Annotated in this window: 53 protein-coding genes (1 of these 53 cut by a window edge); 22 read left to right on the top strand and 31 right to left on the bottom strand. The window is 67.7% G+C overall.

Annotation, left to right across the window (positions count from 1 at the left end):
• On the top strand, positions 1-476 hold the 3' portion of the coding sequence (locus tag O9255_RS09395; protein ID WP_345781371.1) for a DUF3011 domain-containing protein. It extends 247 nt beyond the left edge of the window; the window shows 476 of its 723 coding nt (coding positions 248-723); the start codon falls outside the window, past its left edge; the stop codon is at positions 474-476.
• 25 nt (positions 477-501) lie between these two features.
• Here the strand turns inward: O9255_RS09395 and O9255_RS09390 are convergent, their stop codons facing one another.
• Entirely contained in the window at positions 502-1,263 is a 762-nt protein-coding gene (locus tag O9255_RS09390) for a hypothetical protein (protein ID WP_297866597.1), read from the bottom strand.
• An 18-nt stretch (positions 1,264-1,281) separates the two neighbouring features.
• On the opposite strand from O9255_RS09390, the gene mtnA reads away from it, so the two are divergent.
• The 4 genes from mtnA (at position 1,282) to O9255_RS09370 (ending at position 7,994) form a co-directional block, all read left to right on the top strand.
• On the top strand, positions 1,282-2,337 hold the full coding sequence (mtnA, locus tag O9255_RS09385; RefSeq protein ID WP_297866596.1) for an S-methyl-5-thioribose-1-phosphate isomerase: 1,056 nt from the start codon (positions 1,282-1,284) through the stop codon (positions 2,335-2,337).
• A gap of 164 nt (positions 2,338-2,501) precedes the next feature.
• On the top strand, positions 2,502-5,099 hold the full coding sequence (gene gyrA / locus O9255_RS09380) for a DNA gyrase subunit A (protein WP_297866595.1): 2,598 nt from the start codon (positions 2,502-2,504) through the stop codon (positions 5,097-5,099).
• Positions 5,100-5,127: 28 nt separating this feature from the next.
• Complete coding sequence (locus tag O9255_RS09375) at positions 5,128-7,179, top strand: trypsin-like peptidase domain-containing protein (RefSeq protein WP_297866594.1); 2,052 nt, start codon at positions 5,128-5,130, stop codon at positions 7,177-7,179.
• On the top strand, positions 7,179-7,994 hold the full coding sequence (locus O9255_RS09370) for a hypothetical protein (protein ID WP_297866593.1): 816 nt from the start codon (positions 7,179-7,181) through the stop codon (positions 7,992-7,994). The genes O9255_RS09375 and O9255_RS09370 overlap by 1 nt, the downstream gene beginning before the upstream one ends.
• Positions 7,995-8,037: 43 nt before the next feature.
• On the opposite strand, the gene O9255_RS09365 is transcribed toward O9255_RS09370, so the two are convergent.
• Complete coding sequence (locus tag O9255_RS09365) at positions 8,038-8,520, bottom strand: peroxiredoxin (RefSeq protein WP_297866592.1); 483 nt, start codon at positions 8,518-8,520, stop codon at positions 8,038-8,040.
• Positions 8,521-8,627: 107 nt separating this feature from the next.
• Between O9255_RS09365 and O9255_RS09360 the strand changes: the two genes are divergently transcribed.
• Positions 8,628-9,536: a DnaJ C-terminal domain-containing protein gene (locus O9255_RS09360; protein ID WP_297866591.1), complete on the top strand. Its 909-nt coding sequence runs from the start codon at positions 8,628-8,630 to the stop codon at positions 9,534-9,536.
• A gap of 29 nt (positions 9,537-9,565) precedes the next feature.
• A complete protein-coding gene (locus O9255_RS09355) occupies positions 9,566-10,123 on the top strand; it encodes a hypothetical protein (RefSeq protein WP_297866590.1) in 558 nt (185 codons plus the stop codon).
• A 98-nt stretch (positions 10,124-10,221) separates the two neighbouring features.
• Here O9255_RS09355 and pilH read toward each other — a convergent pair whose 3' ends face one another.
• The 6 genes from pilH to O9255_RS09325 all read right to left on the bottom strand — a co-directional run bounded on the left by pilH (position 10,222) and on the right by O9255_RS09325 (position 18,505).
• Complete coding sequence (gene pilH, locus O9255_RS09350; protein ID WP_297866589.1) at positions 10,222-10,587, bottom strand: twitching motility response regulator PilH; 366 nt, start codon at positions 10,585-10,587, stop codon at positions 10,222-10,224.
• Positions 10,588-10,702: 115 nt separating this feature from the next.
• Positions 10,703-11,695: a YhdH/YhfP family quinone oxidoreductase gene (locus tag O9255_RS09345; RefSeq protein WP_297866588.1), complete on the bottom strand. Its 993-nt coding sequence runs from the start codon at positions 11,693-11,695 to the stop codon at positions 10,703-10,705.
• Between the two features lie 35 nt (positions 11,696-11,730).
• Complete coding sequence (locus O9255_RS09340) at positions 11,731-12,885, bottom strand: beta-eliminating lyase-related protein (protein ID WP_297866587.1); 1,155 nt, start codon at positions 12,883-12,885, stop codon at positions 11,731-11,733.
• A gap of 84 nt (positions 12,886-12,969) precedes the next feature.
• Positions 12,970-14,400 carry a dihydrolipoyl dehydrogenase gene (gene lpdA, locus O9255_RS09335; protein ID WP_297866586.1) on the bottom strand — a complete coding sequence of 477 codons (1,431 nt, stop codon included), beginning with the start codon at positions 14,398-14,400 and terminating at the stop codon, positions 12,970-12,972.
• 10 nt (positions 14,401-14,410) lie between these two features.
• Positions 14,411-15,592, bottom strand: coding sequence for a dihydrolipoyllysine-residue succinyltransferase (gene sucB, locus O9255_RS09330; RefSeq protein WP_297866585.1), 1,182 nt, complete (start codon positions 15,590-15,592; stop codon positions 14,411-14,413).
• Positions 15,593-15,679: 87 nt separating this feature from the next.
• Positions 15,680-18,505, bottom strand: coding sequence for a 2-oxoglutarate dehydrogenase E1 component (locus O9255_RS09325; RefSeq protein WP_297866584.1), 2,826 nt, complete (start codon positions 18,503-18,505; stop codon positions 15,680-15,682).
• A gap of 147 nt (positions 18,506-18,652) precedes the next feature.
• Between O9255_RS09325 and O9255_RS09320 the strand changes: the two genes are divergently transcribed.
• From O9255_RS09320 to O9255_RS09305, 4 genes are all read left to right on the top strand, one after another.
• Positions 18,653-19,108, top strand: coding sequence for a GntR family transcriptional regulator (locus O9255_RS09320; protein WP_345781370.1), 456 nt, complete (start codon positions 18,653-18,655; stop codon positions 19,106-19,108).
• Positions 19,105-19,995, top strand: coding sequence for an ABC transporter ATP-binding protein (locus O9255_RS09315; protein ID WP_297866583.1), 891 nt, complete (start codon positions 19,105-19,107; stop codon positions 19,993-19,995). Before O9255_RS09320 ends, O9255_RS09315 begins: the two co-directional genes overlap by 4 nt.
• Complete coding sequence (locus O9255_RS09310) at positions 19,992-21,533, top strand: hypothetical protein (protein WP_297866582.1); 1,542 nt, start codon at positions 19,992-19,994, stop codon at positions 21,531-21,533. The genes O9255_RS09315 and O9255_RS09310 overlap by 4 nt, the downstream gene beginning before the upstream one ends.
• Before the next feature lie 189 nt (positions 21,534-21,722).
• Positions 21,723-23,297, top strand: a complete 1,575-nt coding sequence (locus O9255_RS09305) for a hypothetical protein (RefSeq protein ID WP_297866581.1) — start codon at positions 21,723-21,725, stop codon at positions 23,295-23,297.
• A 15-nt stretch (positions 23,298-23,312) separates the two neighbouring features.
• Here O9255_RS09305 and O9255_RS09300 read toward each other — a convergent pair whose 3' ends face one another.
• Genes O9255_RS09300 through purB form a run of 4 tightly spaced genes read right to left on the bottom strand, consistent with a single transcriptional unit; the run spans position 23,313 to position 27,782 of the window.
• Complete coding sequence (locus O9255_RS09300; protein ID WP_297866580.1) at positions 23,313-24,269, bottom strand: GNAT family N-acetyltransferase; 957 nt, start codon at positions 24,267-24,269, stop codon at positions 23,313-23,315.
• Positions 24,266-25,513, bottom strand: a complete 1,248-nt coding sequence (locus O9255_RS09295; protein ID WP_297866579.1) for a cupin domain-containing protein — start codon at positions 25,511-25,513, stop codon at positions 24,266-24,268. Before O9255_RS09295 ends, O9255_RS09300 begins: the two co-directional genes overlap by 4 nt.
• Positions 25,510-26,400: a subclass B3 metallo-beta-lactamase gene (gene bla / locus O9255_RS09290; RefSeq protein ID WP_297866578.1), complete on the bottom strand. Its 891-nt coding sequence runs from the start codon at positions 26,398-26,400 to the stop codon at positions 25,510-25,512. Before bla ends, O9255_RS09295 begins: the two co-directional genes overlap by 4 nt.
• 17 nt (positions 26,401-26,417) lie before the next feature.
• Positions 26,418-27,782, bottom strand: a complete 1,365-nt coding sequence (gene purB, locus O9255_RS09285; protein WP_297866577.1) for an adenylosuccinate lyase — start codon at positions 27,780-27,782, stop codon at positions 26,418-26,420.
• A 90-nt stretch (positions 27,783-27,872) separates the two neighbouring features.
• Between purB and O9255_RS09280 the strand changes: the two genes are divergently transcribed.
• Complete coding sequence (locus O9255_RS09280; RefSeq protein WP_297866576.1) at positions 27,873-29,276, top strand: class II fumarate hydratase; 1,404 nt, start codon at positions 27,873-27,875, stop codon at positions 29,274-29,276.
• Positions 29,277-29,295: 19 nt separating this feature from the next.
• Here O9255_RS09280 and O9255_RS09275 read toward each other — a convergent pair whose 3' ends face one another.
• From O9255_RS09275 to O9255_RS09255, 5 genes are all read right to left on the bottom strand, one after another.
• Positions 29,296-31,215: an N-6 DNA methylase gene (locus tag O9255_RS09275; protein WP_297866575.1), complete on the bottom strand. Its 1,920-nt coding sequence runs from the start codon at positions 31,213-31,215 to the stop codon at positions 29,296-29,298.
• Positions 31,212-32,645 (bottom strand): ATP-binding protein, encoded by a 1,434-nt coding sequence (locus tag O9255_RS09270; RefSeq protein WP_297866574.1) that lies wholly within the window; start codon positions 32,643-32,645, stop codon positions 31,212-31,214. Before O9255_RS09270 ends, O9255_RS09275 begins: the two co-directional genes overlap by 4 nt.
• 79 nt (positions 32,646-32,724) lie before the next feature.
• On the bottom strand, positions 32,725-33,267 hold the full coding sequence (locus tag O9255_RS09265) for a hypothetical protein (RefSeq protein ID WP_297866573.1): 543 nt from the start codon (positions 33,265-33,267) through the stop codon (positions 32,725-32,727).
• A gap of 46 nt (positions 33,268-33,313) precedes the next feature.
• Positions 33,314-35,662 carry a DEAD/DEAH box helicase family protein gene (locus tag O9255_RS09260; protein ID WP_297866572.1) on the bottom strand — a complete coding sequence of 783 codons (2,349 nt, stop codon included), beginning with the start codon at positions 35,660-35,662 and terminating at the stop codon, positions 33,314-33,316.
• A gap of 433 nt (positions 35,663-36,095) precedes the next feature.
• Positions 36,096-36,581, bottom strand: a complete 486-nt coding sequence (locus O9255_RS09255; RefSeq protein ID WP_297866571.1) for a pyridoxal-phosphate dependent enzyme — start codon at positions 36,579-36,581, stop codon at positions 36,096-36,098.
• A gap of 136 nt (positions 36,582-36,717) precedes the next feature.
• Between O9255_RS09255 and O9255_RS09250 the strand changes: the two genes are divergently transcribed.
• Positions 36,718-38,097 carry a M24 family metallopeptidase gene (locus tag O9255_RS09250; RefSeq protein ID WP_297866570.1) on the top strand — a complete coding sequence of 460 codons (1,380 nt, stop codon included), beginning with the start codon at positions 36,718-36,720 and terminating at the stop codon, positions 38,095-38,097.
• A gap of 77 nt (positions 38,098-38,174) precedes the next feature.
• Here O9255_RS09250 and O9255_RS09245 read toward each other — a convergent pair whose 3' ends face one another.
• Positions 38,175-39,239 carry an OmpA family protein gene (locus O9255_RS09245; protein WP_297866569.1) on the bottom strand — a complete coding sequence of 355 codons (1,065 nt, stop codon included), beginning with the start codon at positions 39,237-39,239 and terminating at the stop codon, positions 38,175-38,177.
• A 124-nt stretch (positions 39,240-39,363) separates the two neighbouring features.
• On the opposite strand from O9255_RS09245, the gene O9255_RS09240 reads away from it, so the two are divergent.
• Positions 39,364-40,185 (top strand): alpha/beta hydrolase, encoded by an 822-nt coding sequence (locus O9255_RS09240; protein WP_297866568.1) that lies wholly within the window; start codon positions 39,364-39,366, stop codon positions 40,183-40,185.
• 88 nt (positions 40,186-40,273) lie between these two features.
• On the opposite strand, the gene O9255_RS09235 is transcribed toward O9255_RS09240, so the two are convergent.
• The 8 genes from O9255_RS09235 to O9255_RS09200 form a co-directional block, all read right to left on the bottom strand.
• Positions 40,274-40,816, bottom strand: a complete 543-nt coding sequence (locus O9255_RS09235; RefSeq protein WP_297866567.1) for a hypothetical protein — start codon at positions 40,814-40,816, stop codon at positions 40,274-40,276.
• 2 nt (positions 40,817-40,818) lie between these two features.
• Positions 40,819-40,947 (bottom strand): hypothetical protein, encoded by a 129-nt coding sequence (locus tag O9255_RS09230; RefSeq protein WP_297866566.1) that lies wholly within the window; start codon positions 40,945-40,947, stop codon positions 40,819-40,821.
• A gap of 177 nt (positions 40,948-41,124) precedes the next feature.
• The gene (locus tag O9255_RS09225) at positions 41,125-41,493 is read right to left on the bottom strand and encodes a hypothetical protein (protein WP_297866565.1); all 369 of its coding nucleotides are present in this window, start codon (positions 41,491-41,493) and stop codon (positions 41,125-41,127) included.
• 29 nt (positions 41,494-41,522) lie between these two features.
• Positions 41,523-42,410: a DUF4097 family beta strand repeat-containing protein gene (locus O9255_RS09220; RefSeq protein WP_297866564.1), complete on the bottom strand. Its 888-nt coding sequence runs from the start codon at positions 42,408-42,410 to the stop codon at positions 41,523-41,525.
• A 57-nt stretch (positions 42,411-42,467) separates the two neighbouring features.
• Positions 42,468-43,430 (bottom strand): hypothetical protein, encoded by a 963-nt coding sequence (locus O9255_RS09215; RefSeq protein ID WP_297866563.1) that lies wholly within the window; start codon positions 43,428-43,430, stop codon positions 42,468-42,470.
• The gene (locus O9255_RS09210) at positions 43,427-44,287 is read right to left on the bottom strand and encodes an ABC transporter ATP-binding protein (protein WP_297866562.1); all 861 of its coding nucleotides are present in this window, start codon (positions 44,285-44,287) and stop codon (positions 43,427-43,429) included. The genes O9255_RS09215 and O9255_RS09210 overlap by 4 nt, the downstream gene beginning before the upstream one ends.
• Positions 44,284-44,655: a GntR family transcriptional regulator gene (locus O9255_RS09205; RefSeq protein WP_297866561.1), complete on the bottom strand. Its 372-nt coding sequence runs from the start codon at positions 44,653-44,655 to the stop codon at positions 44,284-44,286. Before O9255_RS09205 ends, O9255_RS09210 begins: the two co-directional genes overlap by 4 nt.
• Positions 44,655-44,903 (bottom strand): hypothetical protein, encoded by a 249-nt coding sequence (locus O9255_RS09200; protein ID WP_297866560.1) that lies wholly within the window; start codon positions 44,901-44,903, stop codon positions 44,655-44,657. Before O9255_RS09200 ends, O9255_RS09205 begins: the two co-directional genes overlap by 1 nt.
• Before the next feature lie 179 nt (positions 44,904-45,082).
• On the opposite strand from O9255_RS09200, the gene O9255_RS09195 reads away from it, so the two are divergent.
• A complete protein-coding gene (locus O9255_RS09195) occupies positions 45,083-45,604 on the top strand; it encodes a glutathione peroxidase (RefSeq protein WP_297866807.1) in 522 nt (173 codons plus the stop codon).
• A 4-nt stretch (positions 45,605-45,608) separates the two neighbouring features.
• On the opposite strand, the gene O9255_RS09190 is transcribed toward O9255_RS09195, so the two are convergent.
• The gene (locus O9255_RS09190) at positions 45,609-46,109 is read right to left on the bottom strand and encodes a nuclear transport factor 2 family protein (protein WP_297866559.1); all 501 of its coding nucleotides are present in this window, start codon (positions 46,107-46,109) and stop codon (positions 45,609-45,611) included.
• Between O9255_RS09190 and O9255_RS09185 the strand changes: the two genes are divergently transcribed.
• Both O9255_RS09185 and O9255_RS09180 read left to right on the top strand, forming a co-directional pair.
• Positions 46,108-46,629 (top strand): DUF3429 domain-containing protein, encoded by a 522-nt coding sequence (locus tag O9255_RS09185; RefSeq protein ID WP_297866558.1) that lies wholly within the window; start codon positions 46,108-46,110, stop codon positions 46,627-46,629. The two genes, O9255_RS09190 and O9255_RS09185, sit on opposite strands and share 2 nt — an antisense overlap.
• A gap of 88 nt (positions 46,630-46,717) precedes the next feature.
• Entirely contained in the window at positions 46,718-47,500 is a 783-nt protein-coding gene (locus tag O9255_RS09180; protein WP_297866557.1) for an FKBP-type peptidyl-prolyl cis-trans isomerase, read from the top strand.
• Between the two features lie 70 nt (positions 47,501-47,570).
• Here the strand turns inward: O9255_RS09180 and O9255_RS09175 are convergent, their stop codons facing one another.
• The 3 genes from O9255_RS09175 to O9255_RS09165 are packed head-to-tail and all read right to left on the bottom strand — an operon-like array spanning position 47,571 to position 50,348.
• The gene (locus O9255_RS09175; RefSeq protein WP_297866556.1) at positions 47,571-49,253 is read right to left on the bottom strand and encodes a glycosyltransferase family 39 protein; all 1,683 of its coding nucleotides are present in this window, start codon (positions 49,251-49,253) and stop codon (positions 47,571-47,573) included.
• Positions 49,240-49,590 carry a lipid-A-disaccharide synthase N-terminal domain-containing protein gene (locus O9255_RS09170; protein ID WP_297866555.1) on the bottom strand — a complete coding sequence of 117 codons (351 nt, stop codon included), beginning with the start codon at positions 49,588-49,590 and terminating at the stop codon, positions 49,240-49,242. The genes O9255_RS09175 and O9255_RS09170 overlap by 14 nt, the downstream gene beginning before the upstream one ends.
• Entirely contained in the window at positions 49,587-50,348 is a 762-nt protein-coding gene (locus O9255_RS09165) for a glycosyltransferase family 2 protein (RefSeq protein ID WP_297866554.1), read from the bottom strand. Before O9255_RS09165 ends, O9255_RS09170 begins: the two co-directional genes overlap by 4 nt.
• Before the next feature lie 193 nt (positions 50,349-50,541).
• Between O9255_RS09165 and O9255_RS09160 the strand changes: the two genes are divergently transcribed.
• Genes O9255_RS09160 through O9255_RS09140 form a run of 5 tightly spaced genes read left to right on the top strand, consistent with a single transcriptional unit; the run spans position 50,542 to position 54,550 of the window.
• Positions 50,542-51,900 (top strand): UDP-glucose/GDP-mannose dehydrogenase family protein, encoded by a 1,359-nt coding sequence (locus O9255_RS09160; protein ID WP_297866553.1) that lies wholly within the window; start codon positions 50,542-50,544, stop codon positions 51,898-51,900.
• A complete protein-coding gene (locus O9255_RS09155; protein ID WP_297866552.1) occupies positions 51,887-52,117 on the top strand; it encodes a SlyX family protein in 231 nt (76 codons plus the stop codon). Before O9255_RS09160 ends, O9255_RS09155 begins: the two co-directional genes overlap by 14 nt.
• 6 nt (positions 52,118-52,123) lie before the next feature.
• Positions 52,124-52,777: a DUF2058 family protein gene (locus O9255_RS09150; protein WP_297866551.1), complete on the top strand. Its 654-nt coding sequence runs from the start codon at positions 52,124-52,126 to the stop codon at positions 52,775-52,777.
• Between the two features lie 5 nt (positions 52,778-52,782).
• Positions 52,783-53,430 (top strand): lysoplasmalogenase, encoded by a 648-nt coding sequence (locus O9255_RS09145; RefSeq protein ID WP_297866550.1) that lies wholly within the window; start codon positions 52,783-52,785, stop codon positions 53,428-53,430.
• On the top strand, positions 53,423-54,550 hold the full coding sequence (locus O9255_RS09140) for a sterol desaturase family protein (RefSeq protein WP_297866549.1): 1,128 nt from the start codon (positions 53,423-53,425) through the stop codon (positions 54,548-54,550). The genes O9255_RS09145 and O9255_RS09140 overlap by 8 nt, the downstream gene beginning before the upstream one ends.
• Before the next feature lie 13 nt (positions 54,551-54,563).
• Here O9255_RS09140 and O9255_RS09135 read toward each other — a convergent pair whose 3' ends face one another.
• Positions 54,564-55,187 (bottom strand): hypothetical protein, encoded by a 624-nt coding sequence (locus O9255_RS09135; protein WP_297866548.1) that lies wholly within the window; start codon positions 55,185-55,187, stop codon positions 54,564-54,566.
• Positions 55,188-55,408 lie beyond the last annotated feature (221 nt).

Genomic DNA, 55,408 nt, shown 5'->3' with positions numbered 1-55,408 from the left:
AAGGCTGTCGCGCCGAGTTCGAGGTTGCCGGCGGCTACGCGGGCCATCCCGGAGGCGGCTATGGCGATGGCTACGGTGGTGGGTATGGCGGTGGGTGGGTGATCCGCTGCGAAAGCCACAATGGCCGGCAGAACTACTTTGATTTGGATGTCCGTGGCGGCGTGGTGCTGGTGCGCCAGCTGTCGCGCGGTGCCTGCATCGAAGGCCGCACTTGGGGCTGGGACCGTCGTGGCGTTTGGGTGGCCGAAGGCTGCCGCGGCGAATTCGCCAGCGGTGGCGGTGGCCGGCCGGGCGGTGGTGGCCGGCCGGGCGGAGGTGGGTGGGGCGGCGGTCCCGGGTATGGCCACGGCGGCGGGCGGACGATCCGCTGCGAATCGCAGAGCGGCCGCACCCAGTACTGCGACATCGGCTACGCGCGGGACGTGCGCCTCGAGCGCCAGCTGTCGCGTGGCGAGTGCACCGAGGGCTACACCTAGGGCTTCGACCAGCGCGGGCTGTGGGTCAGCCGGGGTTGCCGCGCCGAGTTTTCGGTGTGGTGACAGCGGCGCGTTTCCGTGGCGCCTTCGCCGAGCGCCCCGACGTCGACGGCTCCGACGGCTTTGTCGTGGGCTCGCGGGCGGCTCGGCCCGCAGCCTTCGCGATGCGGCCTGAGGCACGCAGCACCTGACCGCCCCAAGCCGCCGCCAATTTGAGCGGCGGCAGGGCCATCGTCAGCGCTTCGGCGCTGAAGTCTCGCAGCTTGGCGGGGGCGATCTCCAGCGCCTCGCCGAGCGGCGCCGGCAGCCAGTCCATGCCGGCCTTCCGCACGCGGCAGACGGCATCGGCATAGCGCCCGGCCGCCCAAGTGGTGGCCACGGCGCGGGTCGTTTCCGCCACCAGCGGTTCGACCGGTGTGAAGCGCAGGAGGGGTTGGATCAGCGGTGTTGGCAGCCACTCGCCGAGCAGGTCGCGCAGGCCGTCCTTGCGGGTGAGCGGGCTCAGCTTCGCCTGGGTCTCGGCCACGGCGAGCACGCTCTCGATCTCCCAGCGCGCCGGTTTCAATCCGTGCCGGGCGTAGATCGTCTTGACCAGGTCGCGGCGGACCGTGGCGGGCTTCAGCCGCTCGGCCGCGTCGAGCATCCGCTTCGGGATGAAGGGCCGCAGCAGGGGCAGGGTGTGCAGGGCCACGTCGATGGCGGCTCCGGCACCCGCCTGAACCGAGGCGGCGTGGAGTCGGGCTTCGGTGCCGGCGACGCTGGCCGGACGCTTCGGGCTCGTGGGCATGGCGGTTAGCATAGACGCATGAGCCTCGATTACGACCGTTACGACCGCATCCGACCCATCCAGTGGATGGACGACCACCTGTTGCTGCTCGACCAGCGCCGCCTGCCGTTCGAGACGGTGAGCCTCCGCTGCGACAGCGCGGCCGAGGTGGCCGTCGCCATCCGCGACCTCGCCGTCCGTGGTGCGCCGGCGATCGGCATTTCCGCCGCGTGGGGCGTGGTCCTGGCCGGGCAGGGCACGCAAGCGGCTGATGGCCTCGAGGCCGAGCGCCTCATGGCCGCGCAGCTCGACGCGCTCAACGCCTCGCGCCCCACCGCGGTGAACCTGATGTGGGCCATCCGCCGCATGCGCACGGCGCTTCGCGCCGCCGGGCCGGACTGGCTTGCGGCGATCACGTCCGAGGCCGAGGCCATCGCCCGAGAAGACCTCGCGGCGAACCGTCTCATGGGCCAGCTCGGTGCCGCGCTGATCGCGCCCGGCAGCGGCGTGCTGACGCACTGCAACACCGGATCGCTGGCGACGGCGGGCTTCGGCACGGCGCTTGGCGTGATCCGCGCCGGCGTGGCCGAGCGCCGCATCGCCAAGGTCTTTGCCGGCGAGACGCGGCCGTGGGGGCAGGGTGCCCGCCTGACCGCGTGGGAGCTGCAGCAGGACGGCATCCCGCCCACCCTCATCGCCGATTCGGCCGCCGCCCACCTGATGAAGACCGGGGCCGTGCAGTGGCTCATCGTCGGCGCCGACCGCATCTGCGCCAATGGCGACACGGCCAACAAGATCGGCACCTATGCCCATGCGATCTCGGCGAAGCACCATGGCGTCAAGGTGATGGTGGTGGCGCCTTCGTCCACGGTCGACATGGCCACGAAGCACGGTGACGACATCGAGATCGAACTCCGTGACGCGCGCGAATTGCTGTTCGCGGGTGGTCAGCGGGTGGTGGCCGAGGGCGTGGCCGCCTGGAACCCGGTCTTCGACGTGACGCCGGGTTCGCTGATCGACGTCATCGTGACCGAGAAGGGCGTGATCGAGCGGCCGGACGAGGCGGCGATGCGGGCGGTGTTCGGGGCAGGCTGAGGACGGCCTTGACGGTGTCCGCGCCCGAGGCATTCCAGAGCGCGCGCCAGAGCGCGCCCCGGGGATCGCGGGAGCTTGTAAGTCATTGATTTGTCCGGGGGAACGGATGTCGTGAGCAGCGTCGCTCTGGTACACTCGGGGCTTCCGAATCGCTGTTGAGTCCGATGTCCGATCTCGCCAAGGAAATCATCCCGGTCAACCTCGAAGACGAGATGCGCAAGAGCTACCTCGATTACGCCATGAGCGTGATCGTGGGCCGCGCACTCCCCGACGTCCGGGATGGCCTCAAACCGGTCCATCGCCGCGTGCTCTTCGCCATGGACGAACTCGGCGCGCACAGCAACAAGCCGTACTACAAGTCGGCGCGCATCGTCGGCGACGTCATCGGCAAGTACCACCCGCACGGCGACACCGCGGTGTACGACACGCTGGTGCGCATGGCGCAGCCCTTCTCGCTGCGCTACATGCTGGTCGACGGCCAGGGCAACTTCGGTTCGGTGGACGGCGACGCCCCGGCGGCCATGCGTTACACCGAGGCGCGAATGTCGCGCATCGCGCACCAGATGATGGCCGACATCGACAAGGACACCGTCGATTTCCAACCGAACTACGACGAGAAGGAACTCGAGCCGACGGTGATGCCGACGCGCTTCCCGAACCTGCTGGTCAATGGTTCGGCGGGCATCGCGGTGGGCATGGCGACGAACATCCCGCCGCATAACCTCGGTGAAGTGATCGACGCCACCATCGCGCTGATCAACGACCCGGAGGCGACCATCAGCGACCTGATGCAGCACATCCCGGGCCCGGATTTCCCGACCGGCGGCATCATCAACGGCGCGGTCGGCATCCACGCGGCCTACCACACCGGCCGTGGCCGGGCGCGCGTCCGCGCTCGCGCCGAGATCGAAGTCGCGGCGAACGACCGCGAGGCGATTGTTGTCTCCGAATTGCCCTACCAGGTGAACAAGGCGCGGCTGATCGAGAAGATCGCCGAGCTGGTGAAGGAGAAAAAGCTCGAGGGCATCTCCGAACTGCGCGACGAGTCCGACAAGGACGGCATGCGCATCTACATCGAGGTCAAGCGCGGCGAGTCGGCCGAGGTGGTGTTGAACAACCTCTACGCGCAGACGCAGATGGAGACCGTGTTCGGCATCAACATGGTCGCGCTGGTCGACGGGCGTCCGCAGATCCTGAACCTGAAGCAGTTCCTCGAGGCCTTCGTCCGCCACCGCCGCGAAGTGGTGACGCGCCGGACGATCTTCGACCTGCGCAAGGCCCGCGACCGCGCCCACATCCTCGAAGGCCTGACGGTCGCTCTTGCGAACATCGACGAGATGATCGAGCTCATCAAGACCTCGGAAAGCCCAGCGGTCGCGAAGGAGCGCATGCTCGGCCGCACGTGGCAGCCGGGCCTGGTCAGCGCGCTGCTGTCCGCCGCCGGCGCCGATGCCTCGCGCCCCGAGGACCTGCTGCCGGGCTACGGCCTGGTCGACGGCGGCTACCGCCTGTCGGAGGCGCAGGCCAAGGAAATCCTCGAGATGCGCCTCTCGAAGCTCACCGGCCTCGAGCACGAGAAGCTCACCGACGAGTACAAGACGCTGCTCGAGACGATCCGCGGCCTGATCGAGATCCTCGAGAACCCGGAAGTGCTGCTGCAGGTCATCCGCGACGAGCTGCTCGCGGTGAAGGACGAGTTCAACGACGCGCGCCGCACCGAGATCCGCGCCAGCGAGGAGGACCTCGACGTCCTCGACCTGATCACGCCGGAAGACGTGGTGGTCACGCTCTCGCACACCGGCTACATCAAGCGCCAGCCGGTCTCGGCGTACCGCGCCCAGAAGCGCGGCGGCAAGGGACGCTCGGCCACGGCGGTCAAGGACGAGGACTTCATCGAACGCCTCTGGGTGGTCAACACGCACGATACCCTGCTGACCTTCACCAGCGCCGGCCGCGTGTTCTGGCTCTCCGTCTACCAGCTGCCGGAGGCGGGCCCGAATGCCCGCGGCCGTCCGATCATCAACTGGATCGCGCTCGAGGACGGCGAGAAGGTGCAAGCCGTGCTGCCGGTGCACGAGTACAGCGAAGACCGCTTCGCCTTCTTCGCCACGCGCGATGGCACGGTCAAGAAGACGCCGCTCTCCGAATTCGCCTTCCGCCTCGCGCGCGGCAAGATCGCCATCAACCTCGACGAGGGCGATGCGCTGGTCGACGTGCAGATCACCGACGGCAATCGCGATGTGATGATGTTCGCCAGTGGCGGCAAGGCCGTGCGCTTTGCCGAGGACGAAGTGCGCGCCATGGGCCGCACCGCCACCGGCGTGCGCGGCATGAAGCTGGCCGAGGGCGAGCACGTCGTCAGCCTCGTTGTCATCGATGGCGACAGCGACATCCTCACCGCCTCGGCCAACGGCTTCGGCAAGCGCACCGAGGTCGGCGAATACCCGCGCAAGGGCCGCGGCACCATGGGCGTCATCGCGCTTCAGACCAGTGATCGCAACGGCGCGCTGGTCGGTGCGCTGCAGCTCTCGGAGCACCACGACCTGATGCTGATTTCCGATCAGGGGACGATGGTGCGCACGCGTGCGTCCGAGATCGCCCAGGTGGGTCGCAACACGCAGGGCGTCACGCTGATGCGTGTGGCGGCCGGCGAACGCCTGATCGCGCTCGAAGCCATCGAGGTCATCGAGGGCGAGACCACGGGCGACGACAGTGCGCCCGATTCCACCGACGAGGCTCCCGCGCCCAGCGCACCGAACTGACGCCCAAGGCGTCGAACAGGACGTCCCGATGCCTAACCGCCCCCCCCGTTTCTTCCTCGCCGCCATCCTCGCCGTTGCTGGCGCCGCCTTCGTCCCGTCCCCCGCGGCCTTCGCCGCGGGGCCGTCGGTGGAAGACCTGGCGCAGGCGCGCGAAGCGGTAATGCCCCACGTCGTCAGCATCCTCGTGGTGCGCGAGGATTTCGAGGCCGGCGAGCCCAAGCTCAGCGTCGGCAGCGGCAGCGGCACGGTGATCAGCGCCGAAGGCCACATCGCGACCAACGCCCACGTCACCGACAAGGGCCGCAGTTTCCGGGTGGTGTTCGGCGATGGCCGTGAGCGCGAGGCCCTCCTCGTCGGGCAGGACACCGCCGCCGATCTCGCCGTTCTGAAGGTACAGGGCGTCCCGACGCCGATGCCGTTCGCGCGCTTCGCCGAATCCGACGACCTCCGGCCCGGCGAAACCGTGCTGGCCATGGGTGCCCCTTGGGGGCTGTCGAATTCGCTGAGTGCCGGCGTCGTCAACAATCCGCGTCGCTTGCTGGTCTCGCTGTTCGAAGATGAGGCCGACTACGAGGACAGCCTCGATGCCGATGCACCGACCGGCCGCTACTACGCGTGGATCCAGCACGATGCCGCGATCGCGCCCGGCAACTCCGGCGGCCCGCTGGTCGATCTCGAGGGCCGCATCGTCGGCGTCAACACGCGCGGCATGCTGTTCGGCGGCGATCTCGCGTTCGCGATTCCCGCCGATGACGTCAAGGCGGTGGTCGCCGAACTGATTGCCAAGGGGCGCGTGCAACGCAGCACGCTGGGGCTTCGCCTCCGCTCGCTGCGTGGAAGCGGCGAGACGAAGGGCGTGATGGTCACCGCGGTCGAGCGTGCGGGGGCTGCCGCCAAGGCCGGGCTCGAGCCCGGCGATCGCCTGCTGTCGCTCGACGGCGTGGCGCTGGACGCCCCGCAGGCGGTCGATGTCCCGGCCATCCAGCGCCGTCTGGCCGAGCTTGTCGCCGGCCAAGCGATCGCGCTGCGCGTCGCCCGCGGTCCGGACGAGCGCACCGTGCGCGTCACACCTGAGGACACCGGGGAAACGCGCGGTGAGTCCGCTTCGTTCGCGCCCTTCGGCATCGCCGTTCAGGCGCTCACGCCGACGATGAGCGAGCGGCGTCGTCTCGATGTCGAACGCGGCCTGCTGGTGGCCAGCCTGCGAGCCGGCGGCCCGGCCGCGACGGCGCGTCCGCCATTGCCGGCCGGTGCCGTGCTGCTGAAGGTCGACGGCCAGCCGGTGGCGGCCGTGGCCGACCTGGCGCCGTGGTCGGCTGCTCGGCGGCCCGCCACGCCGGTGGTCCTCGAGTACCTCGCCGACGGGCAACGGCTCCTGTCGGCGCTCACGCCGGCCTGGGGCGACCGTTCGCGGCAGCCGCTTCCGGAGCTGCCGAAGGCCTGGGCGGGCGTCGAGGTCCAGCCCATCCCGACCTCGCTGGCGCAGACCATGGGCCTGCCGTCATCGGGTTTCCGCATCACCCGCCTGTACCCGGGTAGTGCGCTTGCCGCGGCCGGCGCGAAGGTCGGTGACCTCGTGACGGGGCTGGAGGGCCAGCCGCTGGAGGCCGTCAACGATTCCCGCGCCGAACTGTTCGCCCAGCGCGTTCGGGAGTTCGAGATCGGCGATCGCGTGGTGTTCGAGGGCCTGCGCGGCACGGAGCGCCAACGTTGGACGACCACCCTCGTGGCGTCGCCGGTGCCGGTCTCGGGATTGCGGACCATGGACGTCTCGAGCCTGCGTGCGCAGTTCCGTGAACTGGGCTTCCACGACCGCGTGGAACGCGATTTGCCGCTCGACCAATCCGGCGTGCTTCTTCAGGTCGTCGAAGGTGGCGGTGCGGCCGGCCTTGCGCACCTGAAGGCTGGCGATGTCGTGGTTCGCATCGCGGGCCAGACCGTCGACGGTCTGGATCGCCTCCGGCCAGCGTTGCAGGCTGCTTTGGCGGGAGAGGGCGAGCGCTTCGCGATTGACGTCCTCCGCCACGGCGAGGCGCGTATCGTGCAAGTCGAACGCCGTTGGATCCCGGAGACCCGCTGATGTCCATGATGTCCCCCCCGAACATGCTGTCCCGGTTCGCGATCCTGCTGATGGCGCTCTTCCTCGCGTTGCCGATGCTGGCGTTGGCGGCTGAGGAGGACTACACCGACGCCTACCGTCGACTCGTCGACCAGCGCTCGCCGAGTGTCGTTCCGGTCAAGTACGTCATCACGGTCGCCGCTGGCGGGCAGGAGCAACGCAACGAGGACCGGACGCAGGGCGTGCTCGTCGCCGCGGATGGCCTGGTGCTGGTGTCGGCGCGAGCGGTGAGCTTCGATCTCGGCAGCCTCAATCGCCAGGCGCCCAGCACCGGCGGCGCGATGGTGGCGAATTCCAGTGATTTCCGCGTTCGGCTGCCGGGCTCGGACGAATGGCGCACCGCCGATCTGGTCACGCGCGACACCGAGCTCGGCCTCGCCTGGCTGCGAGTGCGCGACGCCAGCGGCCAGCCCTTCGTCGATTTCGAACGCCTGTCGCAGCCGGCGCCCGGCCGCGTGTTCTACACGCTGTTGCGCACGTCCGACGAATGGGGTGCGGTGCCGCTGGTGCGGCCCGGCATGATCCTCGGTGAGACCCGCGTGCCGCGCAGTTCGCTGCTGGTCGACGGGATGCCGGGCCTCGCCTTTGATGCGGAAGGGCGCCCGATGGGCTACGTCGATCTCGACCTCGCCGCAATGAGCCGCTCGCAGGGCCGGGGCCTCGGCCTCGATATGGCCGACATGGTGATGCACATGCTGCCGGCCCGCCGCGTGGCCGCTGCGACGCGCCTCGCTTCGGCGCTGCCCGTGGTGCGTCGCGACGACGAGGCGGAGTGAGGCCCAGAGCACCGCGCCAATCGCGGTGCTCCCGTCACTGCGATTACTTCGGCAGGTGCTCGAGCACGTACTCGGCGGCCGAAACCTTGAACTCGCCCGGCGCCTCGACGTGCAGCTGCTTCACCACGCCGTCCTCGGCGTACAGCGCGAAGCGCTTGCTGCGCAGGCCCATGCCGAAGGCGGTGGCGTCGAGCTCGAGGCCGAGCGCCTTCGTCAGGTTGCCGTTGCCGTCGGCGAGCATCTGCAGGCCTTCCGGCACGCTCTGGTGCTTGGCCCAGGCATCCATCACGAAGGCGTCGTTGACCGCCACGCAGGCCACGTCGATGCCGCGGGCCTTGAACGCCTCGAGGTGCTCGACGTAGCCCGGAAGGTGCTTGGCCGAGCAGGTCGGGGTGAACGCGCCCGGCACGGCAAAAAGCACGAGCTTTCGGCCGGCGAAGACGTCCTTGGTGTCGACGGCCTGCACGCCGTCCTTCAGCGCACTGAAGGTGGTTTGCGGGATGTTGTCGCCGATCGCGATGGTCATGCGGGAGCTCCGTGGGGTAAAACCGGAAGTGTAGCGGCCACCCGTGACGGCGGCGTCCGGGGTCGGACCGGCTGCGCGCCGCGCGCTGCTTGCAGTAAGGTGCCGCGATGGAATTCAAGGACTACTACGCGGTGCTGGGCGTCGAACCCGGTTCCGGAGAGAGCGAGATCAAGCAGGCCTTTCGCCGGCTGGCGCGCAAGTACCACCCCGACGTCAGCAAGGAGAAGGGCGCCGAGGATCGCTTCAAGGCGATCAACGAGGCCTACGAAGTGCTGCGCGACAAGGAGAAGCGTACGCAGTACGACGCCCTGCGGGCCGGCGGATATCGCCCCGGGCAGGACTTCCGCCCGCCGCCGGGCTACGGCGGCCCCAGCGGTTTCGGCGACGGATTCGGTGGTGCCCCCGGTGGCGCCTTCAGCGATTTCTTCGAAGCCTTTTTCGGGGCCAAGGCGCGACAGCGTTCCGCCGGCGCCGGCCCGTCCTCGGGTGCGCGTTCCGGCGCCGGTGCGGGTGCTCGCCCGCCGAGGGAGGACCAACGGCTGGGCTTCGCGATCCCGCTCGAAACGGCGTATGCGGGTGGCACCGTGCGCATCGACGTCGATGGGCGGGAGTTCGAGGTCAAGGTGCCGGCGGGTATCCGCGTCGGGCAGGTGATCCGCTTGGCGGGCAAGGGCACCGGGGGTGGCGACTTGCTGCTGGAAGTCGACTTCGCACCGCATGCGCAGTTCGAGGTGGACGGCCGCAACGTGCTGTATGTGCTGCCACTCGCGCCTTGGGATGCCGTGCTCGGCACGACGGCCACGGTGCCCACGCTGGGCGGCGCGGTCGAGTTGAAGATCCCCAAGGACTCCGACGCTGGCCTTAAGCTTCGGCTGAAGGGGCGTGGCCTGCCGGGGGCGCCACCGGGCGACCAGATCGTCGAGATCGAGATCACCGCACCGAAGCCCGAGAACGAAGCACAGCGATCGCTGTATCGGCAGATGGCGCTGGCCTTCGGCGACAACGTCGGGCCATGAGGTCCAACACCTCTTGCCGTTGTCGGGTGTTGCTCGCCCTTGTCGCGATGGGACTCGTCGGCTGCGCTTCTGATCCGGAGTCCATCCCGGACCGCGCTGCCGATGCCGTCGTCCCTTCCGGCCGGTCCGCGGTGCAACCCTTCAACCCGGCCGCTGCGCAGGACATCGCCCGCGTGGTGCTGGAGAGCCACGAGAGCTTCCTCATGCCCGTCGGCGATCTCGCGAATCAGACGCCGATCTACCCGGAGGCGCGGCTGGCCGATCGCTTGCCGCGTCGTGAGGTCTGTCTCCGCCTCGCGGTGGCGGAAGATGGGAGGGTGTTCGCCGTGGAGGACGTGACAGGTGCGCCCAGCTGCGAGGTGCAGGGGGACGTCGAGGCCGAATTCGTGGACTCGGCGATGCACGCCGCTCGTGCCTGGCGTTTCGAGCCCGCTGTCCGATGCGTGTTCGCGACCGCCGAGGAGAAAGCTGCTGCAGCCAACACCGGATGTGCGGGTGCCCGGGAGATTCCGCAGGCCGTGAGCCTGCACTATCGCTTCGTTTTCGAGCAGGACGAGGGCCGCGGCACCGTCCGCCTCGCGCGATGAGGCGTTTCGTAATCCCGCAAACGTCGAAGCCCCGCAGTGCGGGGCTTCGTTCCTTCGGAGCGCTCGTGTGACGTGCGCGGTAGCGATGCGGCGATGAATCAGCCGCCCAGCGCACCCTGGATCGCTTCCGTCAGCTGCGCGTCCGTGAACGGCTTGGTGATGTAGGCCTTCGCACCCTGGCGCATGCCCCACACCTTGTCCGTCTCCTGGTCCTTCGTGGTGACAAGAATGATCGGGATGTGGCCGGTGTGCGGGTCCTTGGAAATGGCGCGCGTGGCCTGGAAGCCGTTGAGGTTCGGCATCACCACGTCCATCAGGATCAGGTCGGGACGCTGCGCCTTCGCGACTTCGACGCCGCTGGCGCCGTCCTCGGCGGTGATCGCTTCGTGGCCGAGCTTCTCGACGATGCGCTTCATGCTGACGAGCTGCGACGGCGAGTCGTCGACGATCAGGATACGTGCCATGGAAATCTCCGGTAAGACCCCGCGATTGTAAGCGCGGTTCGCCTCGCTTGGGCAAGACCGCGGTCACGAAGCCGCGGGGAGGCCGCGCCGCTGGGGTGGGCTGCCCCGGACTGTGTCAGAGGCGGACCAGCGTCCGGCCGCGGGAGCCACCGGCCAACATGTCGGCGAACACCGCCGGAAGGCCCTCGAGCGCCACTTCGCGGGTCGCGATTTCGCCCAGACAGGCGGGCTTCCAGTCCGACGAAAGGAGGCGCCAGACCTCGTCGCGGATATCCCGTGCGGTGCCGGCAGAGGCAACGCCGATCAGGGACACGCCACGGATGATGAAGGGCATGACCGTGGTCGCCAGATCGTGCGTTGCAGCAAGACCCGCCGTGGCGACATTACCGTAGGGCGCCGTGTGCGCCAGTAGGGCGTGCAGCATTGGCCCGCCGACGTTGTCGAGGCCGCCACCGAAGCGGGCGGAATCCATCGGCTTCGTCGTGGCCAGCGCCTCGCGGCCGAGCACCTCGGACGCGCCCAGCGAGCGCAGCCAATCGGCTTGGTCGGCTTTGCCACTGATGGCATGCACCGCGTAACCCGCCTTCGAGAAGATCGCGAGGGCGAGGCTACCGACGCCGCCGGTCGCGCCGGTCACGGCGAGTGGCCCGAGGTCGGGCGTCTGCCGGTTGTCCTGCATGCGCAGAAGGGCGAGGCCGGCGGTGAAGCCGGCGGTGCCGAGGATCATCGACTCGCGCAGGTCGAGCCCGCTGGGCAGAGGAATGGCCCACTTCGATTCCAGCCTGGCGTAGGCCGAGTAGCCGCCATCGCGCGTTTCGGACAACCCGCAGCCGGTGCACAGCACCGCGTCGCCCTCCTTGAAGGCAGGGTCGCGGCTATGCAGCACGTGGCCGGCGACATCGATGCCGCCGACCAGCGGGAACTGCCGGAGGATCTTCCCTTGGCCGGTGCCGGCCAGCGCGTCCTTGTAATTGACCGACGAGTAGGCGGTTTGGATGACGATTTCGCCGGGGGAAAGCGCGTCGAGCGCGACCTCCTCGATGCCGCTGCGGTAGCCGGCAGCGTCGCTGTGGATGCGGAAGGCGGGAAAGCGGGCGGGGAGGGGCATCGTGGGTTCCGGATGGTTGCGCGCGGGCGTGAGGTTCAGCCGGCAGCGCGGAGGAATGCGTCGACCAGCGCGTCGGGTGAGCGCCGAAGAAGGGTGGTGTTGATCTGCAGGGTGAAGGTGTTCTCGCCCTCGGGCGGCAGGCCGAGGCGGATGCCTTCGACCGCGAGCCGTTCGACCAAGCGCGCGGCATCGAGATCCAAGACGTTCATCAGCACGCGACTGGTGCCGCGCGGCGGCCGGGCGATGCGGAAGCGTCCCGTCGCCTCGAGCCGACGGAACAGCGCGTCCGCGATCGTCCAAGCGCGTGCGTAGTCGGCCTCGTAGGTCGGCAGGAACCGTGGCACCGGGGCCAGGCTCGGCCACGCGGCGGGCAGGGCACCGCCGAAGCGGCGGCGCTCATGGAACAGGCCTTCGAGGTGCTCGCGCGAGCCGGCGAGGATGGCCCCGGTGGCGGCGTTGAAGTGCTTCCACAGCGAGACGTACACGGTATCGAACAGCGCGGCGTGTTCGACCACGCTCCGGCCGGTGTGCTGCGGCAGGTTGAACATGCGCGCGCCATCGAGGTGCAGGCGGATGCCGTGGTCGCGTGCAAAGCGGCTGATCCTCGCCAGCTCGGCCGGGTCGACGAATTCGTGCCCATGCCGACGCACCGGATCTTCGATGACGATCACGCCGACGCGGTTTTCCACCCGCCCCGTGGCCGAGCGCTCCACCCAGGCTTCGATCTCGTCCAGCGTCAGCGTGGCACGACCCTCCCCGAGCGGAACGAGGTTCAGGCCGCTGAGGACTTCCGCGCAGTCGCCGCTGTCGTTGAACAGATGGCTGTCGGCCTGCACCAGCACCCGGCGATCGTCCCCGGCGAGGCGACGCACGGCGAGGTGATTGGCCAACGTTCCGGTCGGTACGAAGATGGCCACCTCCTTGCCGAGGCGCTTCGCGAAATCCGTTTCAAGGGCCTCGACGAAGCCCCCAAGCGAGTAGTAGTCCGGCGTCAGAGCGTCGCCCTGCACGGCCTCCTCGAGCAGGTGCGTGTACTCGTGCGGGTCGAGACCCAGTCCGTCGTGGTTGAAATCGACGCGGGTGAACAGGCGTGTGTTGGCCGATGCCGACGCGTTCGCTCCAGGGCTCGCTGACAGGGCGCCAGCGGCTGCGGCAAGGCTGCCAGCGGCGAGGAATGCACGACGATCCATGGATTCTCCTGCACGTGACTAGGGGGCGCCGGAAACAACGAGGGCGCCCGAAGGCGCCCCCGAAGTATCGCCGATGGATAGGCGTCAGTTGACCTTGTGGATCGCCCGCTTGTGCACGGCCATGGCGGCGTCGTGCACGGCCTCGCTCATCGACGGATGCGCGTGGCAGATGCGTGCGAGGTCGTCGGCGCTGCCCTTGAACTCCATCGTCAGCACGCCTTCGTGCACCAGCTCCGAGACGTTGGCACCGACGAGGTGCAGGCCGAGGACGGTGTCGGTTTCCTCGTGCGCGATCACCTTCACGAAGCCCGCCGGCTCGGCCATCGCCACCGCGCGGCCCACGGCCGCGAAGGGGAAGGTGCCGGTCTTGTAGGGCACGCCCTCGGCCTTGAGCTGCTCCTCGGTCTTGCCGACCCAGGCGATCTCCGGCTCGGTGTAGATGACCCACGGAATGGTGTCGAAGTTGACGTGGCCCGGCAGGCCGGCGATGAGTTCCGCCACCGCGATGCCTTCCTCGAAGCCCTTGTGCGCGAGCATCGGGCCGCGCACGCAGTCGCCGATCGCCCACACGCCTTCCACACCGGTGTGGCAGTGGTCGTCCACGACGATGCGACCGCGCTCGTCGAGCTGCACGCCGGTGCCTTCGGCCAGCAGGCCCTTGCTCGCGGCCTTGCGGCCGACGGCGACCAGCAGCTTGTCGAACACCAGGGTCTGCTCGCCATTGGCGTCGGTGTAGCTCAGATGCACCTCGCCCTTCTTCACTTCCGTCTTCGTGCACTTGGCGCCGAGGCGGATGTCGAGGCCCTGCTTGGTGAATTCCTTCTGCGCAACCTTGGCCACGTCGCGGTCGACCACGGCGAGGAAGTCCGGCAGGCCTTCGAGCACGGTGACCTTGGCGCCGAGGCGGCTCCACACGCTGCCGAGTTCGAGGCCGATCACGCCGGCGCCGATCACGCCGAGGCGCTTCGGCACTTCGGTGAAATCAAGCGCGCCGACGTTGTCGACGATGTGCGTGCCGTCGAACTTCGCGAACGGCAGTTCGATCGAATCCGAACCTGCGGCGAGGATGACGTGCTTGCCTTCCAGCGTGACTTCGGAACCGTCGTGCTGTTTCACCAGCACCTTCTTCCCCGCCTGCAGCTGGCCGAAGCCGTAGAAGGCCGACACCTTGTTGGCCTTGAACAGCGCGGCGATGCCGCCGGTGAACTGCTTCACGATCTTGTCCTTGCGACCGATCATGGTCGGGATGTCGATCGCGGCGTTCGGCGCGCTGATGCCGTGCTCGCTGAAGATATGGCCCATGTTCCACCACTGGCGGCTGGAATCCAGAAGGGCCTTGGACGGAATGCAGCCCACGCGCAGGCAGGTGCCGCCGAGGGCGGGCTTGCCGTCCTTGCCGAGCGCAGCGTCGATGCAGGCGGTCTTCAGGCCAAGCTGCGCGGCGCGGATGGCCGCGTGGTAGCCGGCCGGGCCGGCACCGACGACGACGACGTCGAACTGTTGGATCTCGCTCATGTCGGGCTCCTTACAGGCCGAGCAGCATGCGGTGCGGGTTTTCCAGCTGGTTCTTGATGTCGACCAGGAACTGCACCGCGTCCTTGCCGTCGATGATGCGGTGGTCGTAGCTCAGCGCGATGTACATCATCGGCGCGATCACGACCTGGCCGTTCTCGGCGATCGGGCGCTCCTTGATGGCGTGCATGCCGAGGATGGCGCTCTGCGGCGGGTTCACGATCGGCGTGCTCATCAGCGAACCGAAGGTGCCACCGTTGGTGATGGTGAAGGTGCCGCCCTGCAGGTCCTCGAGGCCCAGCTTGCCGTCGCGCGCCTTCTTGGCGTAACCGGCGATGGCGCCTTCGACGTCGGCGAAGCTCATGCGCTCGACGTTGCGCAGCACCGGCGTCACCAGGCCCTTGTCGGTGGCCACGGCGATCGAGATGTCGGCGTAGCCGTGGTAGATCACGTCATCGCCGTCGACCGAGGCGTTGATGATCGGGAAGCGCTGCAGCGCGTTGGCCGCGGCCTTGGCGAAGAAGCTCATGAAGCCGAGCTTGATGCCGTTCGCCTTCTCGAAGGCTTCGCCCTGCGCCTTGCGCATGGCCATCACTTCGCGAAGGTTCACTTCATTGAACGAGGTGAGCATGGCGATCGAGTTCTTCGATTCCATCATGCGCTCGGCGATGCGCTTGCGCATGCGGGTCATCGGAACGCGCTCTTCCGGACGCGCGCCGCCGCCCTTGGCGAAATTGACCAGGTCTTCCTTGGTCACCGCGCCGCGGCGGCCGGTGCCGGCGACCTCGGCCGGATTGATGCCGTTCTGCGCGGCGTAGAACGCAGCGCCCGGCGGAAGGCCGGTGTCGCTCTTCGCGGCGGGCGCCGGAGCGGCGGACTTCGCGGGCGCAGCAGCCGGGGCAGCCGCGGGCGCGGCAGCCGGTGCAGCGGCGGCAGGCGCCTGTGCGGCGGCCACGGCACCTTCCTCGACGATGATCAGCAGCTGGTCGGAATTCACCGTGTCGCCGACCTTGACCTTCAGTTCCTTGATCACGCCATCGACGGTCGAGGGCACTTCGAGAACGACCTTGTCGGTCTCGAGGTCGACCAGGTTCTCGTCGCGGCGGACGCTGTCGCCCACCTTCTTGTGCAGGGCGGCGATGACGGCGTCGGAGACGGACTCGGGGAGCGGCGGAACCTTGATTTCAGTGGCCATGTCGGGCGTTCTCGGTCGGGGTTCGATATCGGGAGGAGCGTGGGGCAGGGGCGCGCCCCTGCGGCATTCGTGGAGGGGGCGAGTCGCTTACTCGGCGACCGCCAGCACCTGCGGGCCGACCAGCGCGGCTTCGAGCAGTGCGGCCTGCTCGACGTTGTGCTGGCTGAGGTGGCCGCAGGCCGGCGCCGCGGAGCGGCCGCGACCGGCGTAGCTGAGGGTCTGGCCCTTGGCGAGGCAGGCTTCGATGTGGTGGCGGATCTGGTACCACGCGCCCTGGTTCTGCGGCTCTTCCTGGCACCAGATGACTTCGGCGGCCTTGCCGAAGCGCTTGAGCTCGGCGGTGAGCTCGGCGCGCGGGAAGGGATAGAGCTGCTCGATGCGCACGACGGCGACATCGGTGAGGCCGCGCTTCTCGGCGTCCTCGACGAGGTCGTAGTAGACCTTGCCGCCGCACACCACGACGCGGGTCGCCTTCTTGGCGTCCTTGGCCGTGCTGTCCGGGATCAGGGTCTGGAAGCTGCCCTTGGCGAGGTCCTCGAGCGTCGACACGGAAAGCTTGTGGCGCAGCATCGACTTCGGGGTCATGACGACCAGCGGCTTGCGCGTGCCGCGCAGCATCTGGCGGCGCAGCATATGGAAGCTCTGCGCCGGCGTCGTCGGCGTGACCACCGAGATGTTGTGGTGCGCGCAAAGCTGCAGGAAGCGCTCTAGGCGCGCCGAGCTGTGCTCGGGGCCCTGGCCCTCGTAGCCGTGAGGCAGGAACAGCACGAGGCCGCAGAGGCGGCCCCACTTGGCTTCACCCGAGGTGATGAACTGGTCGATGACGACCTGGGCACCGTTGGCGAAGTCGCCGAACTGGCCTTCCCAGATGTTCAGCGTGGTCGGCTCGGCCGTGCTGTAGCCGAACTCGAAGGCCATCACGGCTTCTTCAGAGAGCAGCGAGTCGATCACCACGACGTGTTCGGGGTTCGACACCAGTTCGCGCAGCGGCATGATCGCCTCGCCCGAGGCCTGGTCATGCTGCACGGCATGGCGGTGGAAGAAGGTGCCGCGGCCGGCGTCCTGGCCGACGAGGCGCAGCTTGAAGCCTTCCTTCAGCAGCGTCGCGTAGGCCAGGTTCTCGGCGAAGCCCCAGTCCATCGACAGCTCGCCGGCCGCCATCTTGCGGCGGTCCTCGTAGATCTTGGCGACGCGCGGGTGCAGCTTGCGGTCTTCGGGAACGGCATTGATCTGCTGTGCGAGCGCGTCGAGGGTCTTGCGGGCGACCGCGGTCTTGACCTCGTCGCTGAGCGAACCCTTGAAATAGGGCGACCAGTCGACGCTGACGCTGTCCTTCGCGGCCGTGGTGACGTCGGCCGTCACTTCGCCCTTGTCGAGGTTGGCGCGGTATCCGTCGACGAAGGCCTTCGCCTCGTCCGCGCTGATCACGTTGGCTTCGATCAGGCGGTTGGCATAGAGCTCCCGGGTGGTCTTGCGGGCGCGGATGTTCTGGTACATCAGCGGCTGCGTGGCTGCAGGCTCGTCGGCCTCGTTGTGGCCGTGACGGCGGTAGCAGACGAGGTCGATGACCACGTCGCTCTTGAACGTCTGGCGGAAGTCGAACGCGAGCTGCGCACAGAACGCCACCGCTTCCGGGTCATCGCCGTTCACGTGCAGCACCGGCGCGCCGACGATCTTGGCGGGGTCGGTGCAGTAGAGCGTGGAGCGGGTGTCGTCCGGGCGGCTGGTGGTGAAGCCGACCTGGTTGTTGATGACGATGTGCAGCGTGCCGCCGACCGCGAAGCCGCGGGCCTGCGACATCTGGAACAGCTCCATGATGACGCCCTGGCCGGCGAAGGCCGAGTCGCCGTGAATCAGCATGGGCAGCACCTGGCCGCGATCCTTGTCTTCACGACGCATCTGCCGCGCGCGCACCGAACCCGCGACCACCGGGTTCACGATTTCAAGGTGCGAGGGGTTGAAGGCCAGCGCGATGTGCACCGGGCCGCCGGGCGTGGCGATGTCGGCCGAGAAGCCCATGTGGTACTTCACGTCGCCCGAATGCGCCGGGTCGTCGTGGTGTTCGAAGCGGCCTTCGAACTCGGCGAACAGCTTGGACGGCGGCTTGCCGAGCGTGTTCACGAGGACGTTGAGGCGGCCGCGGTGGGCCATGCCGATGACCATGTCCTTGACGCCGTTGGCGCCGGCGCGGCGCACCAGCACGTCCATCGCCGGGATCAGCGCATCGCCGCCCTCGAGCGAGAAGCGCTTCTGGCCAACGTACTTCGTGTGCAGGTAGCGCTCGAGGCCTTCGGCCGCGGTGGTGCGCTCGAGGATGCGGGTCTGCTCATCTTTGCTGAAGCCGAAGCGGCCGGCGGCCTTCTCCAGGCGCTCCTGCATCCAGTGGCGCTGCTTCGCATCGCTGATGTGCATGAACTCCGCGCCGATGACGCTGGAGTAGGTGGTGCGCAGCTTGGCCAGCAAGTCCTTGAGCTTCAGGCGGTCAGCGCCGAAGTAGGTGTTGACCGGGAATTCGGTGTCGAGATCACCCTTGCCGAGGCCGTGGAACTCGAGCTCGAGGTCCGGGGCTTCCGGCTTGCCGGCCATGCCGAGCGGATCGAGCGAGGCGCCGAGGTGGCCGCGCGAGCGGTAGGCCGTCACCAGCTTGCTGACCGCCGCCTGCTTCTTCGCGGTGTCCTCGTCGACGCCACCGCCGAGGCCCTTGGCGGCCAACATGCCGGCGACCTGCACGCGGGCCATCGCATCGGAGTGCGGCACGTCGGCGCTGCCGCCGAAGCCGTCGAAGTAGGCCTTCCATTTCGCGTCGACCGAAGCCGGATCGCGGAGGTACTGCTCGTAAAGCTCTTCAATGAACGCGGCGTTGCCGCCGGAGAGCTGCGAGGACTGGGCGAAGGTCTTGAGAAGGCTGGCCACGGCGATCCTGTGCACGACCCCAGCGGGGTCAAGTGATTGTTTTTGAAGGACTTGACGCCGGCGCGGGACCCGGCGCGCCGCAATTATAGGCGCAACGAGCGCCAAGGGGGCTTGACGGCGGCTTGGTGTATTGGTTTATTGATACACATGGACGCAAGCCACTTCCTCATCAGCCCCGCCTCGGCCGACCCGATCTACCGCCAGATCGTGGAGCAGGTACGCCGCTTCGTCGCGGCGGGCCAGCTTCGCGTGGGCGAGGGATTGCCTTCGGTGCGCGAGATGGCCGAGCACCATGCCATCAATCCGATGACCGTGAGCCGCGCCTACAGCCAGCTCGAGGCGGACGGTGTGCTCGAGCGACGGCGCGGCGTTGGCATGGCGGTGGCCGAAGCCCGCGGCGTCGGCCTGACGGCGGATGCCCGGATGCGTCTTCTCGAGCCGCGGCTGCGCGATGTGATCCGTGAAGCCAGTGATCTCGGCCTGGCCGCCGGACCGGTCTGCGAGCGTCTGCACGCGTTGTTTCTCACCCCCGAAGTCGACGCCCCCCCGGCGGCGACGCCCCCTGTTGCGACTTCCCCGAAATCCCCAAGGACCTCCCGATGACCCCCGATGCCTTCATCCCGGAAGCCCCGCTGCGCTGCAGCGGCCTACGCAAGAGTTTCGACGGAAAGCCCGTCCTGCGCGATCTCACGCTGCAGGTCCCGGCGGGCGCGGTGCTTGGCCTGGTCGGTCGCAATGGCGCGGGTAAGTCGACCCTCATGAGGGCATTGCTTGGCCTCGTGCCGGTCGACGGTGGCGAAGCACGCCTCTTCGGTGAACCGGCGCGAGCCTTGTCCGATGCCGTGAAGCAGCGAATTGGCTACGTCGCTCAGCAGCCCGAATCGATGTCGTGGATGCGCGTCGATGACATGCTCGCCTTGATCGGTGGCTTCTACACGCGCTGGGACAAGGCTTGGGCCAAGGCCATGCTGGAGCGCTGGGCCCTCGACCCGAAGGCACTGGTCGGCAAGCTATCGCCGGGTGAGCGCCAGCGTCTTGCGCTGATCCGTGGCATGGCGCATTCGCCTGAGTTGCTGGTTCTGGATGAACCGGCGTCGGCGTTGGATCCGGTGGGGCGCAGGGAATTGATGCGCGAAATCGTCTTGCGGGCCGGTGAACTCGGCACCACTGTGGTGTTCTCGACGCACATCATCTCCGACCTCGAGCGTGTAGCCAGCGACATCGCCTTCCTTCACCGCGGCGAACTGCTGCTGTGCGCGCCGCAGGACGTGTTGAAGGAAAACATCGCCCGCCTGCACGTTCCAGCGAGCGCGGTCGACACGCTGAAGGGGCCCGTGCCCGGCGAGTTGGCGCGCCGACAGACGGTCGACGGTGGCCTGCGTCTGCTCGTGCAGCGTGGCCGCGAACGCTGGCCGGCACTCGCCGAGGCCCCCGGCGTTCGCGTCGACCATCTCTCACTCGAAGACCTGTTCATCGAGGTGGTGGAATGAGCGCCCTCAAGGTCCTCCGTGCCACCACGACTTGGGGCGATGCGGCTTGGGCTCTGTCGCTTGCCGGAATGGGAGCCCTGATCGGCTTCATCGGGGCATTGGCCAGCGATGACGCCACGCTCGGCGCGGTGAGTGCGAGGACGCTCCCCTTGGTCGGGCTGCCCTTGATGTTCCGATACCAGTTCAGCAGCGCGCGCTCCGTTTTGTTCTGGTTCGACGCGTCGCGCCAGGCCGTGCCGGGCGTCACGTCCTCGAGTCTCGTCGCCGAAGCGCTCCGCTTCTCGACCTTTCTTGCCGTTCTCTTCGGCGCGATGGGGATCGCGTCGTGGCTGGCCCCCGGCGTCGTGTCTTCCGTGGTGGTGGCCAAAACGCTGGCGGTCGCGATGGTCGCGTCATCGATCGGTGCGCTGGCGGCTGTCATGCCATACCGCTGGATGCCGGTGATGATGCTGCTACCCATCGGACTGGTGGTGGTCGTTTCCGCCGATTCGTTTTCGAGAATGGATGCGGACGCCTTGCAGGTGGCGGTTCCGATCGTCGGTCTGGCACTCGTGCTGATGTTCCGTCGTTTGCGCTCGCTGCGTCGGGCAGGTGTGGATCCGGCCGTGGGTGGCGACTACGCGTTCGTCTTCAGTTTCGGTCGCCACACGGGCAGCCCGTTCGACGCGCCGAACAGCGCGCCCTTGGCGGTGCTGCTGCAGGCGCGCCGACAGCGCGCCCGACCGGCGAACCCCACGCTGGATCGCCTGGATGCTGACGCCCGCGTGCGTGCGCTGCTCGGAGAACAGGCCTGGCGGCAAGTCGCCGATCCGGCTCGCCATTGGCTGAAATGGGCCGGAGTCATGCTGGGTTGGCCGATGCTGATGCTCGGGTTCTTCACCGTGATGTACACGCTGAGTCCGGGCAAGCGCACGCTTTCCGAAATGCTCGTGCTGCTTCTTGTAATGCTGCTGGTGCTGTGGGGCTTCGTGATGAACGGTGCGCTTCAGGCGGGTTATGCGCGGCGGCTTGCCTCGGAGCTTCGCGAAACGGGTGCATTGCATGCAGAAGTCCGACTGCTCCCGGGTGTAGCCGCCGGGTACGCCGCCTGGCGTCGGCGCTTGCGCCCGCTGTGGCTCCCGCAGAGTCTGGGGATGATGTTGTTGGTCCTGGGTACTGCGGCGTTTGCTGGCGTCGCCCCGCTCGGCTTGGGGATTCTTGCGGCCGTGGGCCTGCTGGAGGCGCTGCGCATGCGAACGTCCACGCATGGGCTGATGCTGGGTTCGAAGGCGGCGCAGCGCTTCTCGGATGCCGCAGGCGTGGCGACGGGTCTCGCCCTCGTCTACGGTCCGATGGTCTGGATGCAGGGCATCTCCTCCCATTTCGACAAGCTGTTCGGGCAGTTTTTGCACTTCATCCGCGTGGATCCGATCTTGCCCGTCATGGCGTTGCTGGCGTTGCTGGCGATCGCGGCGGTCCTGTTGGGGATCGCCGCCGTTCGACTGCACGGCGAACATGACAACGCGCTGATTCGTGGCCTGATGCCTCGTTCCGCGTGATTCGGAGGCAACGCGCTTGCGCTAGCGCTCCCGGTCGCCCGCGAACAAAGGATGGGAAATCGCGACCATGAATCCACGGAATCCGACACGGATTCCGTAACTCGTGTCGCGGAGTTCCGCCCACTTGGCGCGAGCCAGTCATCCGTGGTGCCATCCGTCGACCCGACCGCCATGCTTCCGAGAACCTCGATGCCATTGCCAACACCCGCTGAGCGCGCATCGGCCAAGCGCTTCCTCGTTCCACTGCTGGGGGCGTTGCTGGCCGGATGCACCGCCTTCGAACGCGGTGCCGATCAGGGCGATCCGCCCACCGATCCCGTCACCGGCTGCCCGGATCTCAGCGGCGGCTATGCCCTGCAGCCGCTGACCGCGGATGGCGATCCCGATCCGGGAGTCGATCCGGAGAAGCCCTCCCGACTCGACGACGTGTTCTCGCCGAGGGGCGGCCAGGGCTACGGCGCCGGCGACCTTGCGCAGTACGAGGGCGTGGTCGTGCACTCCGACGGTACCCATGCCATCGAGCTGCACTTCGTCCGTTCCTTCGGCAACGTGATGGCTGAACTCGAAACGATCCGAGAGCATCAGCGTCCGCGATACGCCGAGTGGTACGCGTTGATGCAGCCGACGAGCCGTGCGGCCTTCGTCGCCCGCAACGGCGAGCCGGTGCTGCAGGCACGGCTCCGTGACCTGGGCCCAGCGACGGGCACGGTGGTGCGTCTGGATCGGGGCCGGGATTTCACCTGCGAGGACGGCTGGGTGGTTTTGCCGCGCGAGCACCTCGCGCCGGTGCGGATGACGCTCGATGACGGTGGGCACCTGGTGTTCGAATCCAAGGAAAGGACCTATACCGCCATGGGCGGCTGGGGCGACCAGTCCTGGCGCGTGCCCACCGGCGCCTACTTGGGCACGGCGCGGTGGGCGCGCGACGCGTCGATACAGCTTTGGGACGCGGATCGTGTGTCTCTGGGGTACGTGTTCGCTCGCCCCGCAGATGTGATCGAGCAGGAGCAGGCCGTCGCTGCGGCCAGCGCTCGCCGCAGCGCCGAGCGGCGGTATGCCGATCCCGATGCGGTGCGCGATGCCTTGCGTCCGCTGCTTCCGGCGGGCGTCACCATCGAATCCGTCGAGATCGCGCAACTGCCGTTCATCGGGCACCGCGTCCGCGTGCATGCGGTGCCCAGTGACCCGCTGATGGAGGGGGAGGAACAGTGGCGCCGGCTGGAGTGGTTCCTTGCCGCCCTGAAGGAGGGCGATCCGGGGCACATCGAAGACCGCGAAGTGATCAAGCGGGTGATCTCGAGCGGTGGGAAGGTACGCCACGAGTTCGAAATCTTCCTCGACACCCATCCGGCGGTCCAACCGCCGAGCGAGCGCGTCCTGGTGAGCTTCACTCCGGCGCCGGGGAGTGATGCCTCCGCCACGGACGCGCCACAGACCGCATCGCCCAATCCGCCGTCGGATCCCTTGCCCCAGTCCGGCCCGATGCCGCCGGGGTTCGCCCCTTTGGCCGAAGTGGAAACGCGGATCCAGCCGTTGCTGTCGGCGGGTTGCCGCAGCACGTCGCTGCGCTACGCAGGAGACGCGGTGATCATCGCTGGCGAGGCGGACGAGATGCGTTGCGTGTCGAACACGCTGCGGGCGATCGATGGCGTCGTATCGCCCAGTGGCCCCCGCGTCGAACTGTTGCAGATCGCCGCCGATGCTGCGGGCCACTACCGCTTCGAGATCCGTCTACCGGCGTCCTCGCTGACCCAGGCCGGTTGATCCGCTACGCCGGCCTCAGAAGCCGAGCGCGCGCAGTTCGGTGAGTTCCCTCGCGCGTTCCCAGCGGCGATCGAACTCCTGGGCCAGTTGCCGCGCGCGGGCCGGACCGTCGAGGCAGCCGCTACCTTCGAAACGCGTCGCCAACGGGCGGAAGGCGTATGCGGTTTCGTCGACGACGAGGTAGCCCTCGGCGGCCTGGCGGTCCTCCGGATCGACCGGAGTGCGCAGGGCGAACACCGAGCTGAGTCGCTGGGCGAGCGGCAGCAGCGGATGGCTCTCGCCACGAAGTCGCTCGGGCTCGACGACGATGACGCGCACGCTCGGCCCACGCCCCGAGGTGGCGAAGGTCCGCAGGGCGTCGAGCAAGCCTGCGTGGCCGTACAGCGCCGGCTCGAGATCGCGGGTGAACACGCGGACCTCGCGGCGGGCGCGGCCGAGCAGCTCGATGCTGAGATCGCGCACTTCCGATTCACTGGTGAATTCGCGCAGCGCGGCGTCGCCTTGCGGTGCGGTGCGCGGGCGGCGGCCCGGATCGGGCGCGCCCAACGCCTTGCGCATCTTCCGGTGCGGGATGCCGGCTTCCATGAACTCGTCGCCGAAGGCCTCGAAGCCGTGGCGCGCGTAGAAGGGCATGGCATGCGTCTGCGAATTCAGGCTGACCTCCGGCCAGCCCAAGGCGCGGGCCTCGTCCATCAAGGCTTCCATCAGCGCGTCGCCGACGCCCTTCCCACGCCATTCGGCGAGCACGGCCATTCGGCCGATCTTGCGCTCCGGCGTGAGGCGTCCCGTGCCGATGGGGCGGTTCGACTCGTCGCGGGCGATCACGTGCCGGCACTGCGGATCGAGCTCGTCCCATTCCTCTTCGATCGGCACCTGCTGCTCGACCACGAACACCGGCTCGCGCACGGCGCGGAGATCGGCGAAATCGACGGTGTAGTCGGCGGGTTCGACGCGGAATCCGGCACTGATCATCGGGGCTTCCTGGGCGAGCGGGGCTTCTTCGGGGCGATGGCGCGATAGTGCCCGAGGGCGGCGAGCGCGACGACGGCTTCGCGGGCGTGCTCGTCGAGCAGGTCCCACGCCGCGGCGTTGAGCGTGTCCTCGCGGCAGAGCAGGGCGGCATCCTTCGCCCGCAGGCCTTCGATGTCGCTGCCGGTGACGAACCACATCGCCTTGCTCTTGCCTTCGCGCAGCCAGGCGACGCGCGAGAACGGATGGCGCTGCACCACGCCGCCGGCGGCGATCGCCGCGTCGAACTCGGCACGCGTCGAAGCCTTCTTGGGCGGCTGCAGGTTGCCGGAGGCGCGGTAGCGGGTGATGAAGCGGCCGAACCAGCGGCGCAGCACGGCCTCGTCCTCGGCGCCGTCGCCGGCCATGCCACCGAGGGTCTGCTTGACCCGGTCGAGGGCTGCAGCGTCGATCTCAAAGGCATCCGTCGGCACCGCGAGGTCCGGGTCGGCGTAGCGCTCGCGCTCGCCGGCGCGCGACGCCAATTCCAGCGCGAAGTCTTCGATCAGCTCGGCCTTGGCCGGTGCACGCATGCCCAGCGAGAAGGTCAGGCAGGGGTCGAGCGCGACGCCGTGGTGGCCGAGGCCGGGAGGCAGGTAGAGCATGTCACCGGGGCCGAGCGTCCATTCGTGGCTGGGCGTGAACGACTTCAGCAGCCTGATCGGCGCATCGTTACGGAAATCGACGGGCTGGTTCGGGTTCGCATCGATCTGCCAGTGGCGATGGCCCATGCCCTGAAGCAGGAAGACGTCGTACTGGTCGATGTGCGCCCCGACCGAGCCGCCTTCGACGGCGAAGCTGATCATCACGTCGTCGATCCGCCAGCGCGGCAAGAAGGGGAAGGCCTCGACCAGCTCGCGTACGTCGGCGTCCCACTTGTCGACGTCCTGCACCAGCAAGGTCCAGTCGCGCTCGGGCACGCGGTCGAAGCGGTCCTCGGGCAGCGGGCCGGTCTCGACGGTCCACTTGTCTTTTTTTCGATCCCAGACGATCAGGCGCGAGAGCGCGGTGGCCTCGAGCGACAGCGCGCCAAGATCGTCAGGACTGATCGGGGTCTCGAAGCCGGGAAAGGCGTTGCGGATCAGCAGGGGCCGCTTCTGCCAGTAGTCGCGCAGGAACACGTCGGCCGGCATGCCGAGCGGGCCTTTGCCGGTGGCGTCGATTTCGATCGGCAGGGTTTTCGAAGGAGCGCTGGTCTTGCGGTTCATGGGGTGGCCGGACGTTCGGTGGCGAGGCGGGCGTCGAGGCGGCGGGCGCCGGCCTCTGCGTAGCGGCGACAGGCAGTCGGATCGACCAGAGGCTCGCTCGGCGCCTCACCGAGGCGGTACCAGAGCCGGCTGGCCACGGGATGCGGGGAAACGAGGATGTCGCAGGGCAGGGCAGCGACGGTGGCGAAGGCTTGGCGCAGCAGGGGCACGAACGCAGGCGAATTCGCCGGATCGCTGAAGCGGTAGGTATCCGGGGCCACCGCGCTCAGCGAATCGGCGAACGCCATGGCGCGGCAGGTTTCGCCCTCGCAGCTCGTCCAGGTGAAGCTGGTGCCGCCGAGCGAGTGGCCCGGCGTGGCATGCGTCTGGATCGCGAGATCCCCGACGCGGACCTCGGCGTTGTCGGCCAGCGTCTCGATCACCGGGACAGGCGGAAAGCCCGGCATGCGGAACGGCAGCTGCGGGTCGCGCATGTCCATGTCGCCCTTGCGCAGCGCGATCAGGCCGGGCCGCCGCGCGCGCAGCGGTGCGCCGGTGGCCTGCTGGATCGCGGCGAGGCCGCCGGCATGGTCGATGTGCTCATGCGTGTTCAACAGCACGCGCACGTCCCGCGGGTCGAAGCCTAGCGTGCGGATGCTCTCGACGATCATCGGCCCGGCTTCGGGCGTGGCGCCGTCGATCAGCACGTGGCCGTCGTTGCCGGTGATGAGCAGCGCGCTGATGCCGCAGGTGCCCACGTACCACGTGTTGCCGAAGACCTTGCGCGGCGGCGTCGGGTCGCTCCAGCCGGCGTCGTCAGGGCAGGTGGGCGTGGGCTCGAGGCCGTCGGCCCTCGCCGTTCCCACGGCCAGAAGCAGCAGGGGCAGGCTGGCGAGGGCAAGGCGCATGGCGAGCCTGTCGCGGATCAGACGGACTTCGCCAGCGATTCGGCGCGGCCGGTGTAGGTGCCGGGCGTGAGTTCGAGCAAGGCACGCTTCGGCTCCTCGGGCAGGTCGAGGCCGGCGATGAACTCGCGGATCGAGGCCTGGGTGATGGCCTGGCCACGCGTGAGCGCCTTGAGCTGCTCGTAGGGGTTGGGAAGGCCGTAGCGGCGCATCACCGTCTGCACGGCTTCGGCCAGCACTTCCCAGCTGTTGTCGAGGTCCTCGGCGAGGCGCCCGGGGTTCACCTTCAGCTTGCCGATGCCGCGGTTCAGCGCGTCGTACGAGACCAGCGTGTGACCCCATGCGGTGCCCAGCGCGCGCAGCACGGTCGAGTCGGTGAGATCGCGCTGCCAGCGGCTGATCGGCAGCTTGGCGCCGAAGTGCTCGAACAGCGCATTAGCGATGCCGAAGTTGCCTTCCGCGTTCTCGAAGTCGATCGGGTTGACCTTGTGCGGCATGGTCGAGCTGCCGACCTCGCCGTCCTTCAGCGCCTGCTTGAAGTAGCCCAGCGAGATGTAGCCCCAGACGTCGCGGGCGAAGTCGATCAGGATGGTGTTGATGCGGCGCTGCACGTCGCCCAGCTCGGCGATGAAGTCGTGCGGCTCGATCTGCGTGGTGTAGGCGTTGAAGTTCAAGCCCAGCGACTCGACGAAACCCTGCGCGAGGCGCGGCCAGTCGACGTTCGGGTAGGCCGACAGGTGGGCGTTGTAGTTGCCAACGGCGCCATTGATCTTGCCGAGGATCTCGACCTGCGCCAGCTGCTGGCGCTGGCGCTTCAGGCGGGCGACGACATTGGCCAGCTCCTTGCCCAAGGTGGTCGGGCTGGCGGTCTGGCCGTGGGTGCGCGAGAGCATGGGCTCGTCGGCGTACTCGTAGGCCAGCTTCTTCAGCGTCTCGATCAGCGCGTCGAGCTGCGGCAGCAGCACCTCGTCGCGGGCCTGCTTCAGCATCAGCGCGTAGCTGAGGTTGTTGATGTCCTCGGAGGTGCAGGCGAAATGCACGAACTCCAGCGCGGCCTTGAGCTCGTCGCTCTCGGAGAGCTTCTCCTTGAGGAAATACTCGACCGCCTTGACGTCGTGGTTGGTGGTGCGCTCGATGGCCTTCACCCGCGCCGCGTCCTCCACCGAGAAGCCGTCGGCGAGGCGCTGCAGCATCGAGGCGGCCTGCTCCGAAAAGGGCGGCAGCTCGGGGATGCCTTCTTCCGCCGAAAGCGCCAGCAGCCACGCGATCTCCACGCACACGCGGGCGCGGATCAGGCCGTACTCGGAGAAGATCGGGCGCAGGGCGTCGACCTTTCCGGCGTAGCGGCCGTCGAGGGGGGAGAGGGCGGTCAGGGCGTGGGACATGGCGGGGCCGGGAAACGGGGCGGACGGGCCGCGGAAGCCCGCCATTCTACCGGGCTAAGCTGGGCCTGCCCCCACACCGAGGAGAGTTCCATGGCCGGCCCCACCCGCACCGAACGCGACAGCATGGGCGAGCTCGCCGTGCCGGCCGAGGCGCTCTGGGGCGCGCAGACGCAACGCGCGGTCGAGAACTTTCCGGTCTCCGGCTGGCGGATGCCCCGGGGCTTCCTGCGCGCCATCGGGCTGATCAAGGCCGCCGCGGCCGAGGCGAACGCGGGTCTCGGCCTGCTCGAGGCGAAGCGCGGCGACGCCATCCGCGACGCAGCGCTCAAGGTCGCCGCCGGCGAATTCGACGCCGAGTTCCCGGTGGACGTGTTCCAGACCGGCTCGGGCACCTCAAGCAACATGAACGCCAACGAGGTGATCGCGCACGTGGCGCACTCGCTCGGCGGCATGGCGGTGCACCCCAACGACCACGTCAACCTCGGCCAGAGCTCGAACGATGTGGTACCGACCGCGATCCAGGTCGGCGCGGTGCTGGCTTTGCGCGAGCGGCTGCTGCCGGCGCTCGACCATCTGCGCGAGGCGATTGGACGCCGCGCGCATGAGCATCTCGGCACGGTGAAGACCGGCCGCACGCACCTGATGGACGCGATGCCGCTCACCCTCGGGCAAGAGCTGTTCGCTTGGGCGAGCCAGGTCGGCCACGTCGAGGAGCGAATGAAGGAGGCCGAGCGTCGACTGCAGGCCCTGCCGCTTGGCGGTACGGCCATCGGCACCGGCATCAATGCACATCCGCGATTCGCCGAGCGCGCCTGCGCCGATCTCGCCCGCTTCAGCGGGGCGCCCTTCAAGCCGGCGGCCAATCCCTTCGAGGGCATCGCCGCGCAGGACGGCGCCGTGGAGCTCTCCGGCCAGCTCAATGGCCTCGCCGTGGTGCTGATGAAGGTCAGCAACGACCTGCGCTGGATGAACTCGGGCCCGTTGGCAGGCCTGGGCGAGATCGAATTGCCGGCGCTGCAGCCGGGCAGTTCGATCATGCCGGGCAAGGTGAACCCGGTGATCCCGGAAGCCGTCGCCATGGTCGCGGCGCAGGTGATGGGCATGCACGCCACGATCTCGGTGGCGGGGCAGAGCGGCAACTTCCAGCTCAATGTGATGTTGCCGGTGATCGCGCACAACCTACTCTGGGCCATCGAGCTCAGCGCCAACGCCGCGCGGCTGCTCGCCGACCGCGCGATCGCCGGATTCACGGTGCGCGAGGATCGGCTGCAGGAGGCCTTGGCCCGCAACCCGATCCTGGTGACGGCACTGAACCCGCTGATCGGCTACGAGAAGGCGGCAGCCATCGCCAAGAAGGCCTACGCGAGCGGTCGGCCGATCCTCGATGTCGCCGTGGAGGAGACCGGGCTGAATCGCGAGGTGCTGGCGAGGGTCTTGGACCCGTTGGCACTCACCAAGGGCGGAATCGTGGAGGGCTTGTCAGGCGGTGGGTGATTCCCGAGAGCGATCGGCCTCAGGGCTCCTGCTTCTCGTTTTCGTGAAGTAGCGTTCTCAGCCTCGCCAAAGCATCCGTCACGGTCTTTCCCAGCTCGGCGATGCTCGAGATGATCTGGTCGGGGGTGCGCTCATCAACTGTGGCAATCACGTTCGGGTTGATTGCCTTGAGGTCGTACACTGCGGCATCGATCGTTGCGGCTTCGGCTTCGAGCTCACGCACGGTTTTTTCCGCGTTACCAATCTGGGCTTCTACCGCTTGAATCGACGCGTGAGGCGCTTTCGCCTTCTTCAGTCGCTTTAGCTCGTCCTTCAAGTCGACGATTCGCGCCCTCTCTCGATCCGCGTTCTCCCGCAAGGGCTCAAGCGCTTCTCGGGCGTTGGCGCGGCGCTCTGCGAAATCTACGCTCCACGAGTAGCGGCTGGCGCCACGCGACGAGAGCATACGGGCATAGCTAGGAAAGGGCATTCCGGCGTTGCTATCGTCCGCACGCCAATCGGCGATCAGTGCGGCAGGCAGGTCGTCGTCGTTGAGCAGCTCACCGTTGCTGCCAAAACCGAAGTGGGCCAAGGTCATCGGCATTTTCTTGCCGACTTTCACCCACGACAGGTCGTAGTACCAGACGCGTTCGGTGCGCTTGCCTTTGGTGAAGAACAGCAGGTTTGTCTTGACTCCGGCACCAGCAGTCGAGAATACGCCGCCCGGCAAGCTGACGATGGCCCACAGTTCGCATTCGTCGAGCAGCTTGCGCTTGGTCTCGACGAAGGCGCTCTCGTTGGTGCGGAACAGCAGGCCTTCATCGAGCACCACGCCGCAGGTGCCGCCCGTTGCGAGTTCGGCAAGCATGCGCTGCATGAACAGTACCTGCGTGGCGCTCGTCTCGAACGCGAACTGTTTTTGCGCGTCCTTGCCTTCCTTCCCGCCAAAAGGCGGATTGGTCAGGATCACGTCGAACTGCGCCGGCGCGTGCTTGAACAGCGCGTCGTAGGTCGCGCGGCGGGTCAGCGCGTTGCCGTGCCACAGATTCGGCTGATCGATGCCGTGCAGCACAAGGTTCGCCAGCGCAATCGGCAGCACGAGGTTTTCCTTCTCTCGGCCAAAGAAGGTCTTGTGCTTGAGTCGCTCGATGTCGGTGCTGGCGGGTGAAGCGCCAAGGCCTCGTGCCATGTGCTCGTAGGCCACGGCGAGAAATCCGCCGGTGCCGCAGCAAGGGTCGTACACGGTCTGCCCGAGCGACGGGTTGACCGTGTGCACCATCGCGCGGATCACCTCGCGCGGGGTGAAGAACTGGCCGCCGTCCGAGTTCTTTTCGCCCATCTTCAGCAACAGATCTTCGTAGACTTGCGACAGTGTGAAGAAGTGCGTGTCGTCAATGTCATCGATGCTGATCTCGTGGACCTTGTCGAGGATGTCGCGCAGGTTGGCTTCATCGTCCACCCGAACGCGCTCAACGGCCGTCATGATCCGGCCGATGATGCGCTGCTTCGCGCTGGCGGCCGGGTTGGGCTGGCCGGTGCGAACGTCGATATCCAGCCCGTGAAGGTGCGGCAGCAGTTCGCGGTTGATGAACTCGAAGAGCTTGCCGTCCCCGGCGGCGAAAAGCGCCTGCCGCTTCCAGCCCTCGGCGTCGCCTTCCGGCGTCTTCGGATGATCGGTGTCGTCCGACCACGGCGCGGCCCAGTCCTTCCAGCGATAGGGCCTGCGCAGGGCCGGGGTGAACGTCGTGCCCAGCGCCTCGGCCTGCTCGGCTTCACGGGTTTCCTGCGCATCCAGAATCCGCAGGAAAAGAATCCACGTCAGCTCCGGCACGTATTGCAGTGCGCTCGCGCAGTTCGAGCGGCGCATCACATCACAGATGCTTTTCACGAAGGCCGACAGGGACTGCGCGCTGGCGATGCCTTTCGATGGCTTTTTCGTATTCTTTGCCACTTTGCTCACGTCACGATTTCCTTGATCTGTGCTTCGAAACCGGCCAAGCGACCCTGAACGGCGCGAACGCCGTAGTGGAAGGCCAGCGCCGCGGCGGGCCATTGGCGGATTTCGGCGCCGTCGATGGACTGCTGGCGCACCAAGGTGCGCGTCGTCGCCCACGCGGTGGGCAGGCGATTGGCGCGCACGAACTTCATCAGCCCTTTGGGGGCCTCCGGCCGTTCGGCGTACTTGTCGCTCCACTTGATCTCGAGTGCGGCCACCGGCTTGAGCGCCTGAGAACACTCGACCAGATCGACCTCGCTGTCGTCGCTGCCCCAGCGCGCGTAGTTCAGGCGCGCGTCCTCGTGGAAGCGCTGCGCAAACAGCGCGGTTTCGACCAGATGGCCGAACTCCGGGTCGTCCGCGGATTTGGCTCCGAACAGGCCGGTGTGCATCGCTGAATTGGTGAGATAGACCTTGAAGTTTCGCTCGCGCTGGTAGCGCTTGCCGTCCTGGTCGACGCGGAACACGCGCTTGATCAGGAAGGCCGCCTCGAGGTACTCGATGTACTTCTGGATGGTCTGCTTGCCCACGCCGCTGCGCTGCGAAAGCTGCTCGAACGACACTTCCTCGGCGGTGTTGAAGGCCAGCAGGGTGAACAGCGCGTTGAGCTCCTGGATGTCCTTGATGCCGTAGAGCTGGGGCAGGTCGCGCAGCAGCACCTTGTCGACGATGTCCGACTTGACGAAGCGCTCCGGATTGCCGCGCACCGCCGGCGACAGCGCCAGCTCCGGGTAGCCGCCGTAGTTGACGTACTCGACGAACTGCGCGTTCAGCCGAGCGATGTCTTCGAGCAGATACAGGCCCGGCGTCTCCTCGCGGATGGCCGGCGGCTCGGGCCGCAGATGCAGGTACTCGGAAAAGGTGAGCGGTGGCAGCAGAAAATCGGTGAAGCGCCCCGCGCCGGACTCTGTGCTCTGCCGCTTCAGCGCGGCCGCGGCCGAGCCCGAGACGAGGATACGCAGCTCAGGCCGGTGGTCGACGAGCGGCTTCAGGTGCTTCTCCCAGTCTTTGTGCGACTGGATCTCGTCGAAGAACAGATGCCGCGTGCCGTCGCCGCCGGTCGCGGCCTCCTCGATCTGCCGGATCAGCGCGTCCAGAGACTGCCCGTGCAGCAGCGGATGATCCATCTCAACGTAGGCGATGCGCGTTGCGGGTACTCCCCGCTGCAGTAGGTCAGCGATGAGGTGGCGGATCAGGATGGTCTTGCCCACTCGGCGCGGGCCGAGCAGCACCACGGCGCGACGCAGCCGCGGTTCGAGCAGCAGCTGGCGCACCGGGTCGAGGTAGGCCCGGGGGCGAAGCTCGAGCGTGGTCTGGTCCATCGCGCCGCTCTGCCACCACGGGTTCAGGCGCTTAAGATGCTCGGCAACCTGTTGATTGGAAACATCTTTCATGACGAAATAGAGTTAAGCACAGTTTTCTGTGCTTAACCTTAGCACGCGGGTCGGGCGGGGCAGAGCGGGGTAAATCGGATCAGCTAGCCTCGCCGAAGGCCCGGGCGAACAGGCGCTGCGGCAGGCGCTCGATCTCGGCGAGCTGCTCGGCAGCGGCCTTGGCGATGGCGTCGGCTTCGGCGAGCTGCTTCCTCAACCTGAGAGCAATGCGGCGCTGCTCATCGATCCCAACGTCGGGTACGCCTAGCTTCTCGAGTCTGACTTGAGGCAAGTGAGCGATGGTTGTCTTTGCATTCTGATCAACGAATGCGCCAGAAAAAGCTTGGTGTCTAATCCACGCGCACAGAAAATCGCTATCCGCCTTACCCTCAAAAGGTCGGACACGGTGCAACGCCTTCTGAAAATAGCAGTCGTCGATTTCACCTCTCCAGACTGCGCAACGCCCCGGCTCACCTCCCTCGCAAACAAGCAAGTCTCCGGAGCGAAGCGCGAACTTCGCTCGCTCGGCCGGAGAGAAATCCATCTGAGCAAGATCGGTAAGCTCGAACCGGTTCCATTGCACGTTCGTATTTCTGAGGTAGCGGTAGTAACTGCGTCCCGTCTTCGCCTTTGGGGAAAGCATTTTTTTCCCAACTGCACCGTAGCAACGCTTGAAAGTGGTACCAGCTTCATGCCCAAAACAACCTCATCTTCGCTTCTTGCATCACGTTCGCCGGATTCCCGATTGCCCGCAGTGCGCGAAGGCCACCGGCCTGCGCGATCTCCGGCACGTCGAAAAGGCTGTCGGTTTCCAGCGCGTCGGTTCCGCCCTTGGCGAACTGCGCGCCGAGGCCGCGCAGCACGATCGCGGCCTTCGGGTTCATGGCTGAGAACCAGCCCGCGTTGCCGCTGAGGTAGGCCTCGCCGCGCTGCGTTCGCTTTAGCGCGCGCGCATGGTAGCCGTGCTTGCCGAAGAAATCGTAGAGGTCGAATTCCTGCATGGCGTCGACCTCACGGATCACCTCCGGGCTCAGATGTTCGCCCAGCAGGTGGTTGATGAGCTGGCGGCGCTTCTGCGCGGTCACCCACAGGCGGCGAAACTCGTCGAGGCTGTGCGCCTCGGCCAGCACGCGATGGATCACCTCGCGGCGGTACTCGTCCACCGGGATCGGCGTGGCCTGCCCGTTGCGATTGGCCAGGATGAAGCGGCCCTGCGCGTTGACGACCACGCGCTCGCCTTCGCTCAAGCGCAGCGCCGGGATCGGCGTGACGGGATCGCCGTCGATGCCGCCGCCTTCGCCGTCGGTGCCGGCCCCACCCGAGCCATCGCCGCTGCCGGACGGCCGCGGCCGGGTGATGAACTCGGTGCCGAACAGATCGGTGACGCCGGTGTAGTCGTACAGCCAGAACTTGTATTTCTGCGTCTCTTCATGGATGCGCGTGCCGCGCCCGACCATCTGGTAGAACTTGATGGCCGACTGCAGGTAGCGGAAGAACACCACGGCGTTCAGGCGCTCGATGTCGACGCCAGCTTCCAGCAGATCGACGGTGCAGGCGATGAAGGCGCGCTCGCCGCTGCCGCGCATGATGTCGATCTTCTCGGCGCCGCCCTCGGCGGTGCACTTGAAGGCGTAGTCGTCCTTGCGCGTGCGCCCGTGTTCCTTACACCACTGGGCGTAGAGATTGTTCATCTGCTGCACCACGCGGTCGGCGTGCAGGTCTCGCGTGCAGAAAATGATGACCTTCTGCTCCGGGCCGCCGTGCTCGCACAGCAGCTTGAACAGGTCGGCGCACATCGCCGGTGTGCGCAGGTCGATGAACAGCTCGTCGTCGAAGTCATTGCCGGTGTAGCGGGCCTTGGAGAGGTCGTTGGCGGTCAACAGCCGCCCGGTTTTCAGGTCGCGCACCTTGGCCGCGAGGATCTCCTCGGCGGTGAAAACGCGCGCGTCGATGTCGGCTTTGCGCTTGACGATCTCGCAAGCGGCCAGGTAGCCGTCCTCCTGCGCCTGCGCAAGCGTGTACTCGTACACTGGCTCGCCGAAGTAGTGCACGTTGTGCGCGGTAAGGGCCTCATCGGCGGCGATCGCGTTATCGACTTCCGCGCTCGTCTTCGACCGCTTCGGCGGGGTGAGCTTGCGCGGCGTGGCGGTCAGGCCGATGTGGATGGCGTTCGGGTTGCGGGTGAGCACCTGCGACCACTTGCCCCACGCCGAGCGGTGGCACTCGTCGATGATGATGACGCTGAAGGCGTCTTCGCCGTAGTTGTCGGTGAGAAAGCTGCCGTCGCCGTCCTCGTCGATGCCCAAGGTCTGGTAGGTGGCGATGTGGATGCGGGCATTCGCGGCGGCGTTCTTGCCGCGCTCGGTGTGGACGATGCGCGCATTGCCTCCGAATGCCGCCTTGAGCTTCGAATAGGCCTGCTCGCGCAGTTCGTCGCGGTCGCATAGGAACAGCGCCGGCTTCGGCAGCAGGCCGGCCTGCGACATCCGCCAGAGTAGATTGGTCGCGATGATGGTTTTGCCGGCGCCCGTCGCCAGCGTGAGCAGGACGCGCGGCGCCGTGCCAGCCTGCGTCGCGAGGATGATCTTCTCGAACGCGGCGCGGATGGCGGCGTCCTGGTAGTAGCGGCTGATGGCCCACGCGGGGCTGTCGGCCTGGAAGAGCAGGGCAGCCTCGGGCGACGCAAGGTCGATGCCCTTGGCGTCGGCGTACCGCTGGCAGAGGTCTACGTGGGTGATGAAGTCGGCCAGTGGGTTCGGTCCGTGCTGAAGGCCGCTGGGTTTGTCGAACTCGCCGTAAAGGTGCCCGTTGGTCGCGAAGACGAACTGCACGTCAAAGCGCTTGCAGTCGGCGTAGTTCTTGGCCTGCTGCATGCCGGCGAGGGGGGCGGCGTTTTCGCGTTTTGCTTCCAGCACGGCCACGGGCAGGGGCTTGGGCATCGCACCGACCTGCACGCAGAGCAGGTAGTCCGTCCGGCCACCGCCGCTTCGGCGTCGGCCCTTGGGCCCCGTGGGCTCGACGGGCGCTGGGGTTTCCATGCGGATGCGTTGCGGGTCGTCGTAGCCCTACGCGCGCAGGATGGGGTCGATCAGGTGGTAGCGCGTCTCTTCTTCGTTGAGTGCCATGCTCCGGCCCTATCGTCCTGTCCTAGCGTCCGTTCGTTCTTCACGCGCTGCAAGTGTACGGTGGGCCGGGCCAGGCACTGAAGCATGCTGTTGGACCACCCCAGCGACGCCCTCGGGATGTCGATGGACTGAGCCCCGCGCTCGTCACACGTTCGTCAGGCGATTGCAGCGAGTTCCACCGTCAGAGTGAAACCTTGCCCGCGAACGGCGCTGCCCACGGCGTGCGTGTGGGTCTCCAGCGAATGCCTATACGCTGCCACCTAGGCATCGTCGTAGTAGGTGTTGAGATAGCGCTCTCCATCGTCGCAGATCAGCGTCACCACGGCGCCAGACTCGCCCTTGGCCTTCATCTCGGCCGGCGCCGACGAAGTTGGTGCCGGTGGAGCCACCGACCCGGCGCCCCCAATGGGCCGGCAAGCACGCACATCGTCGCTAGGCTCAGGGCGTCGGGCACCTTGATCATCCGGTCGATGGTGTCGGGCAGGACGCTGGCCTCGACGATCGGCCGGCCGGTGCCCTGGATGCGCGAACTGTGCGGCAGGCGGTGGCAGCGCTTGCGGTCCTTGTAGGCGTCGAAGAACACCGAGTGCTCGGGGTCGACCACGGCCAGCCGCGTGCAGGCGGTGCGCGTGGGCTGGTAGCGGATGTAGCGGCCCATCGTCGCGGCGGTGCCGCCGGTGCCGGCCGAGACCACGATCCAGCTCAGGCACGGGTATCGCTCGAGCTTGAGCTGCTCGAGGATCGACTCGGCGATGTCGTTGTTGACGCGCCAGTCGGTGGCCCGCTCGGCGTAGGTGAACTGGTCCATGAGGTGGTCGCCGATCGGCAGCAACGGCGCGTTCTGGTACGCCCGCGCGAGCTGGAGGTTCTGATCAGGACGCCGGCCCGGCGGCGGTACCCGCACCAGAAGCCCCGGCCGTCACGCGGCCGGGCGGTAGGATCGAGGGCCGACCCTTGGAGACCTGCCGATGCCTTTGCCGATCCGCTCCACCTTGTTCGCCGCCACCCTGCTGGCCCTCGTGCCAACGCTGTCCGCCGCCGCGGCCTCGACGACGACGCCTGCGCAGGGCCGGGTGATCGATTCCGCCGACGACTTCGCAGTGCTGGCGCCGCGGGCCCGAATTGAGCCCGAGAATCGCATGCTCACCGAGCGCATCGAGACCCTGCTGCCGAAGCTGATGGCCGAGGCCGAGCTCGATATGTGGCTGGTTTTGAACCGCGAGTACGCCGAAGATCCCGTGTACTTCACCTTGGTACCGCAGCCGAGCTTCGCGGCGCGACGCACGACGATGCTGGTGTTCCACCGCAAGCCCGACGGCACGGTCGAGCGGCTCGCGGTGAATCGCTACCCGCTCGGTGCGCCCTACGAGTCGGCGTGGTCGGGTGGCAACCTCGACGAACAGTGGGCGGCACTCGGTAAACTCATCGGAGAGAAGGGCCCGAAACGCATCGGCATCAACGTCTCGCGCCACTGGCCGGTTGCGGATGGCTTGACGGCTGGACTCGACAAGCGCCTGCGCGACGTGCTGCCGGACGGTTTCGAAGAACGCCTCGTACCCGCCGAAAATCTGGTCATCCGCTGGCTGGAAACGCGCTCGCCGGGTGAGCTCGAGGCCTATCCGCACATCATGGGCATCGCCCGTGGCGTGATCGCGGAAGCCTTCAGCGCGCGGGTGATCACGCCCGGCGTCACCACCACCGACGATGTGCGTTGGTACATCCGCGAACGCTTCGAGTCGATGGGTCTGCCGATCTGGTTCATGCCCGACGTCAACCTGCAGCGAAAAGGCCTGGCCTGCGACGCGGAGAACCCGTTCTGCGGCGAGAGCGGCGTGATCCGCCCGGGCGACGTGCTGCATACCGACGTCGGCATCTGCTACCTGAAGCTCTGCACCGACACGCAGGAAATGGCCTACGTGCCGAAGCCGGGCGAAACCGACGTGCCAGCGGGCCTCGTGCGCGCGCTCGCCACCGGCAACCGCTGGCAGGATCTGCTCACGACGCAGTTCGTCGCTGGCCGCACGGGCAACGACATCCTCCAGCGCACCCGCGACGCTGCGGCGAAGGCCGACATCATCAGCAACACCTACACGCATCCGCTGGGCTTCTTCGGCCATGCGCCGGGGCCGACCATCGGCATGTGGGATAACCCGGGCCTCAACGCGGACACCGGCGAGTGGCCGCTTCACGCGAACACCGTGTACGCCATCGAAGGCAACATCGCGCAGGCCGTGCCGGAGTGGGGCGGCCAGTGGGTGCGCATCAAGCTGGAGCAGGGCGCGCTGTTCGACGGCGAGCGGGTGATCTACCTCGCCGGCCGGCAGACGCAGTGGCACGTGGTGCGCTGAACCGCGCAGCGGGTGTGTGCAGCAAAAAAAAACGCCGCGAAAGCGGCGTTTTTTTGTCGGTGCCCGAGCGGTCCCGCTCAGAGCTTCACCAGTTCGACCCGGCGGTTCTTCGCGCGACCTGCCTCATCGACATTGTCGGCCAGCGGCTTGTCCGAACCGAAGCCATTTGCGCTCAGCCGCGAAGGCGCGATACCCAGACCCACCAGCGCATCCAACACGCTGCGCGCCCGTTCGCTGGAGAGCTGGCGATTGCGATCCGCGCTTCCGGTGTTGTCGGTATGGCCCTCGATCGACACGTTCAGATCCGCGTTCGAATCGAGCAGCGTCTTGATTTCGGCGATCACGGCCTGGCTGTCGGGCCGCAGCGTCGACTTGTCGGTATCGAAATTGATGTACAGCGCGACGCGGCCATCGGCGTCCAGTGCGGACTTCATCGCGGCGGCATCGAGAAAACCGAGCGATTGGGTCATCGCGGTCTTCTCGAGAACGACGATGTGCCCGGTCTTGCCTGCGGCCGACGTTCCGACGTGGATCCAGTACTCCTTGTCGGCAGTGCGGATCAGATAGCTGTGGTGCTCGTAGCCGCTCGTGGGCGGCGGGCTGTGCCAGAACTTGTTGACTTCGCGCAGGCCGCCGACTTCGTCGACGATGGGCCGGGTGAACTGCGTTTCGTTGATCTTCGCGCCGCCGAGAGCCTGAATCGCGTTCTCATAATTGCGATGGAATTCCAGAGGCGTGTACTCGCGGCTCTTGTCCTGCGAGATCAGACTCATGCTGTTGTGGTACAGCCGACCTTCGACCGGAATCAATTTCTTCCCGGCGAGAAAGAAATGGCGTCCGAAGTCAACGGTGCTGCTGTCGTCCTTGATCTTCGCGACCAGGCCATCGGGAATGTCGAAGAACGGAAACGGTGGCAGCGGTGCTGTCGAGATCGCCACCTTGTCCACGCTGAAACCGGTATCTGCGACTACAGCGGGTACGTCGACCACCTGTGCGACAGGGGCTGCTGCAGGCGCGGTGGGTGCCGCGACGGGTGCCGGCTCGTTGGCGGGCGCGTCGGGCGCTGCCGCCGGTTCCTTCTGACACGCAGCCAACATTAGTGCCAACGAGGCGCTGACGATCAGTAGATGGCTCTGACGCATAGTGATTTTCTCGCTGCAGCAGGGGGTCCCCGAGCATACCGGAGCATGTCCTCACTCCACCGGCATGTCCGAAGGGTGAGTCTCGAATTCCCCCCAGGCCAAATGGCCACGCAGGTGTCATCCCATGAGCCCCCCAAACGTAAATCGTGCCGCGCTGCATGTCGAAGACAGCGGCGGCAACGGCCGCCCGGTTGTACTGATCCATGGCTGGCCTCTTTCGGGCGAGGCTTGGGCGGACCAAGTCGGCCCGCTTCGCGACGCCGGCTATCGCGTCATCGCCTATGACCGCCGAGGTTTCGGCCGTTCGGAAAAGCCGGACTCCGGTTTCGACTACGACACGCTGGCGGCCGACTTGGCCGGCATTCTTGAAGACCTCGACTTGCACAACGTCAGCTTGATCGGCTTCTCAATGGGCGGCGGCGAAGTGGCTCGCTACATCGCCAACCATGGCGAAACGCGATTGCATAGCGTGGTGTTCGCGTCGGCGGTGCCGCCCTGCCTGATGAAAAGCACTGACAATCCCGACGGGCCGCTGACGCCCGAAGCTGCACAGGAAAAGGAAGCGGGCCTGAAGGCCGGCCGCGCCGCGTTCTTCGACAAATTCACCACCACGTTTTTCTCGGTCAAAGGCGAGTTGAAGGTGACCGAAGCACAGCGCCAGCAAGCAATCGCGATCTGCGAACAGTCGGACCAGACGGCGGCGCTGGGCTGCATGAAGGCCTTCGCCACCACCGACTTCCGATCAGATCTGGCCAAGGTGACGGTACCCACCCTAGTGCTGCATGGGGAAGGCGATGCCACGGTGCCGTTCCAGGGCTCGGGCGAACGCACGCACAAGGCGATCACCGGCAGCGAGCTGGTGCTGTTGGAGGGCGCTCCCCACGGCTGCAATGTGAGTCACGCCAAGGAATTCAACGCGGCGTTGTTGGCGTTCTTGGCCAAGTAGGTGCGATGCGCTGCTGCAGCCGTTAGTCGGGCGCGATAACGCGTCCGGCATCTCGTGGTAGCGGTGGTGCGCCGAGCATCGCCCGCCGTCAGCGGCCTGAGGCGCGCTTCCAGAGGTGCTTCAGGCCGGGGACGAGCCCCCGGTGCACGACGACGGAGATCGTGGCGAACGCGAAAGCGAAGATCGAGGGCAGGATGGCGCCGATCGCCACCATCGACCCGGCGAGGAAACCGAGGACGATCTCACCGCGCCAGACGGGGAACGCCAGCGAGAGCGCAAGCAGGCTGCCGAGGATCCACGTCCCGTCGATGTCGGGTCGGACGATCACGAAGGTGGCAATGGCAGCGCCGGCCGCGAGGCCGCCGATGAGCCCGGCGACGATGCCGGGACGCCAGCGCGGGCGAAGCCCGGCGCCGATGGCGCGCCGGCGGATGGAGGGCGCGTACAGGAATGCCAGCAAGGGCAGCCACAGCAGGCCCCACGCGTTCGAGATCGACGGCATCGAAGCGTCGGCAAGGAAGTGATGGCTGGCGATGCCGCCCTGCGACCACTCCCAGCCCAGGTGCAAGGCAACAAGGCCCGCCGCCAACGCGGCGAGCCTCAGACGCCAGCCACCGACGGAGAGCGCCATCGTCAGGAACTGACGGTGGCTTCGGCCTCGCCTTCCGCGGGTGCGGCGGGCTCGGCAGCGGTGTCGTCCGAAGCCGACTTGCAGTCCGTATCGACGTTGATGCTCTTGGCGTACGGGGCGAACTCGGGCACGAGGGCGGTCAGGCGCTCCTGCGCGACCTCGAGGCCTTCGACCTGGGTGCAGAGCGCGAGTGCGGCGGCCTCGATCTTCTTCGCTTCGGCCTCGATGCGGGCCTCGGCGCCCTCGGCGTTGCCACCGAAGATGCTCTCGATCGCGAGGGCGGCCGCTTCGCCGCCGATCGCGGCGCCCTAGCGCCCGATGGCCATGCCGGCCTCGGCCACGGCCAGCACTTCCTTGCGGTAGGCCAGGGCGGCTTCGCGCTGCTCGGGGGTGAAGGGCACGGCCGTACCGTTGATGAGCAGGTCGCCCTGCGGCGTCAGTTCGGCCTTCGGTCCGCCGCCGTCCACCTGCAGCGAGAGGTTTTCCTCCTGCAGCTTGCGGCTGGCTTCGGCCAGGGCCTTGTCGACTTCGCCGCCCGCGGCGGTGGCTTCGGCGACGCTCTTTCGGGTCTCGTCAGCGATCTGCTGGGCGGTGCTGCGCGCCTGCTCGCCGCAGGCCGTTCCGGCGAGTGCGAAGGTCAGGGCGAGGGCAATGGGGGACAGTCGCGAGAGGCGCATGGGGATTCCTCGGAATGGGAGTTGAAGGGTCAGCCGCCGATGACGACGCGACCGCGGATGCCGCGGGTGTCGATGTTCTCGAGGGTGTCGCGGTCGGCGACGACCACGTCGCCATCGACGTTCTCGACCTCGACATCGCCGGAGCCGACGCTGTCGATGCGCACGGCGCCGCGCACGCCGCGCAGGGCGATGTCACCGGAGCCGACGGAGGCGATGCGGGCATCGCCGCGCACGCCCTCGACGCTGATCGAGCCGCTGCCGGCAGACAGCGAGGCGATGGGGCCGACATCGAGCATGTCGACGTCACCGGAACCGACGCTGGCGCGCACATCACCCTGCACGCGCTTGAGTACGGCGTCTCCCGAGCCAACCTCCACGGCCACCGCGGTGGCACCGTCGACCACGAGGTCGCCGGAACCGACGTCGCCCTCGACGCGCCCGACCTGGCGCAGCGCCACGTCGCCCGAGCCGACATTGACATCAATGCGGGAAAGCCCCGTAAGTGCCGCATCGCCCGAACCGACGGCCAGCGACAGCGGCATATCGGCGGGCAGCGAAAGGCTGATCTCGCGCCAGGTGTAAACGTCGGTGCCGAACAGGCCGTAGATCGTGATCGAGCTGTTGCGACTCGCGATGTGCAAGGTGTCGCCACGCCGTTCGACGGTCATCCGGCTATCGGCCGCTCGCTCGGCGGTCGAGCCGCAGTGCTTGATGGACAGCGCCGGTGCACCCGGCGTCACGGTGAGCTCGTCTGCGCCGATCTCGACCACGACGCGGCTGACGCCGGTGAAATCCAGCGCAGGCGCTTCGGAACGGGAGTGCTCGCAACGGTCGGCGGCCATGGAGGGGAAGGCAAGGACGCAGGCCGTTGCGAGCAGCAAGGGGCGGAGCAGGGGGCGGGGGCTCTTGAAGGACATCGTTCGGACTCCGACTCGGGGGCTGGGTGCCCGGCCGAAGCCGGGCACCGGAGGGCATCAGGCGTCTTCGCGCCAGCGGCGCAGGCGGATGGCGACGGCAATGAGGGCGGCGGCGGCGGCCAGGCCGATCCACAGCGAGGGCGAGGTCAGGCTGGCATAGCTCATCGACACCAGTTCGAACACGCTCTGTTCGGTGGGCTGGAAGTCGTCCACGCGCTCCGCGTTCCCGGAGAACGCGAACCACATGCCGGGCAGGAAGCTGCCGAACAGCCGACCCACGATGTTCTCCCAGAACCAGTCGGCGCCGAGGTCGCGGTCGAACATCGCCTGCTGCCAGGAGAGCAGGATGCCCGCCAGCACCGGGGTGCCCACTGCCCACAGGAAGGGCGCGCGCTTGGCCCAGGCCGAGACGGCCATGCACCAGGCGATGCTCGGCAACACCCACAGCGCGTACACCGGGATCACCGCCAACACCGCGAGCGGCGCCAGGTAGAACTCGCCGGTGGTCAGCAGTTCCTGGAATACGCTGACGCCGAAGGCAGACAACGACAGTGCGGCCAATAGAGCCACCAACGTAGCGACCACGATACCCACAAGTGCGGTGATCAGTGGCGCTACCAGCGCCATCGAGACGAGTTTTGAGAGGACGGTGGCGGTGTTCGAGACCGGCATCGACTTCCAGAACAGCACGCTGCGGTCGCGGCGGTCGTCGAAGAGCGATCCCAGCGCGTAGAACAGCAGCACGAAGGCGAGTACGGCCGCCAGCGGCGCCATCGACGGGATAATCGCGAACGCCAAGCCTTCGGCCATCTGCGTCTGGGTCGCCTGCGAGATGTTGGCGCCGTCGATAACGATGTTCTCGCCATTGACATGGATGCCGCCCGTCTTGGCTGCGAGGCCGATGAACATGCTCGCAGCTCCTGCGCCGAGCATCAGCCCGCCGACCACCACGGGCGCCCAGAGCATGCCGCCCTTGTGCTCCCAGAATTCGCGCTTCAACAGGGTTGGGAAGGTGTTCATGCGTAGGTTCCTTTCATCGTGGCGACGAACAGGTCGGCGACGCCCGGGGTGCGGAGTTCGCCCAGCTCGGCCAGGCGGTCGCGCGGCTGGCCGTCGAACAGGAAGACGGTCTTGCCGAAGACGCTGCGCTCGTCGATGGGCTTGAGCGCGCGGGCGGCCTCGGCCTTGTCGCTGCCGACCATCACTTCGTGGAAGCGCTCGCCCACGTCGTCCATCGTCGCCTGCAGCACCAGCTTGCCGTCGCGGATGAACACGAGGTCGGTGAGGATGTGTTCGATCTCCTCCACCTGGTGGGTGGTGACGATGATCGTCTTCTCCTCGTCGAAGTAGCGCTCCAGCAGGTCCTTGTAGAACTGCTTGCGGTAGAGGATGTCGAGGCCGAGCGTCGGCTCGTCCAGCACCAGCAGCTTGGCGTCGATGGCCATGACCAGTGCCAGATGGAGCTGCACGATCATGCCCTTGGACATGGCCTTGACCTTCATTTTCGGGTCGAGCTTGGTGTGGGCGAGGAAGGCCTGGCATTTCTCGCGGTTGAAGCGCGGGTGCACGCCGGCGACGAAGTCGATGGCCTGCGCGACGCTGATCCAGCGCGGCAGTACGGCGACGTCGGCGATGAAGCACACGTCCTTCATCAGGGCGTCGCGCTGTGTGCGCGGGTCGTGGCCCAGCACCGTCATGTCGCCTTCGAAGTCGATCAGGCCGAGCATGGCCTTCAGCGTGGTGGTCTTGCCGGAGCCGTTCGGGCCGATGAGGCCGACGATGCGCCCCGGGGCGATGTCGAAATCGATGCGGTCGACGGCGATGGACTTGCCGTAGCGCTTGGCCAGGCCGCGGGCGGAGACAGTCATGGCGCTCATGCGTGGACTCCGTTGATCGGCTTGGCCGCGAGCAGCTGCTCGGGCTTCAGGCCGAGGCGCTCGATGCGGGCCAGCACCTGCGGCCATTCTTCCTTCAGGAAGCGCTCGCGCTCGGAGGCGAGCAGTTTTTCCCGAGCTCCATCGATGACGTACATCCCCAGTCCCCTTCGTTTTTCCACCAAGGCCTCGTCGGCCAGTTCCTGATAGGCGCGTGACACGGTGATCGGATTGAGCTGGTAGTCGGCGGCCACCTGGCGCACCGAGGGGAGGGCATCCCCTTCCTTCAGCTCACCGTCGAGCACCATGGCCACGACGCGCTCCTTGAGTTGCCGATAGATCGGCGTGCTGTCGCTCCAGGCGATGCTCATCACGGGGCTCCCGCGCTGGCGCGCTTTCCGAAGGAGAAGAAGGGCACCGCGTGCGGCGAACGGGCGCCGGCGCGAGCCGTGGTCTGGCCGGCCCGGGCGTCGACCTGCGCGATGGCGGCGACGGCCTGCTGGCTGGCATTGGCGGCCAGGCTGCCCGGGCGGGGCGGTTCACCCAGGGCGTAGCCGAGCGAGGTCACGCCGGCGGCGAGGACCAGGGCGCTCAGGCTGTTGCGGAGGCGGGTGTTCATGGCGGGACCTCAGTGAGGTGGGTGGGTGGTGGTGTAGGTAACTATAACACCAGTTTTCGGCCCGTCAACACCCCGAACACGGAGAATGAGCAAACTGATGGCATAGACCGGCAGCGGCCGGTTCCACCGAGGAGAAGGCAATGAAGGCTTGGATCGGCGCTCTGGCGCTGGTGGTCGGGATGGGCGCGGGCGCGTTTGCGGGTGGCGCGCAAGCCGGGGTGCTGAACCACGAGTTCCGACGTCTGGCCGGGGAAGATCGCGTCAACCTCGCGCAGGCCTATGCCGGGCAGGTGTTGCTGGTGGTGAACACGGCCAGCAAATGCGGCCTCACGCCGCAATACGAAGGCCTGGAGGCCCTGCACCAGAAGTATTCCGCGCAGGGCTTCGCGGTGCTCGGTTTCCCGTCGAACGACTTCATGGGCCAGGAGCCCGGCAGCGAGTCGGAGATCCAGGAATTCTGCACGCTGACCTACGGCGTGAAGTTCCCGATGTTCGAGAAGGTCGTCGTGCGCGGCGCCGAAGCCACGCCGTTCTATCGCGAGCTGGCCGCGGCAACCGGTGACCAGCCCGGTTGGAATTTCCACAAATATCTGATCGGCCGCGACGGCTCGGTGGTGGCCAGCTTCGGCAGCCGCACCAAGCCGGATGCGCCGGAGATCGTCGAGGCCATCGAAAAGGCGATCGCCGCGCCGAAGCCCTGAGGCCTCAGACGCGCTTCAAAACGGCTTCGATCATCCAACCCAGCACGGGGATGTGGCGGAAGAGTCCTTCCGCCGCATTCCAGTAGTCCTGGTGGTAGACGACGCGGCCGTCCGCGTCGAAGCGCAGGTGGGACAGGCCGATGCTCTCCGTGTCCTGGCCCTTCTTGAAGCGCTTGAAGCGGATCACCATGCGCCAGCGCAGCAGGTATTCGCCTTCCGGATTGCGCGTGCTGTCGATGATCTCGACGCGGCAGTGTTCAACGGCCTCGGCGCTCTCGCGCAGGTAGTGCGCGAGGGCCTCGCGGCCGACGACCGTCTTCAACGTGTCGTTGAACCAGATGTCCTCGGCATAGGTCGCGGGCAGCAGGCGTTCGATGCGGTCGGGCGCGAAGCTGGAGAAGAACGCTGCGAAGGCATCGAGGGCGCGGGCTTCCGCGTCGCTGCCGGCTGCGGGAGGATGCGAGTGGCGGCGTCGTGCCGCATCGAGGGCTTGGAAGGTATCCATGAGCGGATTGGAGCGCGAGGCACGTCGGGAGTACATGACGGTACAGGACCTCTACCAGCCGCCGCTGCCGAGTGCCGCGGTGTGGTTGACGTGGTCGGGCCTGCTGCCTTTCCTCGCGGCCCTGGTGGCCTGGGGCGCGGGTGGCCTGCTCGGCGAGCCGCGCCCTCTGGCGATCGGCAGCAAGGCCTTCCTCGTTTACTCGGCGGTGATCCTCAGCTTCCTCGGTGGGGTGCGCTGGGGTCGGGTGATGAGCGCGGGGGCCGGTGCCCAAGGTTACGTGCTCGCCGTGCTGCCCAGCCTGTGGGCCTTCCCGGCCCTGTTCCTGCCCGCCCTCTACGCCTTGGCCGCGCTCGCCGTCGGCTTCGGGCTGGCCCTGTGGTTCGACACCCGCGCCGACGCCTTGCCCGCGACGCCGGGCTTCCGCCAGCTGCGCCGGCGGATCTCCGCGGCGGTAATCGCCGCCCACGGGGTGGCCATGGGGCTGTGTTGGCACTTCGGCGGTGGGCTCGCGCCGGCCTGAGCCGCGCATTGCCGAAGCCCGCCTTCGAGGCCACAATCGGCGGCCCGCCGCGTCCGTGGCGGTTCCGACTGATGGAGTCCGTTCCCCCATGCTGAACACCCGTTCCCTGGCCGCCACCGCCCTGCTGGGCCTCTGCGTCTTCGCCGCGCCGGCCTTCGCCCAGAACCCGACCGCCGCCCCGGCCCCGGCGGAAGGCCCGGCCACGCTGCAGCTCCCGGCCGTTGAAGGCCTGCGGACCGACAACGAGAAGATCAGCTACATGATCGGCCTGCAGATGGCGAACAGCCTGCAGCAGGTGAAGGACTACGTGGATCCGGCCACGCTCGCCAAGGCCATCCAGGCCGGCCTCTCCGGTGAAGGCAAGCTCATGACCGACGCTCAGGCACAGGAAGTGGGCATGGCCTTCGGCCAGTTCATGCAGCGCAAGCAGGCGGCGCTGATCGCCGAGCAGGGCGCGAAGAACCTCGCCGAAGGCGAAGCCTTCCTGGCCTCGAACAAGGCCAAGGCCGGCGTCCGCACGACCGAGAGCGGCCTGCAGTACCAGGTGGTCCGCGCTGGCGCCGGCGCGCAGCCGACCGCCGCCGACACCGTGAAGGTGCACTACCGCGGCACGCTGCTCGACGGCAAGGAGTTCGACAGCTCCTACGCCCGCAACGAGCCGGCGACGTTCCCGCTGGCCGGCGTGATCCCGGGCTGGACGGAAGGCGTGCAGCTGATGCCGGTGGGCTCGAAGTACGTGTTCTGGATCCCGGCCGCGCTGGCCTACGGCCCGAACGGCGCCGGTCAGGACATTCCGCCGAACGCCACGCTGAAGTTCGAGGTCGAGCTGCTCGAGATCGTCAAGCAGGACGCCGCGACGCCGGCCCAGTAAACCGCTCGCCACGCTGTGATGGAAAGGCCGCGGTTCGCCGCGGCCTTTCTGTTTTCCGGGGCGACGTGGCTCAGTCGAGATCGTTGGCGTTGCAGCGTGGCGCGACGGCCATACCGGGCACCAGCGCCCAGGCGCGGCGGTTCGACAGCCCCACGGCGATCACCTGCGCGGCATCCACGCACTCCGGCACCGTGTCGGCGCGGGCGAGCACCCAGCGCGTGGCCGGCGCCTCGGCCAGCCAGATGGCCCCGGAGCGCCACTGCGCCTTGCCGGAGGCCTTGAAGCCAAAATCGGTCACGGGGCGGTCGGCCTGCAAGCGCATCTGTTCCGTCCACGCGACCAGCGCCAGCTCGGCATCCGCCGGAAGACGTTCCGCCACGGCCGCCATCACCGTGCGGCCCGAGCTGCTCGGGTCCAACGCAGGCCGCAATATGAGGCCGTAGGTGGTCCAGACGATGGCGGTGACGGCCAGCAGGCCCGGAACCACCCTTCGGGTGCGGGTCATGCCCATCGCCGCAAGGCCGAGCACCCCCGCAACAAGGAAGCCGGCGAACACGGTCTGGACGTCACCGTCGGCGATGCCGCGGGATTCGGCCAGCTTCGCCGACCAGGCCTCGGGCCCCACGAGCCCGGCCAAGCCGACCACGCCCATCAGCGACGCGAGGAACAGACCGTAGCCGAACAGGGTGCGCCGCACGCCGGCGCGTTCCAGCAGGGAGGCGAGCAGGGGAGCCGCGGCCACGCACAGCACCGGCAGCGCCGGGAAGATGTAGACGCCGCGCTTGCCCGGACTGGCCGAGAAGAACAGCAGCACCATGACCACCCACGCGAGCAGGGTGATCGTCGCCGGATCGCCTTCGCGAATTCGACGCCACCACGCAGGCACCAGCCAGGGCAGCAGCAATGCGCCCGGCATCCACAAGGAAGCGACCACTTCGCTGTAGTACCACCACGGCTTGATGTGGTGCCACGCGTTGACGTAGCGCTCGCCGGTCTGCTTGAAGAGCAACTCGGCGACGTAGGCCTTCAACTCCGGATTGGGGTTGCGCAGCACCTCCAGCGCGATCGGCGCCAGCCACACGGCCGTGCCGGCGAGGAAGGCCGGCAGCACCAGCGACCAGCGCACCCGCCACGGACCGCGCGAGGCGTCCGGCAGGGGCAGGGCGCCGCGACGTTCGAGGATGAAGGCCGGCAGCAGCATCAGCAGGGGCAGGAAGCCAACCCCCTTGGTGACCGTGCCGAGGCCGGCGAGGAAGGCGCCGAACCACATCCAGCGGGGCGAGTGGCCGAGGAACAGGTGCCGCCCCATAGCCCAGACCGCGCCCATGATCATGGCCACGACCACCATGTCGATCTGCGCGCGTTTCGCCTGCAATCCGAACTGCAGGCACAGCGCCAACGCTACCGATGCGGCCATGCCGGCTTGCGGCCCCCAGAGGCGCCGCGCGAGGTCGTAGACCAGCCACAGCGTCAGCACGCCGGCCAGCAGCGAGGGCAGCAGGAAGGCGATGCGGAGATCGCCGACCGCGGCGTAGGCGCTGGCTTGCATCCACATGAAGACCGGGGGCTTTTCGGCGTAGATCTCGCTGCCACGGTGGGGCACCAGCCAGTTGCCGGTGTCGACCATGTCCTGCGCCATCATCGCGAAGCGCGGTTCGTCGGGCGGGGTGGGTTCGCGCAGGCCGATGCCGGCGCCCAGCACCAGGAAGGCCGCGAGCAGCCAGAGCAGCAGCCGGCGCTCACGACGAAGCACGGGAATCCTCGCTGCTGGACGCGCCGGCCTTGTCCCAGCCGCGATGGCGGATGTCGAGCCACAGGCTGTAGCAGGCCGTGAAAGTGGGGAACAGGTTCTGCAGCACGCCGACGGAATCGCGCTTGTCGGAGAACAGGAAGTAGGACAGCACCATCAGGCTGCCGAGGATGCTCATGTACCAGAACAGGCGCGGAATGACCGGCTTGCCGGCGCGGCGGCTGGCGACGAACTGCACGAGCCAGCGTCCGCCGAACATCAGCGCGCCGAGGTAGCCGATCAGCTTCCACGGCGTGATGTGGATGCCGGTCCAATCGAGCCAGAGGATTTCCTGGTTCATGCGCGCTTCGACTCCGCAGCCGGGAATTCCTTGATCGCCGTGCGCTTGGCGCGGCGGATCAGCCAGATCACGCCGCGCAGGTCGGCAAAGGCCACGAGCAGACGGCCGAAGTTGGTGTACTTCGACGTGCCGGCGCCGCGCTCGCGGTGGTTCACCGGCACGCTCACCGTCTTCCAGCCGGCGCGCTGGAACAGCGCAGGCAGGTAGCGGTGCATGTGGTCGAAGTAGGGCAGGTCGAGGAAGGCCTCGCGTTCGAACAGCTTCAGGCCGCAGCCGGTGTCCGGTGTGGCGTCGCGCAGCAGGCGGGCGCGGACGGCGTTCGCGACGCGCGAGCTGATGCGCTTGCCGGCGTTGTCGCGCCGCGTGGTGCGCCAGCCGGCGAAGCACTTGGTGTCGGCGTCGGAGATGGTGCGCGTGGCGAGCAGCAGGCGGATGTCGGCCGGGTCGTTCTGCCCGTCGCCGTCGAGCGTGGCGATCCACTCGCCGCGCGCGGCCTTGATGCCGTTGCGGATCGCCGTGCTCTGGCCGCTCTGCTGCGCATGGGAGAGCACGCGGAGTTCCGGATGGCGCTGCTGGGCCTGCCGGAGCTCCTCCAACGTCCCGTCCCTCGAAGCGTCGTCGACGAACACCATCTCGAAGGCGAGCCGGCCGCGAAGGGCCTTAGCCACCTCGTCGACCAGCCGACCGACATTGCCTTGTTCGTTGAAAGCGGGGACGACGACGCTCAAGGGGAGGCGGTGGGCTTGCGGTTCACTCATGGGGCCAGCGGGATCAGGAACGTGGGCGCCAAGTCTAGGCCAGCCGGGGACTGGAATGCCTTAAGGAGACGGGCGATGAGACGCAATCGCGGTTGCCCCCCGGGTTGGCGCCCGGATTGCCCTTCGCGCGCGCTGCAAATCGACACCTTCGGCCGCTAGAGTGCAGCCTGCGTTCAGCCATTCGGAGCGGTGCATGCGCGTCAGCGTGTTTGGAACGGGGTATGTGGGGCTGGTGACCGGCGCCTGCCTCGCCGAGGTCGGTCACCAGGTGGTCTGCGTCGATGTCGACGCCGCGAAGATCGCCGGTCTCCGCGAGGGCCGCATCCCGATCTTCGAGCCTGGCCTCGACGAACTGGTGCGCAACAACCACCGGGCGGGCCGCCTCGACTTCACGACCGAGGCGGAAACCGCCATCGCCCACGCGCGGATCGTCTTCATCGCGGTCGGCACGCCCCCGGACGAGGACGGCAGCGCGGATCTGCGCCACGTGCTCGCGGTGGCGCGCACTCTGGGCCGGCACATCGCCCAGCCCACTGTCATCGTCAACAAGAGCACCGTGCCGGTAGGCACCGCCGATCGCGTCCGCGAGGTCGTGGCCGCCGAGCTGGCCGCCCGGGGGGCCGACGTCGAGTTCCACGTGGTCTCGAACCCCGAGTTCCTGAAGGAGGGCGCGGCCGTCGCCGACTGCCTGCGCCCCGACCGCATCATCCTGGGCAGCCGCGATACCGGCGCCATCGAGAAGATGAAGCGGCTCTACGCCCCGTTCAACCGCAACCACGAGCGCGTCATCGTCATGGACGAGCGTTCGGCCGAGCTGACCAAGTACGCCGCCAACGCCATGCTGGCGACGAAGATCAGCTTCATGAACGAGATGGCGAACATCGCCGAGCGCGTCGGGGCCGACATCGAAGCCGTGCGCCACGGCATCGGCAGCGACCCGCGCATCGGCTGGCACTTCATCTATCCCGGTGCCGGCTACGGCGGCAGCTGCTTTCCGAAGGATGTCCAGGCGCTGGAACGTACGGCAAGGCAGCACGGCTACGACGCGCGCATCCTCGAGGCGGTGGAGGGCGTCAACGACCGCCAGAAGGGCAAGCTGTTCGAGCTGATCGCGCGGCATTTCGGTGGCGACGTGCGTGGCCGCACCTTCGCGGTCTGGGGCCTCGCCTTCAAGCCCAACACCGATGACATGCGCGAAGCTTCCAGTCGCCTGCTGCTGCAACAGCTCTGGGACGCTGGCGCCCGCGTGCGGGCGCACGACCCCGAGGCGATGGACGAAGCCCGGCGGATCTTCGGTGAGCGCGGGGACCTGACGCTGTGCCCGACGCCCGAGGAGGCGCTCGCGGGGGCCGACGCGCTGGTCGTCGTCACCGAGTGGAAGGCCTTCTGGAGCCCGGACTTCGACGCTTTGAGGCACACTTTGCAGGCCGGCGTCGTCTTCGACGGCCGGAACGTCTACGACCCGAAGGAAGTGGAAGAAGCAGGCCTCGCGTACTACGGCATCGGCCGGGGGCGCAGCCTCCTTGCCCCGAAGCCGAATGCCCAGCCCTGACCGCGACACCACTGCCGACCGCCGGCTCACCGAACTCGAAACCCGCCTGGCCTTCCAGGAGCACGCGATGCAGGAGCTCTCCGAAGCCCTCGCCGATGCGCGCATCGAAGGCCAGAAAAACCGCGAGCTGCTCACCCGCGTGCTCGACGACCTCAAGCAACTGCGCCGTGCGCTGATGGCCGATCCGGCCAGCGAGCCGCCGCCGCCGCATTACTGATCCGCCATGAGTGACAGCCTGAAAGACCAGCTGCTCGGCCTCGGCTTCAAGGCCGCGCCGAAGCCCGAGCGCACCGAGCGCAAGCCCGAACCCAAGCGCGAGCATCGGCCGTCGGGCGGCGAACGCCCGCAAGCTGCGAAGCCCGGCGGTGGCAAGCCGGGCGCACCCCGCGACGGACGCGGCCCCCGTGGCCCGCGCCCGGACCAGCGTGGCGGTGGCAAGCCGCGCACGCAGGAGGAGATCGATCTCGCCAAGGCCTACGCGCTGCGCGCGGAGACCGAGAAGCGTGAGCGCATCGCCGCGGAACAGGCCAAGCAGGAGGCGGCGCGCGTCCGCCGCGAGGCGAAGGCCAAGCTGGATGCCTTCCTCGTGGGCAAGGCGCTCAACGATGCCGCTGCCGAACATGCGCGGCATTTCCCCTACGGCGGCAAGATCAAGCGCATCCACGTGACGCCCGACCAGCTGAAGGCCCTCAATGCCGGTGAGCTCGGCGTGGTGCAGAGCAACGGGCGCTACCTTCTGGTGACGGCGGCCGTGCTGGCCGAAGCGAAGGCGCTCTTTCCCGACGCGGTGGCGCTCGAGGTGGATCCCAACGCGCCGCCCGGCAGCGACGAGTACGCCGATCCGCAGTACCAGGTGCCCGACGACCTCGTCTGGTGAGCCGGATGCTTCGGGATCGTCAGTGGCGGGGATGGATCGCGGCGTCGGCCGTCCTCGCCATCGCGGGTGCCCTGTCGGCACCGGCCGGTCTCGGCCTGCACTACGTGTTCAAGCCGGTCACGACCCTGTTGCTCATCGCGTTCGCCTGGCGCTCGGAGGACCCCCATGGCCTCCGCCCCGGGGTGATCACCGGCCTGCTGCTCTCGCTGGTGGGCGACGTCGCGCTGATGCTGCCCATCGACGCGTTCGTGGTCGGACTCGGTGCCTTCCTGCTGGCGCACCTTGCCTACATCGTTGCGTTTTTTCGCCACGGCCGGCCCAAGGCGGTCGCGCTCGCATGGCTGGGCTATGGCCTGCTCGCGGCGGGCGTGCTCTCCCTGCTTCTGCCCCAGGTGCCGGGCCCCATGCAGGGAGCGGTGATCGCGTACGTCGTCGTGCTGACCGGCATGGCGGCGTTCGCCTTCGGTGCCCGCGAGCGCGGGGGAGCCGGCTTGGCGGTCGGTGGCGCGCTGTTCGTCCTCAGCGACGGCCTGCTCGCTTGGGACCGGTTCGCGTCCGCCGTGCCGTTGGCCTCGCTGTGGGTGCTCGCCACCTACTGGGCCGCCCAATGGTGCATCGCCCGCTCGATCGCGGCGGAGGCGCGCCATGGCTGAGGCCATCATGTTCTGGGCTATCCCGGCCTTTTTCCTGCTGATCGGCATCGAACTCGTTGCCGCCCGCGTGATGGGACGCGCCGTCTACCGCGTGAACGACGCCATCGCCAGCCTGTCGCTCGGCGTGATGTCGCAGGTGGCCGGCGTGTTCACCAAGGCGCTCACCATCGGCATCTACGCCGTGGCCGTGGAGCACGTCGCGCTGTTCGAACTCTCCGCCACCAGCCCCTGGGTGTGGATCGCCGGGCTGGTGCTCTACGACTTCTGCTACTACTGGCTGCACCGTGCCGGCCACGAGGTGAACCTGCTCTGGGCCGCGCACGTGGTGCACCACCAGAGCGAGCGCTACAACCTCACCACCGCGCTGCGGCAGACCAGCAGCGGCGCGCTGCTCGGCTGGGTGTTCTACCTGCCGATGGCCGTGCTCGGGTTTCCGCTCGAGGTGTTCGCGGTAGTGGCGGTGATCGACCTGCTGTACCAGTTCTGGATCCACACCGAGCTGGTGCCGAAGCTGGGCTGGTTCGACCGCGTCTTCGCCTCACCCTCGAACCATCGCGCCCACCACGCGATGAACGAGCGTTACCTCGACAAGAACTACGGCGGCCTGTTCATCCTGTGGGATCGGCTGTTCGGCACTTTCGTCGAGGAAGACGATACGGATCCGGTCGTCTACGGCACGCGCGCCCCGCTGCGCAGCTTCAATCCGCTCTGGGCCAATCTCGAGGTGTACGCGGCGCTCTGGCGCGACACCTGGCGCACGGCCCGCTGGCGCGACCGCCTGCGGCTCTGGTTCGGCAAGCCAGGCTGGCGTCCTGCAGACCTGCAGGCCATCGATCCGAAGCCGGCCTTCGAGATCGCTCGAGAGGAGTACGACCCGCCGGTATCGCGCGCATTGACGGCCTACGTGCTGGCGAACTTCGCGCTGCTGCTGGTACCGGCGGTGCATTTCCTTGTCAGCGCCGGTGCGATGCCGGCGTGGCAATCCGGCGGCTACGCCTTGGGCCTCGTGGCGAGCCTCGTGGTGCTGGGGGCGCTCATGGAACGCAAACCCTGGGCCAAACCGCTGGAAGCGCTGCGTTGGGTGCTGATGGCCATGGGGTTCATCGCGGCCCTGGCCTGAGGCCTCGCCAGCCTCAGGCCGAGAGCGCCGCGAGCAGTGTCTTCCCGGCTTCGCGGTAGCGACGCAGGCGGGTTTTCCGCCCCGGCTGCGGTTCGCGCAGCAGCTGCCATGCCGTGTGCGGGAGCTCGGCGCGGGCGATGTCGTGGGGCGTGAGGTTCTTGCCGTCGATGTGCGGGCGGAAGCGCAGGTCGATCGCCTCGAAGCAGTGCTGCACCATCGCCGAGCAGTAGAGGGCGCCTTCCGAGGCGAGAAGATTGCGGCGACGGCGGAGCGAGGCCGACGGCAGAGCGAACAGCGTGCCCAAGATCTCCTTGAGCGAGTAATGCGAGGCCCCGGCGACGAGGTCGAGGCCTTGGCACAGCACGCGCCGCGTGGCGTCGGCATCGAGGCCGAAGTCCAGCACGGCGAGGTTCGGGTAGGCCTCATCGTCGAAGTAGCGCTCCATCCGGTTCTCCTGCGCTCCGAGGCGGAGGTTGCGCGAACGCAGATCGAGGTCGGATTCGATCACCCAGTGATGGCCGTCGGCGCGCTCGCCCGTGAACAGGAACGCGTGCGACCACGGGCTGCGATGGCCGTCCTCGGTGACGAAACCCTGGGTTCGTATTGCCAGCCACTTGAACAGTTCTTGCCAGAACAACTGAGCGGCTTCGCCAAGAGAACTGCCCAGCGTTGGCAATCCAACTGCCCACAACCGACAAGAACGTGACCGGCCGAGGTCGACCTATTCCGTTGAAAAACTCTGTTTCCGGCGGCAGTTCTGGTCTGGCGAAGTCGCCGCAAAGTCGATTGTTTTGATCCGCGCTACAAAAAAGTGGGCGCGCAAGCGCCCCTGATCCTCAAAAGGCGGTCGCCATTGCC

The sequence above is a fragment of the Silanimonas sp. genome, assembly GCF_027530345.1.
Taxonomy (GTDB): domain Bacteria; phylum Pseudomonadota; class Gammaproteobacteria; order Xanthomonadales; family Xanthomonadaceae; genus Silanimonas.
The sequence above is the reverse complement of the archived record's forward strand: the minus strand, read 5'-3'. Positions and strand labels throughout refer to the sequence as shown.

Bases quoted from the DNA above. Each gene is read 5' to 3' on its own strand.
- O9255_RS09280 (WP_297866576.1), top strand. From the start codon at position 27,873: ATGGCCGGCCCCACCCGCACCGAACGCGACAGCATGGGCGAGCTCGCC.
- O9255_RS09215 (WP_297866563.1), bottom strand. From the start codon at position 43,430: ATGAACACCTTCCCAACCCTGTTGAAGCGCGAATTCTGGGAGCACAAG.
- sucB (WP_297866585.1), bottom strand. From the start codon at position 15,592: ATGGCCACTGAAATCAAGGTTCCGCCGCTCCCCGAGTCCGTCTCCGAC.
- O9255_RS09225 (WP_297866565.1), bottom strand. From the start codon at position 41,493: ATGCGCCTCTCGCGACTGTCCCCCATTGCCCTCGCCCTGACCTTCGCA.
- O9255_RS09370 (WP_297866593.1), top strand. From the start codon at position 7,179: ATGTCCATGATGTCCCCCCCGAACATGCTGTCCCGGTTCGCGATCCTG.
- O9255_RS09310 (WP_297866582.1), top strand. From the start codon at position 19,992: ATGAGCGCCCTCAAGGTCCTCCGTGCCACCACGACTTGGGGCGATGCG.
- bla (WP_297866578.1), bottom strand. From the start codon at position 26,400: ATGCGCCTTGCCCTCGCCAGCCTGCCCCTGCTGCTTCTGGCCGTGGGA.
- O9255_RS09315 (WP_297866583.1), top strand. From the start codon at position 19,105: ATGACCCCCGATGCCTTCATCCCGGAAGCCCCGCTGCGCTGCAGCGGC.
- O9255_RS09170 (WP_297866555.1), bottom strand. From the start codon at position 49,590: ATGAACCAGGAAATCCTCTGGCTCGATTGGACCGGCATCCACATCACG.
- O9255_RS09140 (WP_297866549.1), top strand. From the start codon at position 53,423: ATGGCTGAGGCCATCATGTTCTGGGCTATCCCGGCCTTTTTCCTGCTG.
- O9255_RS09195 (WP_297866807.1), top strand. From the start codon at position 45,083: ATGGGCGCGGGCGCGTTTGCGGGTGGCGCGCAAGCCGGGGTGCTGAAC.
- O9255_RS09295 (WP_297866579.1), bottom strand. From the start codon at position 25,513: ATGAACCGCAAGACCAGCGCTCCTTCGAAAACCCTGCCGATCGAAATC.
- O9255_RS09235 (WP_297866567.1), bottom strand. From the start codon at position 40,816: ATGGCGCTCTCCGTCGGTGGCTGGCGTCTGAGGCTCGCCGCGTTGGCG.
- O9255_RS09265 (WP_297866573.1), bottom strand. From the start codon at position 33,267: ATGCTTTCCCCAAAGGCGAAGACGGGACGCAGTTACTACCGCTACCTC.
- O9255_RS09360 (WP_297866591.1), top strand. From the start codon at position 8,628: ATGGAATTCAAGGACTACTACGCGGTGCTGGGCGTCGAACCCGGTTCC.
- O9255_RS09210 (WP_297866562.1), bottom strand. From the start codon at position 44,287: ATGAGCGCCATGACTGTCTCCGCCCGCGGCCTGGCCAAGCGCTACGGC.
- O9255_RS09220 (WP_297866564.1), bottom strand. From the start codon at position 42,410: ATGTCCTTCAAGAGCCCCCGCCCCCTGCTCCGCCCCTTGCTGCTCGCA.
- O9255_RS09340 (WP_297866587.1), bottom strand. From the start codon at position 12,885: ATGGATCGTCGTGCATTCCTCGCCGCTGGCAGCCTTGCCGCAGCCGCT.
- O9255_RS09145 (WP_297866550.1), top strand. From the start codon at position 52,783: ATGCTTCGGGATCGTCAGTGGCGGGGATGGATCGCGGCGTCGGCCGTC.
- mtnA (WP_297866596.1), top strand. From the start codon at position 1,282: ATGAGCCTCGATTACGACCGTTACGACCGCATCCGACCCATCCAGTGG.
- gyrA (WP_297866595.1), top strand. From the start codon at position 2,502: ATGTCCGATCTCGCCAAGGAAATCATCCCGGTCAACCTCGAAGACGAG.
- O9255_RS09250 (WP_297866570.1), top strand. From the start codon at position 36,718: ATGCCTTTGCCGATCCGCTCCACCTTGTTCGCCGCCACCCTGCTGGCC.
- O9255_RS09200 (WP_297866560.1), bottom strand. From the start codon at position 44,903: ATGAACACCCGCCTCCGCAACAGCCTGAGCGCCCTGGTCCTCGCCGCC.
- O9255_RS09190 (WP_297866559.1), bottom strand. From the start codon at position 46,109: ATGGATACCTTCCAAGCCCTCGATGCGGCACGACGCCGCCACTCGCAT.
- O9255_RS09320 (WP_345781370.1), top strand. From the start codon at position 18,653: ATGGACGCAAGCCACTTCCTCATCAGCCCCGCCTCGGCCGACCCGATC.
- O9255_RS09390 (WP_297866597.1), bottom strand. From the start codon at position 1,263: ATGCCCACGAGCCCGAAGCGTCCGGCCAGCGTCGCCGGCACCGAAGCC.
- O9255_RS09300 (WP_297866580.1), bottom strand. From the start codon at position 24,269: ATGATCAGTGCCGGATTCCGCGTCGAACCCGCCGACTACACCGTCGAT.
- O9255_RS09375 (WP_297866594.1), top strand. From the start codon at position 5,128: ATGCCTAACCGCCCCCCCCGTTTCTTCCTCGCCGCCATCCTCGCCGTT.
- O9255_RS09150 (WP_297866551.1), top strand. From the start codon at position 52,124: ATGAGTGACAGCCTGAAAGACCAGCTGCTCGGCCTCGGCTTCAAGGCC.
- O9255_RS09345 (WP_297866588.1), bottom strand. From the start codon at position 11,695: ATGCCCCTCCCCGCCCGCTTTCCCGCCTTCCGCATCCACAGCGACGCT.
- O9255_RS09260 (WP_297866572.1), bottom strand. From the start codon at position 35,662: ATGGAAACCCCAGCGCCCGTCGAGCCCACGGGGCCCAAGGGCCGACGC.
- O9255_RS09155 (WP_297866552.1), top strand. From the start codon at position 51,887: ATGCCCAGCCCTGACCGCGACACCACTGCCGACCGCCGGCTCACCGAA.
- O9255_RS09185 (WP_297866558.1), top strand. From the start codon at position 46,108: ATGAGCGGATTGGAGCGCGAGGCACGTCGGGAGTACATGACGGTACAG.
- purB (WP_297866577.1), bottom strand. From the start codon at position 27,782: ATGTCCCACGCCCTGACCGCCCTCTCCCCCCTCGACGGCCGCTACGCC.
- O9255_RS09180 (WP_297866557.1), top strand. From the start codon at position 46,718: ATGCTGAACACCCGTTCCCTGGCCGCCACCGCCCTGCTGGGCCTCTGC.
- O9255_RS09270 (WP_297866574.1), bottom strand. From the start codon at position 32,645: ATGAAAGATGTTTCCAATCAACAGGTTGCCGAGCATCTTAAGCGCCTG.
- O9255_RS09160 (WP_297866553.1), top strand. From the start codon at position 50,542: ATGCGCGTCAGCGTGTTTGGAACGGGGTATGTGGGGCTGGTGACCGGC.
- O9255_RS09245 (WP_297866569.1), bottom strand. From the start codon at position 39,239: ATGCGTCAGAGCCATCTACTGATCGTCAGCGCCTCGTTGGCACTAATG.
- O9255_RS09240 (WP_297866568.1), top strand. From the start codon at position 39,364: ATGAGCCCCCCAAACGTAAATCGTGCCGCGCTGCATGTCGAAGACAGC.
- O9255_RS09305 (WP_297866581.1), top strand. From the start codon at position 21,723: ATGCCATTGCCAACACCCGCTGAGCGCGCATCGGCCAAGCGCTTCCTC.
- pilH (WP_297866589.1), bottom strand. From the start codon at position 10,587: ATGGCACGTATCCTGATCGTCGACGACTCGCCGTCGCAGCTCGTCAGC.
- O9255_RS09165 (WP_297866554.1), bottom strand. From the start codon at position 50,348: ATGAGTGAACCGCAAGCCCACCGCCTCCCCTTGAGCGTCGTCGTCCCC.
- O9255_RS09205 (WP_297866561.1), bottom strand. From the start codon at position 44,655: ATGAGCATCGCCTGGAGCGACAGCACGCCGATCTATCGGCAACTCAAG.
- O9255_RS09365 (WP_297866592.1), bottom strand. From the start codon at position 8,520: ATGACCATCGCGATCGGCGACAACATCCCGCAAACCACCTTCAGTGCG.
- lpdA (WP_297866586.1), bottom strand. From the start codon at position 14,400: ATGAGCGAGATCCAACAGTTCGACGTCGTCGTCGTCGGTGCCGGCCCG.